Origin of the sequence: Myxococcus xanthus (assembly GCF_006402735.1) — a bacterium.
GTDB classification, from domain to species: domain Bacteria; phylum Myxococcota; class Myxococcia; order Myxococcales; family Myxococcaceae; genus Myxococcus; species Myxococcus xanthus_A.
Genome location: NZ_CP017174.1, coordinates 5,810,471 through 5,855,000 on the forward strand (window position 1 = coordinate 5,810,471; position 44,530 = coordinate 5,855,000).

Sequence of the window (44,530 nt, forward strand, 5' to 3'; positions counted from 1 at the left end):
CCGTCATCCCGCAGCTGCAGCGGCAGCACGGAGAAGTCCCGAGCCGTCTGGGCCGGAATCTTCGCCTTCACGTGCGGCTGCACCATCTGCACCGCGTCCAGGTTCACCGCCGGCATTCCCAGTTGCTTGGACAGGGCGCGCACCAGGATGTCCTCGGAGACGAGGCTCATCCTGACCAGGATTTCGCCCAGCTTGCCGCCCCACTTCGCCTGTTCGGCGAGCGCGGCCTTCAGCTGGCTCTCCTGAAGCACGTTCGCCTTGATCAGCAATTCACCAAGCTTGATCTGTGCCATGTCGTGGCGCGCACTCTAGACTGTCTCGGCAGCGTGCGCCCCTTCTTCCGCGCCTGCCCGGTCAGGAACCCGGTGCCAGGGGCGCGGACGACCCGGAGGCGGGCGCCCCGGCGGGCAGCTCCCGGCCGGCAGCATCCACCTCCACCACCCGGGCTCCCTCGGGGGGGACCAACTCGTAGAGTGTGAGGTCCGGTCGCGCGTTGAGTTTGATCTGCTGGTAGCGGACCTGGAGCTTCGTCTTCGCCTGCTTCGCCTCCAGCGACACCCGGCCCGGGAAGATGAGCCCGCCCTGCTCCAGGAAGTCCTCGAAGCCCAGGTCGTACCCCGGGATGCCCCGCACCTGGCTCTTCATGATGCGCAGGTACTTGGTGTGGACGTCGAGAATCTGCGTCGCCTGGCCCCGGTGGAGCGTCAGCACGTAGACGCCCTTCTTGCGGTCCAGTTCGAGCGTCATCCGCTCCGGGGGGATGAGCGGCACCTGCCCGAGCATGATGGGCACCAGCTCCTCGCCCGGCAGCATGACCGGCAGGAAGCGGGACACGTTGGCGGGGCTGGCGGGGCCCTGGTACCAGGTGTTCGTATCCGCCTGATACAGCCCGAAGCGCTGTCCGTCGGAGACCAGGGAGGCGAGCGGCCTGTTGAAGAAGTCGAACGTCTCCAGGTGCAGCATGGCCGGCCGGGTGACTGCGACGAACATGCTCAGCGTGCCGCTCTGGTCGGGCAGCTCGGCGCGCAGCTTCGCGTCCCCCTCCAGCGTGACGACGTTCTCCTGGTTCTTCACGACGCGCTGATAGACGGTGTCCGCATCCGTGAGCTCGCCCTCGGGGCCGAACTCGATTCGCTTGGGACAGCCAGAACAGAGCACTACCAGGAAGATTGCGACGGCTGCGCGGTTCATATGGCCTAGTCTGGGCCATGCCGCCCTGCCCGGTCATCCACCAATGAGCCTGAACGACATCCTCCATTACCTCCGCCTGGGTGGCGTCACCCTCGCCCTGCTCATCTTCGCCTCGGTCGCGGCGCTGATTGTCGCCGTCGAGCGAATCATCGCGCTCTGGGGCGTGGGCGAGCGTTCACGCGCCTTGGGTGAGACAGTGAACAAACACCTGCTGCGCGGGGACGTCGCCGCGGCCCGCACCGCCGCCGAGCGCTCCGACGCGGTGGCCGCCGACATCTTCCTGGCCGGGTTCGACCGGATGGAGCGCAGCCGCACCGCTGGGGGCGCTGGAATCGAGGCCGCGGTGGAGCGCGAGCGCGCCCAGGTGGCCCTCAAGCTGCGCCGCTACCTGTGGATCCTGGCCACCATCGGCTCGATTACGCCCTTCGTGGGCCTCTTCGGCACCGTGGCCGGCATCATGCGCTCCTTCAAGGACCTGGGCCTGGACGTGGAAGCGGGCGGCACGGGCGGCAGCGCGGCGGTGATGACGGGTATCTCCGAGGCCCTGGTCGCCACCGCGGTGGGCATCCTGGTCGCAGTGCAGGCGATGGTCTTCTACAACTACTTCCAGGCCCGCCTGTCCCGCGTGCTGGTGGAGCTGCGCCTGATTGGCGATGAGTTCGTCGAGCTGCTCAAGGAGCGGGCCGCCGGCCTGCCGCCGTCCGAGCCCATGCCTCCCGAACCGCAGGCCGCCCCCGCCACGCGCTCGGACGCACAGCCCGCCTAGGCCGGAGGAGAACGCACCATGGGCATGGGAAAGACTCCGGGCAGCGACGACGGCTCCGAGGATGGCGTCTTCGCTGAAATCAACATCACCCCGCTCACCGACATCTTCCTGGTGCTGCTCATCATCTTCATGGTGACCAGCTCCGTCATCGTGCAGCAGGGGCCGGGCGGTGGCGCCAAGGCCGGCCTCAAGGTGAACCTGCCCAAGGGCGGCGCCGCGGACGTCACCGCGCGCACCACGGACCTGTCGGTGGCGGTGCTCGCGGATGGGCGCTTCATGCTGGCCGGCAACGTCGTCTCCCAGGACGAGCTGCAGCAGGCCTTCGACGACGCCAGGCAGAAGGACGAGGAGACGGTGGTCATCGTCCAGGCCGACGAAGGCGTGCCCCACGGCACCGTGGTGCAGGTGATGGAGCTGGCCAAGAAGGCCGGGCTCGCGCAGCTGGCCATCGGCGTTCGCGAAGGCGAATAAGCAACACCTCCCCGCTGGAAACACCAAGGCCACCCAGGGCAGCGAGCCCGGGTGGCCTTGGTGCTTCAGGCGCCCCGCGTTTCAGCGGGGCGCGGACTCAGACGGACGCGAAGGCGGCGTCCGAGATGTCCATGGGCGAGGTGTCCTCGATGGTGAGCATCTTCGCCGCCTGCTCCACGTTGGGCAGCACGTTCCGCGCGTACCAGAGGGCGCTGTACTTCTTGCCCTCGTAGAAGGCGTGGTCCGGGTGGTCGGCGGAGACGGAGGCCTTCGCCTTCTCCGCGATGAGGGCCGCGTCCAGCAGCAGCCAGCCCACGGCGACCTCGGACATCATGTTGAGGAAGCGGTTGGCGGACAGCGGAATCAGCGGGAACTTGCTGCCGTCCTGCGACCAGCCGAACACCACCATGGCGCTGGCCATCAGGGCCTCCTGCGCCGCGGCCAGGGACTTCACGGCCTCGCCGTAGACGGCGTGCTCGCGGTGGGCCTCGATGAAGGAGCCCACGTCGCCCATGAACTGCTGGAAGTGCATGCCACCCGCCTGGCCCATCTTCCGGCCCACCAGGTCCATGGCCTGGATGTGGGTGGTGCCCTCGTAGATGGAGAAGATCTTCGAGTCGCGGGTGTACTGCTCCACCGGGTAGTCCTGGATGTAGCCGGCGCCGCCGTAGATCTGGATGGCCTGCGCGCACAGGCGGAACGCCTGCTCGGAGCTGTAGGCCTTCACCAGCGGGGTGAGCAGCTCCACCTGGCCCTTGTGGTACGTGGCCGCGTCGTCGTCCTTGCCGGCCAGCTGGCGCGCCTTGTCCAGGTGCATGGCCAGCTTGATGATCAGCGAGCGGATGCCCTCCACGTGCGCCTTGATGTCCAGCAGCATGCGGCGGACATCCGGGTGCTCGATGATGGCGGCGCGGGGCGCGGTGGGGTCCTTCCACTTGGTGAAGTGGGAGCCCTGCTTGCGGTCCTTCGCGTAGTCCAGCGCGTTGTAGTACGCGGCGGACGCCAGGCCGATGCCCTGGATGCCCACGGCGATACGCGCGCCGTTCATCATCTTGAACATCTGGCTCATGCCGACGTGCTCGACGGTGCCCACGAGCTCGCCGACACAGTTGTCGCTCTCACCGAAGTTGATGACACAGGTGGCCGAGCCGTTGATGCCCATCTTGTGCTCGATGGAGCCCACGCCCACGTCGTTGGGCTGGCCCGAGCTGCCGTCCGCGTTGATGCGCAGCTTGGGGACGATGAATAGCGACAGGCCCTTGGTGCCCGGCGACGCGCCGTCGATGCGCGCGAGCACGAGGTGGATGATGTTCTCCGCCATGTCGTGGTCGCCGCCGGAGATGAAGATCTTCGTCCCGCGGATGTTGTAGGTGCCGTCGCCGTTGCGGCGGGCCGTCGACTTGGCCGCGCCCACGTCGGAGCCGGCGTGCGGCTCGGTGAGGCACATGGTGCCACCCCACGTGCCGTTGAGCATGCGCTCCACGAACTGTTTCTGCTGCGCGGGCGTGCCGCACTCCGCGACAACTTCCGCCGCGCCGAAGGCCAGGCCGGGGTACATGTTGAACGCCGAGTTGGCGCCCGACAGCAGCTCCTCCACCGTCACCTGGAGCATCATCGGCGAGCCCTGGCCGCCGTGCTCCGGGCTCACGCCCACCGTCTTGAAGCCCTGCTCGTAGAGCTTCTTCCACGCGTCCTTGAAGCCCGTCGGCGTGAAGACGGCGCCGTTCTCCACCCGGCAGCCCTCCCGGTCGCCCACCGAGTTGAGGGGTCCGAGCACCTCGCGCGCAAAGCGGTACGTCTCCGACAGCACCGCCTTCGCTTCGTCCGGACCCCAGGCATCGAACGGCGCCTGGCCGGCCACCTGGCCGAAGCCGAACTGCTCGAACAGCGTGAAGAAGATCTCTCGAAGGTCGGTCTTGTAGGTGTTGATCCCGGCGGACATGGCCACTCCTGCGTGACGGCTCGCTGCCCGCCCTCGGTGAAAAAGGATGAGGTCAGCGGCGCGTTGAGACGCAGGAAGTGTGGCGGCGACTGATTTTTGAGTCAACCCCGAATGACACCTCGCGTTGAGGGGCCGTCAGAACCGCCCCTCGAGACGCGGTGCGTCTGCCTACTTCTTCGCCTTCTTGGCGGAGGGAAGCGTGGCTGTCTTGGCCGCCGGCTTTTCCCGAGGAACCGTCTTCTTGGAGGTGACGCCCTCGCGGCGCTCGTCCGCCTCGTCGCCCTCCTCGCTGGGAGCTGCGGCGCTGGTGGCGGGTGCGGCGGCGTTGGCGTTGCTCAGGCTCTCCCGAGGCACCTCCACCACGATGGGGGACTGGCCGGAGCGCTGCCGGTTCTCGTCCTCCAGCGAGTAGAAGAGCTGGATCTGCGAGGAGCCCTTCATCACCAGTTCGCCCTTCTGGTTCTCCGCCCAGAGGTCGATTTCAACGAAGTAGCGGCCCCCGGAGCCGTGCCGGTCGCTCACGCGGCCCTTGCAGACGACGGTGTCACCCGGCCACACCATCTTGATGAAGCGCACGTTGTAGCGCCGCATCTGCCCGCCCCGGGCCCAGTCGCTGATGAGCTGGCCGAGCATGCCCATGACGAGCATTCCGGGCGCGTAGACGCTCGGCATGCCCACGCTCTTGGCGTAGAGCTCGTCCACGTGGACCGGGTTGAAGTCTCCGGACGCACCGGCGTAGCGCGACAGCTGGACGCGGTCGACGGGCGCCTTGGCCAGCGCGGGCAGTTCGTCCCCGACGCGGATGGCTTCGAAGTACAACTTGCGCGCGGGCATCACGGGGTCTCCTTGGCGGCGCGGACCACCAGCGTCCGGCGGGCGCGGAACACGAGGTTGCCTTCCTCGTCACGGCCTTCGTCCTCGATGACCGCGATGTCCATCTTCCCGGACATGCCCGGACGCTCGAAGACGTCGGAGACGCGCGTGGAGACGTAGATGCGGTCCCCCGCGAAGATGGGCCGCTCATAGTCGAAGCCCTGCTCCGCGTGGAGCAGGCTCTTGATGCCCACGCCCAACAGCTCCCGCAGGTCCGCCGCCGAGTGGAAGGACGCGGGGAACGTGGGGGGCGCGATGATGGTGGGGTACCCCGATGCCCGGGCGTACTCCTCATCGTAGTAGATGGGGTTGTAGTCCCCGATGGCCTCCGCGAACCGACGGATGGCGCCCTTTTCGACCTCGTTCAGCGTCGGCGGCGAGGCGCGGCCGATCGCGTTCTTGTCCAGCATTTCCTCTCCTGACTCTAGCGTCCGGCCGGAAGCTCGAGCACCGTGAGGAGCCCGGCTTCGGCGGCCGTCAAGCGTGGCGCGGCATTCACCAGCGCATTCGCGGTGGCCCGGTCGCCCGCCACTCCCCCCGGGATTTCCAACACCAGCTTCGGGTCAGCGTCGATTTCGATACGGTCCTTGGGGTCATCCGCCCCCACCGCGATGGTCAGCTCCAGCCGCACCCGTTCCTGTCCATCCTCCAACCCCACCACGGACTGGAACATGCCAGCCACCCTTCCCTTCCTGACGGGAAACGCGCCGCCAGAGATGTCCTCCTCGGCGAACACGGGGGCTACTTCTTCTTCGAAGTCGTCGCAATCCAGCCCCAGGCCGAGGGCCGCGAGCGCCGCGGACTCAACAAGGCCAACGTGGCCCAGTTGCTCACTGTCCACCAACTCGAAGAACTCCTCCTCCGTCAGCCCCGCGCCCACCGTCCGCTGCAAGGCCTCGCGCCGGGTCCGCGCATCCACCACGCGAGTGACGGTGGCACGACGGACCGGACCACAGACTTGTCCGGCAACCGCGACCAGACGATCCAGCACGAAGCCCGGATTGACGCCGGTGCCCACCACCGCGACGCCCGCCTTCTGCGCCGCCTGGTCCAGTTCGTCCGCCAGCTCCGGGTACTTCAGATGCGGGAAGGCCAGCTCCTCACACGTGCTGGCCACGGGCAGTCCGAGCTTCACCGCCTCCATCACCTGGTCGAACACCTTGGGCAGCCGCGAGCCGGTGGCATGCAGCACCACCACGCCCTTGCGTCTGCCCACGGCCTGCGCCAGCGAGGCGGAGACCTTCACACGAGGGGCGGGGCCTCCCAGGACATCACCCAAGGGGCGACCCACCAGGCCGGATTGCACGTCGACGGCCCCGATGAGCTCCACCTCAGGTGAAGACATCGCAGCCCGGGCAATTTCCTGACCGATGAACCCCAGCCCCATCACCACCACCGGCACGGGCCCTTCCGGGGCTTTTGCCATCGGAGATTGCTCCACGATTCCAAGGGGTTAGCGATACAGTCCAGCGTTGCCGCGCACCATAAATCACACCTTGGCGGGCAGGCAAGCGTGACGTGGTTCTACCTCTCTTCCTGAATGGAAGAACCTCCAAGGATTTCCATGACTTAGAAGCGCATAACCCGCCTAGGGGGTCTTTTGGGGGTGCGTAGCGGCGTGTATAAAGCTGTACAAGCACGCTGTCCTGGAGGCACATCGGGCATGGATCGCATCCTCGTCGTGGACGACGACGTCCTCATCCTGGCCGCCCTGTCACGCATCCTCCAGGCAGAGGGGTACGACGTCGTCACCCACAGCGACCCGGCGGTGGCGGCCCGGGAGGTTGGCTTCCAGGTCGTCCTGACGGACTTCATGATGCCGTACCTCAACGGCATCGAACTGCTTGGCGCCCTTCGGGAGAAGAACCCCAAGGCGGTGCGGCTGATGCTGACGGCGGCGGCGGACTTCCGCACCGCCTCCGAAGCGGTCAACCGCGGCGAGGTCTTCCGGCTGCTGGGCAAGCCCTGGTCACTCAGCGACCTGACGAGCAGCGTCCGGCAGGCCTTCGCTCACTACCGCCTGGTGGACGCCAACGAGCGGCTGTCGCGCGAGGTCGCGGAGAAGAACGCCGAGCTGGTGGCCATCAACCGCGACCTGGAGCGGCGGGTGGTGGAGCGCACCGCGGGGCTGCTCGACGGGCTCATCAGCGCCCTGGACTACCGCGACACGGAGACGCAGTGGCACTCGCGCCGCGTGTCGCTCTACTCCCGCCGGCTGGCCCAGGAGGTGGGGATGACGGGAGGCGCGCTGGACGTGGTGGAGCAAGGCGCGCTGCTGCACGACATCGGGAAGATTGGCGTGCGCGACTCCATCCTGCTCAAGCCCGGTCCGCTCACGCCGGATGAATGGGTGGAGATGCGCAAGCACCCGGAGTTCGGTTACCGGATGCTGGCGAAGATGCCCTACCTGCACGAAGCGGCGCTCATCGTGCTCCAGCACCAGGAGCGGTGGGACGGCAAGGGCTACCCGCAGAACCTGGCGGGAGAGGACATCGTCCTGGGCGCGCGCATCTTCTGCCTCGCGGACACGGTGGATGCGATTACGTCCGACCGCCCCTACCGCAAGGGCCGGCCCATGAGCGTCGCGCGGGATGAAATCCGCCGCTGCGCGGGCACCCAGTTCGACCCGGCGCTGGCGGAGGCCTTCCTCAACATTCCGGAGACGGAGTGGCAGCGCATCCGCCAGGAAGTCGAGGCCTTGGAAGCGGCGGAGAACGAGCGCTGGAACAGCGACCCGCTCGGGCCTCCCGCGCCCCTGGCCCGTGCCAGCGGCGCCTGAGTCAACGCTTCAGGGCGCCAGCTCCACCGCGCGAACTTCGCGGATGACGTCCCCTTCCAGGAGGGCGTCCACCACGTCCATGCCGGACACCACCTCGCCGAAGGCCGTGTAGCGGCCGTCCAGGTGCGGCTGCGGGGCGTGGGTGAAGAAGAACTGGCTGCCGCCGGTGTCCTTCCCGGCCAGGGCCATGCCCAGGGTGCCTCGTCCGTAGGGCCGACGCGTCATCTCGCAGCGGATGGAGTACCCCGGCCCGCCCTCACCGTCCCCGCGCGGGTCTCCGCCCTGCGCGACGAAGTCCGGCACCACGCGGTGGAAGGTGACGCCGTTGAAGTAGCCCTTGCGCGCCAGCGCGTGGAGGTTGCCCGACGTGAGGGGCGCCTCGTCCACGTCCAGCCGCACGGTGATGTCCCCCTTGTCGGTGCGCAGCACGAGCCCCGCGCGCGCCGGGGCGGCCACGGGCCGGAAGGTGTTCGCGGGCAGCTCCACGCGCGCCGAGCGCACGCGCTGCCCCGTCAACTGCGTGAGGGCCTGCGCCGCCACGCGCCGCACGTTGGCGTGCGGGTGCATCAGCCATTCACGCAGTCGGGGCTCGGCGGCCGGGCCCTGCAGCGCCACCAGCGCGCCCGCCACCGGCTCGGCCAGGTCTCCCGGCGTCTGCGGCACACGCGCCGCCAGCGCCTCCACGGCAGGCAACGCGGCCGCGTCCTTGAACACACCCGCGGTCGCCGCCGCCGCGCCCGCCACCACTTCATCTTCGCCTTCGATGAGCTCACGCACCGGCGCCGCCGCCTCGGGCACGGGCCGCGCGGACACGGCTTCCAGCGCCGTCAGGCGCACACGCGCCTCGGGGTGACGCAGGTACTTCACCGCGAAGCCCGCTCCTCCCTGCCCCTTCGACTGAGCCACCTCCCGCAGCCCCAGCGCCAACCGGCGCGCCTCGGGCACGCGCCCATAGCCGCAGCCCATGACTTCCTTCAGCGCTCCCTCCTGCCGGTCCATCGCCGCCGCCAGCCGGCAGTCCAGCCAGGCCAGGTCCGCACGCGCTACGTCCGAGGCCGCACCCCGCTCCGCGTCCGCCAGCGCGAGCCGCAGCGACTCCAGGACGGGACGGCCAAAGGCGGGCAGGCCCTGCTGCGCCAGCGCCAACAGCGCGTGTCCCTCCGACGACCGCGCCAACGTCTCCACCGGCGCCTTCGCGCCCTCCGGCGCCGAAGCCCCAGCCGCCGCTGGAGGCGCCATGCCCCGAGCCACGCGCTTGGCTCGCGCCACCAAGGCCTCCAGCGCATCCACCGCGGTACACGGTCCACTGCAAGCCGCCGCCAGCTTCGCGAGCGAGCGCGCCGCCTCCGCCGCCACACGCGGAACCGTGTCCTCCAAGAGCTGCCCGAGGACCACGGCATCCTCGGGACCACCCACGTCTCCGAAGCCCTTCGCGCACGAGGCCCGCACGTCCGCGTCCGAGTCGCCCAGGCAGCGGCGCAGCGCGGGCAGGGCCTCGGGCCGCTTCACGGTGGCGAGGAAATAGGCCCCCGCCTGACGCGCCTCCACCGGCCGCTCGGCCGCGAGCAGCGCCTCCGCTGGCGCCAGGGGCACCTGGGCAACCACCGCCGCGCCGCGGGTGCGCGCGAGGACGCCCAACGCCTGCGTGACCTGGGCCGCCTCCACCCCATCCGCTTCGCGCATCCGCTCGGACAACCACGCCACGGCCCCGGGCGTCCCCAGCCGGCCTACGGCCTCCACCACCGTCCGCCGCACGTCCGCGTCGCGTTCCGTCCGCCCGGCGTCCAACAGCGCCTTCTCCAACGCCGCGAGCTCGGCATCCACCAGGGGCTCCCAGGAGAGGGCGAGCACGCCCGCGGCGAAGGCGGCCTCGCCACGTACCGCCGAGTCCTCATCCTTCAGCCCCGCGATGACGGTCTCCAGGGTGGCCGGGTCCTGGATTCGCGCCAGCGCCCGCAGGGCCCGAGCACGCACCCGTGCGTCTGGTGCACTGGCGGCGAGCGAAACCAGGGCCCCATTTCCCAGCGAGCGCGCGTCCTCCCACGCCTGGATGCGCTCGATCGTCTGCGCGTCCACGGGTGGCGGCTTCACCGGTGGCACGGAACGGACGCATCCGGACAGCAGCGAGAGAGCGACGACACAGGTCGACAGGGCACGGGCGAAGTGCGAGCGGCGCATGGCGCGGGCCTAGGTCAATTCCCCGCGAAAATCCAGGGGTTAGGCCGCAGGGGTTTGACACGCACGGCCGGCGCTCCGAAGATGGAAAGCGGATTCTCTCCGCGGGAGCGTTGGTCCTGAACTGCCCTGGCTGCGGCTCGAAGGTAGCCGCCAACACGTCCATCTGTTCCGTCTGCGATTACATCATCGATGGCTCGTTCCTCTCGGGGGAACCGCCGGCCGAAGCGCCTGAGGAGTCCACGGACGCGGCGGAGGACCCCCGCCGAGCCGCCAAGCCGCCTCCTCCGCGACGCCCACGCCCGGCCACAGGCAAGTCTGGAAGCCGGCCCGCCGCCGCGGCCGCGCCGCCGCCCGACTCGGACTCCACCAACATCCGGAGCATGGAGGACGTCGCCCGCAGTGCGCCGCAGCAGCGCGCGGCGCGTGCAGCGGCACCTCGGCCCGCGCCTCGCAAAGCTCCCGCTCCCGAGCCCGCGGCCTCGGTGGACCCCTGGGACCGCTCGGGCTCGGACGACCGGGGCAGCGCCGTCACCGACCCGGATGAGCTCATCCGTGACGCGAAGGAGCTGTTCGCTCAGCTCCAGGGTGGCGACAAGGTCGCGTTCTGGGGCGCGGCGGTGGTGCTGATGTCGTGCTTCCTTCCGTGGAAGGAGACGGCGGTGGATGGAGACGTGCTCGGCCTGATGAGCCCGGGCTGCGGCGCCTTCATCATGTCCATCCTCCTGCTCACGGCCGTCACGGTGCGCGTCAAGGGCTCGTTCCCGAACGTGAACCCGGTGGTGCCGTGGATGGGCCAGCTCATCGTCAGCATCGTGTGCCTCATCTGGTGCGTCGTGTTCATCAAGGTGTCGTCCGACACGACGATGGTGCCCACGCCCATCGGCAACTCGGAGATGATGAACTCGTCGCCCAGCTTCGGCGTCTACGTTGCCATCCTGGGCGCGGTCGCCACGCTGGGCGGCACGCTGCTGGGGCTCAAGGGCCAGTCCTCGCACTGAGCCTCCGCGCCTCGAATGAAAAAGCGCTGCCGCCCTCCGCGGCAGCGGGCTAGCGTCACCGGCCACCATGTCCGACGCCTCTCCCCTCTCCCGTCTCACCGCCGCGCTCGACGCGGCCGTCTTCGGACAGCAGCGCGTGCTGGAGGACCTGGTGACGGCCTTCCTCGCGCGCGGCCACGTGCTGCTGGAGGGCGTGCCCGGCGTGGCCAAGACGCTCACCGCGCGCAGCATGGCCGGCGCGCTGGGGCTGCTCTTCACGCGCATCCAGTTCACCCCGGACCTGATGCCGGCGGACATCCTGGGCACCAACGTCTTCCAGCCCCAGGACCACGCCTTCCGCCTCGTGAAGGGACCCATCTTCACGGAGGTGGTGGTCGCGGACGAAATCAACCGCACCCCGCCCAAGACGCAGGCCGCGCTCCTGGAGGCCATGGAGGAGCGGCAGGTCACCATCGACGGCGTGTCCCACGCGCTGCCGCCCCACTTCTTCGTGGTGGCCACACAGAACCCCCTGGAGCTGGAGGGCACCTACCCGCTGCCGGAGGCCCAGTTGGACCGCTTCCTCATGCGCGTGCGCGTGGGCTACCCGGAGGCCTCGGCGGAGACGACTATGCTCCGCGCCTTCCACCAGCGCGAAGGCAAGCCGGCCACCACCCGCCAGGTGCTGGATGCGCCCACGCTGCTGGAGCTCCAGTCGCGCGCCGCCCGAGTGTCGTGTGACGACTCCATCATCCAGTACGTGGTGGCCATCGTCCGGGAGACGCGCACCAACCCGCGCGTGCGCCTGGGTGCCAGCCCCCGCTCGGCCCAGGCGCTGCTCGCGGCATCCAAGGCCCGCGCCGCGCTGATGGGCACGGACTTCGTCACCCCGGATGACGTCAAGGCCGTCACCTTCAGCGTCCTCAACCACCGCCTGCTCCTCAAGGCCGAGGCCGAGGTGGAAGGCATCACCGCGGACGACGTGCTGAAGCAGACGCTCGAGCGGGTCCGAGTGCCCCGGTGAGCGCCGGGCGCCCCGTCCCCACCGGCCTCGCCGTGGCCCTGCTGGCGGCGGGACTCCTCCCGGCGGCGCTCGCGGTGGCCAGCCCCGCGTTCGGCTGGCTCGCGCTGGCGACGGACGTGGCCGTGCTGGCCCTCTGCGTCGTGGACTTCCTCCGGGCCCCGCGCGCGGAGAGCGTCCGCGTCTGGCGGCGCGTGGAGCCCGTCCTCTCCTCCGGCACGCGCAACGCCGTGCACGTGGCGCTGGAGCGCCAGGACACCGGCACCGCGCCGCTGCACGTGGAGGTCCGCGACGAGCCGCCCGAGGACATGGCCAGCAGCGGGCACAGGCAATCCCTCACCCTGCCCGCGGCACGGGCCACGCCCCAGGAGTTCACCTACTTCGTCACGCCGCCTTCGCGGGGTGACGCCCGCTTCGGGGACGTGCACTTGAGGCTGCGAGGCCCCCTGGGCCTGTGCGCGCGACAGGTCCGCGTCCCCGCGACGATGGACGTCAAGGTGTACCCGGACCTCACCGCGCTCACCCGCGAGGCACTGGCGCTGGCCCACGCCTCGGACGCCCCTTCCGCGCGCACGCAGCGGCGGCGCGCCTCCGAGGGCCGGGAGTTCGAGTCGCTGCGCGAGTACCGCCCCGGCGACGACTACCGCCACATCGACTGGAAGGCATCCGCGCGCCACGCCCACACCCTGGTGCGCACGTGGCAGCCGGAGCAGCACCAGCCGGTGCTCCTGCTGCTCGACTGCGGCCGGCACATGGCGGGCCGCATCCAGGAGCGGCGCAAGCTGGACCATGCGGTGGACGCGGCGCTGCGGCTGGCGCGCGTGGGCCTGGAGGCCGGTGACGTGGTCGGCGTGCTGGCGTTCGCCAGCGGCGTGCGGGCCTACCTGCCGCCACGCAAGGGCCGCGAGCACCTGCGGCTCATCACCGAATCGCTCTACCGCACCGAGGCCGCGCTCGAGGAGAGCGACTACGGCCGCGCCTTCGACTTCGCCTTCGCACGCCAGACGCGGCGCGCCCTGGTGGTGCTGTTCACGGACCTGGTGGACCCGGACGCCTCCGCCAGCCTCCTCACGCGCACGCTGGCGCTGCGCCCCCGGCACCTGCCCGTCGTCGCCTCACTGTTGGACGAGGACGTCCAGGCGGCGGCCCACGGCGTGCCCGCGCAGACGCAGGATGCCTACGCGCGCCAGGCCGCGGCACGGCTGGAGACGGAGTACCGGCGGACGGCCACCACCCTGCGGGACGCGGGCGCGCTGGTGATCCGAGCCCCCGCGCGCGGCTTCGGCGCGGCCACGCTCAACGCCTATCTGGACGTGAAGGCGCGCGGACTGCTCTAGGCCTCTGCGTCAAGTCCAGCGAAAGTTTTGTACGCAGCGTGCAGTCATCGTGTATCGACGCCGCTCGCAAAGAAGCATGCCAATCGCGCGGAGGCCGATTTTTCGGCCTCGGACACGACCCCCTTTACAGATAGGCGCGCGTCAACAAAATGGCCGGTCCTCGCTCGCCGTGACGGCGGGCGACCTCGAAAACACCACGGATGGAGACGGTCTTGGCGGAGGTCGCGAGGGGATTCAGGGTGGAGGTTGAGGCGGACGCGGCGGCGGCGGTGGCGGCACGGATGGAGTCCGAGTCGGCGGCGGCACCCACGGCGTTGACGCCCTTCCATGAACGGCTGCTGGCGGAGGAACTGCTGGCCCGCAGCGGTGACACGCAGCAACGGCTGGCGGGAGCGCTGTCAGAAGCGAAGGTGGACCTCAACCCGCATCAGGTCGAAGGCGCCATGTTCGCGCTCGACTCGCTGTCGCGTGGCGGCTGCATGCTGGGCGACGAGGTCGGCCTGGGGAAGACCATCGAGGCGGGGCTCGTCATCGCCCAGCTGATGGCCGAGGGAAAGTCGCGCATCCTCATCATGGCGCCCGCCACGCTGCGCGCGCAGTGGAACAGCGAGCTGCGGGAGAAGTTCGACCTGGACAGCGTCCTGGTGGACGGCCGCACCGTGCGCGCCACCGGGAACTGCTTCGACCAGCCCTTCCCCGTCATCTGCTCGCACCCCTTCGCGGCGAACAAGGCGCACCTGACGTCGGAGATTCCCTGGGACCTGGTGGTCATCGACGAGGCCCACCGCCTGCGCAACGCGCACCGGCCCAACAACAAGATGGGGCAGGCGCTGAGGGCGTCCCTGGCCGGCAAGCCCAAGCTGCTGCTGACCGCCACCCCGCTCCAGAACGACCTGATGGAGCTGTTCGGGCTGATGTCGCTGCTGGACGAGCAGATTCTCGGCCCCGAGCACGCCTTCCGCAGCCGCTACCGGGCGGACGAGGCCGGCGGCATGCCCGAGGCCGCCGCCATCGAGCTGAAGGAGCGGCTGGCCCCCGTGGTGCAGCGCACCCTGCGCCGGCAGGTGCGGGAGTACGTCCGCTACACCAACCGCCGCTCCATCGTGGAGGACTTCACCCCCTCCCCCGAGGAGCACGACCTCTACGAGAAGGTCAGCGAGTACCTCCAGCGCTCCGAGGCCGCGGCGATTGAACCCGGCAAGAAGACGCTGCTGACGCTCTGCTACCGCAAGCTGCTGGCGTCCTCCACCTACGCCATCGCCCCCACCCTGCGCCGCCTGTCGGACAACCTGGAGAAGCGGCTCCAGGCGGCGAAGCTGGGCCAGCAGGCCCTGGCGATGTTCGAGCCCGAGGAGGCCAAGCAGTTCGTCGAGGAGGGCGAGGAGTGGTCGGACGACCCGGCCAAGGCCCCCAACGTCCGCGCGCTGGAGCAGGAGGTCTGGGAGCTGCGCCAGTACGCGGACCTGGCGGACTCCATCAAGGTCAACGCCAAGGGCGAGGCGCTCAAGCGCGGCCTGGACCGGACCTTCGCCGTGATGAAGTCGCACGGCTGGCCGGAGAAGGCGCTCATCTTCACCGAGTCCAAGCGCACGCAGCAGTACCTCTTCAACCTCCTGTCGGAGAGCGGCTACCAGGGGAAGATTTCCCTGCTGTCGGGGGACGCGGGCACGCCCGAGGACCGGCGAGCGCTGGTGGAGGAGTTCCGCAACCGCACGCAGATTCTCATCTGCACCGAGGCGGGCGCCGAGGGCCTCAACCTCCAGTTCTGCAACCTGGTGGTGAACTACGACCTGCCCTGGAACCCGCAGCGCGTGGAGCAGCGCATCGGCCGCTGCCACCGGTACGGCCAGCAGCGGGACGTGCTGGTCATCAACTTCCTCAACCGGATGAACGCGGCGGATGCGCGCCTCTTCGAGTTGCTGGAGAAGAAGCTGAACCTCTTCGACGGCGTGTTCGGCGCTTCCGACGAAATCCTGGGCGCGCTGGAGAGCGGCGTCGACTTCGAGCGGCGCATCCTGGACATCTACCAGTCCTGCCGGAAGCCCGAGGACATCAACATCGCCTTCGACAAGCTCCGCGAGGAGTTGGAAGGCCGCATCAGCCAGCGCATGACGGAGATGCGCTCGGTGGTGCTGGAGCGCTTCGACGGCGACGTGCGGCGCCGGCTGCGTGGGCAGAACGAGCAGACGAAGGAAGCCCTGGCCAAGCGCCAGCAGGAGGCTCGCGCCCTCACCGCTTCCGTGCTGGGCAGCCGCAACTCGGGGCGGCTGGAGGTGGCCAAGGCCGCCTATGCCGTCAAGGAGCGTACCCAGGACGCGGTGAGCTACCTGCAGCTCGACGCGGCGGGACTGCCCTCACGGCTGGCGCGGCTCGCGGGCGGCGAGGGCTGGTGGTTCGCGTACAAGTTCGAGACGACCGGCCTCAAGCCCGAGGAGAAGCTGGCCCACCTGGTGCTCGTGCGCGACAGGGACGGCTTCCGCGCCCTGCCCATGGCGGACGGCGCGCACTTCGTGAAGCTGGCGGCGAAGCCGGAGCGCCGGCGTCAGCCCGCGCCGGTGTCCGTGCAACTGATGCAGGAGCAGGCGCTGATGGCGGCGAAGGACGAAATCGTCCGGGCCGCGGAGCGGCGCAACGCCCTGGAGCTGGACAAGGCCAAGGAGCGCGCGGACCGCTACGTCGAGGACTGCCTCATGGAGTCGCGCGAGGCCGTGGAAGCCGCGCGGCAGACGTGGATTGAGGCACGCAAGCAGGTGGGGCTGGCCGAGGACATCGCCGACAAGGCCAAGGCCCGCGCCCACTCCGACCGGATGGAGCGCGAGTACCGCCGCAAGCTGTCCTCACTCCGCAACGAGGAGGAGAAGCGCTACGCCTCCAAGGACCGGCAGTTGGCGGAGCTGGCCAACAAGGGGAAGGTGACGGAGAAGCGCTCCCTCATCGCCTCCGCCTACTTCTGGCTGTCGTAGTCCGCCGGGCGCAGACGCACCCACGTCGCGCCCCAGCCTCCGTCCCCTTCGCCCGCGGAACGGAACGACTCCACCTCGGGCAGCCGGGGAAGCAGCGACTGCACGGTGCGCCTCAGCGCGCCGGTGCCCTTGCCGTGGATGATGCGCACGTCCAGGACGCCCTTCTGCCGGCACGCCCAGAGGTACTCCACCACCAGGTCCTTCACATCGCGCGGGTGGAAGAGGTGCAGGTCCAGGTTCCCATCAATGGGAATTTCTACAGCCTCGTCCTCGGAAGGCGGCGGCTCCGGCCCTTCGGGCGGGAGCGGCGGCTCATTCGCGCCCAGGACGGGCAGGCGCCTTCGGCTCACGCTCCCACTCCTGCTTCTCCTTCTCCGCCTGCAAGCGGCGCCGCTCGCGGGCGGCCTTGAAGCGCTCGGACAGCGATGAGACTTCGCCCTTCAGCGCGGAGAGGTTCGTGGAGATGCTGCCCGGGTCGCCTTGCTGGCGCCCGGCTGCCTGCTCGCCCTGGGCGCCTGCGCCCCCTGCGGACATCAGCTGGACCACCAGTGCCGCAACCGTCATGACTGTCATGGCCCCACAGGTAAGCAAGACGCGTGCTCAGTGGCAAGTGGCACTCAGGTGGCGGCGGCCTGGCGCTCGGCCTCTTCCCTCCTGCCCAGGACGACGCGCTCGGCCAGTTTGATAGCGGACAGTGGCGCGCTGCCCTCGGCCTTGTTGTTGATGGTGATGAAGGTGGGCTTGTCCCGGCGCAGCGCCGCCAGGCACACCCGGGCCAGGACATCGCGCGTGGGGACGTCCTCGTCCACCAGCTGGTTGAACGGCGCGTAACGCGCGCGCGCCTCCTCGTAGCCGAGGTCCGGCGGGAGCATCCACCGCACCACCAGCGCGCGGGATTCGAAGGCGCGAGTGAGCTTCGCCTGCCGGCCCACGGGCGGCATGTGCGCCCACACCGCCAGCACCGGGCTGACGCCCACGTCCGCCAGCGCCTGTGCCAGCCCCTCCGTGAGCAGCTCCTCGTTGCGCAGCTCCACCGCGTACAGCGGCCCCTTCGGCAGCGCGGAGAAGAAGGCGTGCAGCCGCTCCACGAAGCGCGCGGGCCCGCCGAGCGCCTGCGGGTCCTGCGGCGGGAACTGGAAGACGAGCGGCCCCGCCTTCTCTCCCAGCCCCTCCACGAAGGGCTTGACGACGGCCTCCGTGGCGTAGGCGGCATGGAGGAAGCGCTCATTGGTCTGTCCCCGCTGCATGCCGTAGCGCTCGTGCAGCGGGAAGCGAGCCAGGGTGCACACCTCATGGGCCTTCACCAGGAAACGGAAGGTGTCCGGCACCTGCGCGGCGTACTCGGCGAAGGCGCTGGAGGAGATGGGGCCGTAGAAGGTCCGGTCGATGCCCACCGTGCGCAGCACCGGGTGGTGCGCGTAGGCAACCAGTCCCTCGCGCGCGAGCTGCGAGGCGGAGGCCTCATGGTCATAGACGATGCCGGACCAGCCCGGGAACGTCCACGAGGACGTCCCGAGGAACACGCCCTGCGGCAGCTCCCGCCCCAGCGTGGCCAGCGACTCCGGCACCGCCGCGGGCTCCACGGGCTGCGCGCCCTTGCGCCCCTTGACGGGAGGCTCCACCGCGGCGCCGGTGAAGAGGTCGAGCTGTGCGGGTCCTCGCTCTTGAGGCATGGCGCGTCTCCTGGGCCAATACAGCAGGCACCGCGGGCACGGTGCCGTGCGTCCTGCGCACCTAACGCCGGACGCCACCGGATGCAGGAGGTTGCCTCAATCCAGCCCCACGTCCCAAGTGCCATGTCGCTCGACAGGCGACCGGGCGACGAATCGGGGCGCGCGAGCGCTACAACACCTTGAGGCGGATGGCCCCGGGCAGCAGCGTCATGGTGCACGGGAGGCGGCCCGGCGTCTCGCCGTCCACGTCCAGGAAGACGTCGCCGCCCTCCACGGACTCGGCGCGCAGGGTGCGGCAGCGCAGGCGGCGCGTGCCCTTCCAGTTCACGTGCGAGCCGTTGTAGACGCCCTTCGACTTGAGGACGAAGTCGCTCAGGCTGTAGCCCGACCAGATGGTGACGTCGAAGAGGCCGTCGTGGGTGACGGCGTCCGGCGCGACGAACATGCCGCTGCCGAAGTAGCGGCCGTTGGCCACGGCCACCGCGGTGACACTCACCACCTCTTCCGGGCCCCCGTCCACCGACAGCCGCACCTGCCGCTCCGAGTACTTCACCAGGCCCTTCAACGTGCCCCACATGAAGCTCAGGTGGCCGCCCAGGGCCTTGCTGCTCTGGTTGACCTCCTGGGCCACCACCGCGCTCACGCCAAACGAGGCGATGTTGGCGAAGTAGCGAGTGGCGGGCTGGCCCGCGTTGTCGATGAACTCCAGCCGGCCCACGTCGAACGGCTCTGTCGTGCCGGAGCGCAGCCGCTCCAACGACGAGGCGAGTTCCAAATCCCACCCGAAGGTGCGCCGGAAGTCGCCACCCGTGCCCCGAGGAATCAGGCCCAGCGCCGCGTTCGGATTCAGCGCCTTGCCGTCCTCGAAGAAGCCGTTGGTGACTTCGTTGAGCGTGCCGTCGCCACCCACCGCGACGATGCACTCGTACCCATCCAGGAGGGCCTGGCGGGCGATGCGCGCCGCGTCCATGCCGCCCTGGGTGAAGCCATGGCCGAAGTCGCCCAGCGCCCTGCCTACCTGCGCGGAAATCTCAGCCCAGCGCTTTCCTGTCTGGCCGTTGGCGCTGCGCGGATTGACCACGAGGAACGTCTTCATCTGGCCCTACCCCTCCCTTTGCCCTCCCTGTTTACGCGGTTGTGCACCGGCACTCCACTCCGTGGCCACGTTCAGGGCACGGCGGGTCCGCCGCCACCCCGCGTCAAAGGGGGTGGCGGGAGCGCGCGCGGGCGAGGGCTCGCGTCTGACGGACTAGGCCTTCGGCGCCACGGGCACCGGCCGCACATGGACCTCGCGCAGCTGCCGGTCATCCACGTCGCCGGGGGCGCCCGTCATCAGGTCGGTGCCCGTCTTCGACTTCGGGAACGGAATCACGTCGCGCAGGGACTCGGCGCCGGTGAGCAGCATGGCCAGCCGGTCCATGCCCAGCGCGATGCCGCCGTGCGGCGGAGCGCCGAACTTCAGCGCGTCCAGCAGGAAGCCGAACTTGGCGCGCGCATCCTCGTCGCTGATGCCCAGCGCCTTGAACACCTCCGCCTGCACCTTCGGGTCATGCAGACGGATGGAGCCGCCGCCAATCTCGAAGCCGTTGAGCACCACGTCGTAGCGGTGGCACTTCACCCGGCCCGGGTCCGTGAGCAGGTACGCCACGTCCTCGTCGTGCGGACGCGTGAAGGCGTGGTGCGCCGCCGCCCAGGTGTTCGTCTCGTCGTCGTACTCGAACAGCGGCGGGTTCACGACCCACAGGAAGTTCCACTGGCCGCCGCTGCCGTACTCCGGAATCAGGCCCAGCTTCTTGGCCACGTGCACGCGCAGGTTGGCCATCACCGTGTGGACCAGCGACTCCTTGCCGAACTGGAACAGGAGGAGGTCGCCCGTCTTCGCGCCCACGGCCTGGTTGATGGCCTGCCGCAGCGCGGGGCTGATCGTCTTGGACAACGGGGACTGCGTCCACTCGCCCCCGTCCGCCACCTTCGCGCGGGCCAGTCCCTTGGCGCCGGCCTGCTTGGCGAACTCCTCCAGCTTGTCGCTCTCCGCGCGGCTCATCGCCTTCTCCGCGGGGATGACCATGGCCTTGACGATGCCCTTGTTCTGCACCGCCTCCCAAATCATCGGGACGCCGCCGCCCTCGCCGTGCTCGCGAATCAGGTCGGTGAGCACCACGTGCTCCAGCCCGAAGCGCAGGTCCGGCTTGTCGTTGCCGTACTTCGCCATGGACTCGTAGAAGTCCATCCGCATGAAGGGCGTGGGGATGTCGATGCCCAGCACGTCGCCCCACAGCTTCTTCAGCAGGCCCTCAATCATCGTGAAGATGTCGTCCTGGGTGACGAAGCTCATCTCCACGTCGATCTGCGTGAACTCCGGCTGCCGGTCCACGCGCAAGTCCTCGTCGCGGAAGCACTTCACGATCTGGAAGTACCGGTCGAAGCCCGCCACCATGAACAGCTGCTTGTAGAGCTGCGGGCTCTCCGCCAGCGCGTAGAACTTGCCCGGGTTGAGGCGGCTGGGGACCAGGAAGTTGCGCGCGCCGCCCGGCGTGTACTTGCCCATGAAGGGCGTCTCCAGTTCCAGGAACCCGTTGTCCACCATGTACGAGCGCGTCAGCGCGTTCATCTTCGAGCGCGTCATCAGCGAGCGCTGGAGCGGCGAGCGGCGCAGGTCCAGGAAGCGGTGGGCCAGGCGCTTCTCCTCGGACGTGTCGATGCTGTCCTCGACGGGGAACGGCGTCGGCTCCGAACGGTTGAAGATGGTGAGGTCGCTGGCCCGGACCTCGATTTCACCCGTCTTCATCTTCGGGTTCACGTTCTTCCCGCGCGAGACGACCTTGCCGCGCACGCCCACGCAGTACTCCAGCCGGAGGCTGCCGGCGAGCGCGTGCGCCTCCGCGTGGTCCGGCTCGAACACCACCTGCGTGAGGCCATCCCGATCTCGCAGGTCGATGAACACCGCGCCGCCGTGGTCTCGGCGGTTGTGCACCCAGCCGAAGAGGACGACTTCCTCGCCGACGTTGGTCGCGGTGAGCTGACCGCAAGTGTGGGTACGCTTGACCTCGGAGATGAACGGGACTGCCATGGCACCGCCTGCTGGATTCGAAGGGGGAAAAGGCGAAGCACCATACGGATCGCGGAAACGACGCGTCAAGGAGTCCGAGCGCCCCGGGTACGTCTCAAACCGTCGGAATCAGTGCGGATTCCGGGTTCCAAAGCCGCCCGCGAGGCCCGGGCTCACCGGCCGGCCGGCCGGCGTGCTCGCGAATGTGACGGCCAGGGGGAATACACGTTCCGGGCGGTCCGGAGTAAAACGGCGGCATGCTCCGAACAGTCATCGCCTCGACCGCCGCGCTCGGACTGGCCGCCGGCTGTGCGCCCGATTCGACCGCGCCCGTCAAGGTCAGTGCCCTGGTGCTCTCCAGCAATGGCCAGTACGTCCCCCAGGAGGTGGAGCTGAAGACCATCTCCGACATCGTCGGCCTCAAGGGCACGGTGGCCGACCTCCAGGGAGGCGCGCGCATCGTCATCGACTCCCAGGACCCGGACCTGAACAACGCCACCACGCCGGAGGGCTACGCCAACGCGCTGCTCAAGAACGCCGGCCGTGACGTCAGCGCCAACTACATCTCCCAGGACGGCGTCCTGTGGCCGGCGGACTTCCACACCTGGAACATGGTGACGGCGTACTACAGCATGGAGCGCGCCTACGATTACTTCCGCGTCGTGGGCAACATCCCCGCGGCGGACTTCAAGGACCCCGTCACCACGTACTACTTCCCGGAGTTCGTGCTCGCGGACGTGGACAAAAAACCGCTGAGCGACAACGCCATGTACTTCTCCGTGCTGGAGTCGTTCCTGGTGCTGCCCTTCGACAAGCTCCAGCGCGCCCCGCTGGCCATCAATGCCGGCATCATCGCCCACGAATACGCGCACCGCGTCTTCAACCTGAAGGCCTACAACGGCCAGCAGTTCCCGGAGGCGCTCTCGCTGTGGCAGCAAGCCGGCGCCAGCCCGGGCGCCAACATCCTCAAGTCCTTCGACGAGGGGCTCGCGGACTACCACGCGTACGGCTCCACCTGTCAGACGACCCAGGGCGGCAAGGGCTGTGACACGCGCTTCTTCTCCACGTCCTTCCACGGCAACCTGTACGGGCAAGTCACCGAGGACCGGGACCTGGCCCGCGTGGACCGCTGCATGGACGCGTCCCTGCTGAACCAGCTGTACAACCAGAACCTGAGCGCGTTCAGCGGCAACGAGTACCGGGTGGGCACGCTGCTCGCCAGCGCGCTCTACCAGGCCGGCGAGGCCACCGGTCAGCGCGACGTGCTGCTGCGCGCCATCGTCGCCTCGTACAACGACGAGAGCACGACGACGCCCGGCCTCTACCAGCTGGCGCGCGCCACGCTGGCGGACCAGTCCCGCTTCACCCTGGCCGTGGCCGCCAGCGCCATCATCACCCACATCACCGACCTGCGCCTGAAGGAGGCCGTCTGCAACGAGCTGATGGACCACCTCCAGATTCCGCGCGAGCAGCTCGTCGGCAACGATCCCAACATGTGCCCGCCCAGCGCCGCGGGTGGCACCACCTGCCCCCGCCTGGACCTGTGAGCATGAGGACTGCTTCCGTGAAGACGTGGCTCTTGCGTTGCGCCCTGGGCAGCCTCGCCCTGTCCGCCCCCGCCCTGGCCCAGGACGAGGACGACCCCTACGCCTACCCGGACGAGGAGCCCGCCAACGACGCCTCCGACTCCTATGACCGCGTCCGCCCCAAGGTGGACGAGGCGGACGACTTCCGCCGCGTCTCCGAGCAGGAGTACGACGACGGCGAGGACGGCTTCAAACCCCTCTCCGGGCTCGACGACCCGAACCTGGGCGTGGCCATGGAGTTCATCACCGGCGCCCTCTTCCTGGACAGCCCGCGCGGCCGGGCCGCGGAGACGCGCCTGGGCCTGGGCGTGCGCGCCACGTGGGAGTACGGCCGCATCCTCGACAACGAGTCGCTGCGCGAGGCCCTCTGGGCCGACGTGCGCTGGACGTTCGGCGGCACCAGCGACGGCACCGACTTCATCCAGGGCAAGACGCACCTCCACTACTTCACCATTGCCCCGGCCTACGAACTGAAGCTCGGCAAGTCCGACTTCGGCTTCTTCGCCCAGGCGGGTGGCGGCATCGCGTACACGTCGTCGACCATCACCATCGACACGGTGGAGACGAAGGTGAGCGGCATCAAGCCGCTGCTCCAGTACGGCGTGGGCTTCCGCGGCCGGCCCCGGCTGACCTCCTCCGGTAACTTCCGCCTCGCCTTCCGGCTGGAGGCCATGGGCTACCGCCGGGGCTACCACAACGACTTCTTCCTGGGCGGCAGCCTCGGCACCGCCTTCTGAAGTCGCCTTCACCGGCCGCTCGCCGCGCTGCATCCGGCGGGCGGCCATGAAGATTTTTCCACCGACGCCCCTCTTCGCCCGTGCCCCCTCCTTGCGACTTCAAGGAGTTGGGATTGGCATGCCGTGTGCTTCTATTTCCACCGGGACGGGAACCTGGGTTCCCCTGGGGGCTGGGAGGCGAGCGATGAAGAACGCGCAGGGACAGGGACAGCACTTGGACCCCGTATGTGGGAAGACCTTGGACACACCCGAGGGCCGTCCCACCGCCGAGTACAAGAAGCGCCGTTACTTCTTCTGCTCGGAGCGGTGCCGCCACGCCTTCGAAAGGCAGGCGGAGCGCTTCCGCTTCAACGAACTGGCCCGCGTCGGCGCGCTGATGACGCCGGGCCGCGTTCGCTGGGGCATTGCCTGAACGCCACGGGCCGCTAGGCGGCCACCCGCAGGTCCTTGAGCCGCAGGGACAGCTTGCGCTGGCCTCGGAACGTGTCGAAGCCGGCCTGGAAGGCCAGGTCCACCGGGCCATCCACCAGCGTGGCCCGGTCCGCCATGTTGAAGCCGATGGCGTCCAGTTCCGGTGCGTCCGCCAGGGCCAGCTTGAGATGGCCGCTGCCCGTGCCGGACTTGGGCTGCAGCACGCGCGGGCGAGCCACCTGCCGGCGCAGCACCAGCACGGGCTCCGGATTGCCCTGCCCGAAGGGGCCCAGCCGCTGGAGCGACTCCACGGCGTGAGCGTCCAGCTCGTTGGGATTCACCACCGCGTCCACGCGGCACCGGGGGATGAGGTCCTCCGGAGTGAGGCGCTGGTAGGCAATCTTCTCAAAGGCCTCCCGGAAGGCGGGCAGCCGCTCCGCGTCGATGGTGAGCCCCGCGGCGTGCTTGTGGCCGCCGAAGCGCGTCAGCATCTCCGCGCAGCCACTGAGCGCGTCATGGAGGTGGAAGGCCTCGATGCTGCGCGCCGAGCCCTTCCCCACGCCGTCCTTCACCCCCACCATGACGGTGGGCCGGTAGAAGCGCTCCACCACGCGCGAGGCGACGATGCCGATGACGCCCGGGTGCCAGCCTTCGTCGAACAGCACCAGGCCGCGCGCGTCCTTCAGCGACTCCGCCTGGGCCAGCGCCTGCGTGAGGATGCTGCTCTCGATGCCCTGGCGCTCCGCGTTGGCCCTGTCCAACACCGCGGCCAGCGAGCGCGCCGTCTCCGGTGACTCCGAGCACAGCAGCTGAAGGCCCAGCGAGGCGTCATGCAGCCGGCCCGCCGCGTTGATGCGAGGCCCCAGGCGGAAGCCCACCTGGCCCGCGGTGACGGAGGCGTCCGGGTCCATGCCCGCCACTTCCTTCAAGGCCCGCACGCCCGGCCGGCGGCCCGCGCTCAGCTCCTGGAGGCCATGCGTCACCAGGATGCGGTTGGCGCCGGTGAGGGGCACCACGTCCGCCACCGTGGCCAGCGCCACCAGGTCCATCATGGCCCGGAGGTTGGGCTCCTTCCGGGTGGCGAAGAAGCCCTCGTCGCGCAGGCGCTTGCGGATGCCCATGCAGAAGTTGAAGGCCACGCCCGCGGCGCACAGCGCCTTCGTCGGGTACTCGCAGCCTGGCTGGTGCGGGTTGAGCACCGCCACCGCGGGCGGCAGCGTGGGCGGCACGGTGTGGTGGTCCACCACCAGCACGTCCAGGCCCAGCTCCTTGGCGCGGGTGATTTCCGCCACCGAGGTGATGCCGCAGTCCAGCGTCACCAGCACCCGCGTGCCCTCCGCGGCGATGCGCTCCACCGCGCCGACGTTGAGGCCGTAGCCTTCATCCAGCCGGTGGGGGATGTACGTCGCGGGCGGCGCGCCCAGCTCCTTCATGAAGAGGTACAGCAGCGACGTGGAGCAGACGCCATCCACGTCGTAGTCACCGTAGAGCGTCACCTTCTCCCGCGAGCGAATCGCCCGGATGATGCGGTCCACCGCTCCCGGCATCCCCTTCATGCGGAACGGGTCCGGCAGGTCCGCCAACCGGTCCGACAGGAACGCCGACGCGGACTCGGGGGTGCGGTAGCCACGGTGCAGGAGCACCTTCGCCGCGAGCGGGTGCAGTGACAGTTCGCCCGCGAGGGACGCCACTTCCTGCTCGACTACATCTGGAAGCAACCACCGCACGCTCGACACTCCTCCTCGCCTTCTCCGAGGGGAGTTGGCGGGATGAATTGGCTACGAAAGCGACAGTACCTCAGACGTCTGACCAGGACAGTCCAACCTTGAGCCCGACACTTCCCCTCCTGCACGGGCGTTCAGACAAGCGCACGCATGGTGGCTCGCTGCTTCACGCATGGTCGGTCGCCGGTGAGCAGGTTCAAACGCACACCCGAAAACAGTGAGGTCGAGCATGCATCCAAGAGGTATCCGGGCCGCCACGCTGGCCCTGGCATTCGCCACGCTGGGCACCGCGGGTTCAGCGGCCGCGCAGGAGCGGCGCGATGGGAAACGCGGTGACCTGAATGTGTTCCTCCGCGGCGGCGTGGGCGACTACACCGGAGGCCTGGGCGACCTGACGAGCACCGGCCCTGCCTGGGGTGTGACGCTCAACATCCAGCCCACCACCTTCCTCGGCTTTGAAGTGGGCTACGAGGGCTCACGCAACGGCCTCACCGACAGCCGCCTGCTGGAGCAGCCCTCGCTCGTCCGTCAGGGCGGCAGCGCGCTGGTGAAGGTGTCACCGCCCCTCCTCACCACCGTCCGGCCCTTCGTGGGCGCGGGCCTGGGCGTCTCCCACATGAATGTCCGCGGCCCGGTAGAGGACCTCTACCAGTCGGACACGATGCCGGAGGTACCACTGGCCGCGGGCGTGGAGTTCAACCGCGGCGCGCTCACGGCGGGCGTCCGGACCACGTACCGAGTCCTCCTCAACGAAGGCTGGGCGGACGGCGCCGTGGAGGACACCCATGGAGGCCTGCTGGACGCCTCGCTCACGCTGGGCGCCCGCTTCTGACAGGTGCCCTGAAACACCCAGGGCCCTGCTTCCCGTGAAGGAAGAGGGCCCTGGTCGAGTCCGGCGCGAGAGGCCTTCCTCAACGGAAGGAAGGCCTCAGGTGCGGGAGGCTCACGCAGCGTTCGGCTGCTGGTGGTCGACGTTGCCGCTGGCGCGCTGACGGGCTTCCTTCGCCGCGGCGCGCTCGTCCAGCCAGATGGTCAGCGGGCTGGCGATGTAGATGGTCGAGTACACACCGACCACGATGCCCACCAGCATCGCCATGGCGAAGTCGAAGATTTCGCCCACGCCGAAGATGAGCAGACCGATGAGCGACAGCGCCGTGGTGCCGGAGGTGAGGATGGTGCGGCCCAGCGTGTCGTTGATGGCGATGTTGATGACCTCCGCGAAGGGCTTGCCCTGGAACTTCGCCATGTCCTCGCGGATGCGGTCGTAGATGACGATGGTGTCGTTGACGGAGTAGCCGACCACCGTCAGCAGCGCCGCGATGGCCGTCAGGTTGAACTCGCGCCGGCTCACCAGGTAGTAGCCCGCCACCATGATGACGTCGTGGACCATGGCCACGAGCGCGCCCGGACCGAACTTGAAGTCGAACCGGAACGCCACGTAGATGAGGATGGCGACCATCGAGTACAGCAGCGCCATGATGCCGCGGTTGCGCAGCTGCTTGCCCACCTGCGGACCGACGTAGTCCACGCGGCGCTGCTCGAAGTCCGGCTTCTCCAGCCCGGCGTTGAGCGCGGCGAACACGCGGTCCGCCATGCCGCTGGCCACCACCTGGTAGTCGTAGCCCGTGCCGCCCTGGGCCTCGCCCAGGTCGCGGACTTCCTGTACGCCAATGCCCGCCGACTCCACCGCCTTCGTGACGGCGTCGGAATCCATGGGCTGCGCAGCGCGGAAGCGGATGATGCCGTTGGGCAGGTCCGAGTAGACGTTGCGCACGCCACCCAGCGCCTCCAGGGCCGCCTTGCCCTTGGCACCGCTCTCCTCGTTGAGCTGCGTGACGCCGCCCATGCGGAGCAGGAAGGTGTTCTCCTCCGCCGCGCCGATGTTCTGCACGCTGACGTCCGGCAGGCCACCCTTGTCCGCGCGCTCGCGGACCTCTTCGGCGGTGATGGGGTGGTCGAACTTCACCTCCACCACCGTGCCGCCCGCGAAGTCCACGCCGAAGTTGAAGCCGAAGGCGGCGATGCCGACGATGATCGCCAGGTTCAGCAGCGTGGAGAGAAACAGCGCGGGCTTGCGCTTGCTGATGAAGTCGATGTTCGTCTTGTTCTTGAGAATCTGCATGACGGTTCCCGGACTCCGGCCGGTCAGACGGAGACGACCTTCGCGTTACGACCGTGGACGAAGTAGGTCATGATGACTCGCGTCACCGTGATGGACGTGAACAGCGACGCCAGCAGGCCAATGATGAGCGTGGTGGCGAAGCCCCGCACCGGTCCAGTCCCCGTGAAGAACAGGATGAAGGCGGAGATGAGCGCCGTCACGTGCGAGTCGAAGATGGTCCAGAAGGCCCGGTCGTAGCCCTGGTCCACCGCCGCGCGGGCCGTCTTGCCGTGCCCCAGCTCCTCGCGGATGCGCTCGTTGATGAGCACGTTGGCATCCACCGCCACACCCAGCGTCAGCACGAAGCCGGCGATGCCCGGCAGCGTCAGCGTGGCGTTGAAGAAGGCCAGTCCCGCCAGGATGAGCAGGCCGTTGAGCAACAGCGCGAGGTCCGCGATGAGGCCGGAGGCCTTGTAGTAGATGGCCATGAAGAGGATGACCAAGCCCAGGCCCAGCACCGCCGCCATGCCACCCTTCCGGATGAGCTCGTCACCCAGGCTGGCGCCCACCTGACGAATCTCACCCACCGTCACCGGGGCCGGCAGCGCGCCGGCCTTGAGCACCAGCGCCAGCGTCTGGGCCTCGCCCAGCCACTCCTCGAAGGTGCGGCCACCCATGCGGCCCATGGTGATGCGGGCCGAACCGCCGCTGATCTTCTCGTTGATGTTCGGCGCCGTCTGGACGTTCTCGTCCAGCACGATGGCCATGCGGCGGCCCACGCCCTGCTCGGTCAGCCGCTCGAACTCACGCGCGCCCGCGGGGTCGAAGGAGATGTTCACCTCCGGCTCGTTGAGCTGGCTGATGTTCGCGTCCGCGCTCGCCAGGCTCTCGCCGGTCAGCGGCACGTTCTTGTCCAGCAGGTAGGAGCGGTACGAGGTGCACTCGTTCTTCTTCACCGGGTTGGCGATGCACTCGGTGAGCACCACCCGGTTCTCCGGCACCTTGTCCTTCGTGTACTCGATGATGGCCTCACGCGTCGGGGCCTGGAGCTGCGGGAAGCCGCCCTCCGTGGTCAGCGTGATTTCGCTGCCAGCCGGCGGCGGGGTGGCCTGGAGCAGCTGCGCGAAGAACTGCGGGTTGGTGTCATCCACCATCCGGAACTCGAGCTGCGCGGTGGTCCCCACCAGCTCCTTCGCCTGCTCCGCGTTGCTGCGGCCCGGCAGCGAAATCTGGATGGAATCGGCGCCCAGCTTGCGCACGTCCACTTCCGCCACGCCCCACTTGTCGATGCGGCGGCGGATGACGAGCATCGCCTGGTCCACCGCTTCCGTCCGGAAGACGTTGGCCTGGCTCTCGTCCTGCACCAGCACCAGCGAGGCGCCGCTGCGACTGACTTCCTTGAAGTCAGTGAAGGTGGCCAGGACCTCTTTCTGGATGGCGTCCATGGTCGCCGGGTCCTTGGCCGTCAGGGTGACCTCGAGCTTCTCCGGGTCCGTGTCCGCCGTCACCTCGCCCAGCTTCTTGTCATTGATGTAATTGACAATCTGCTGCGCGCGGCGCTCGGTCCGCTTCTGGAGCGCCGTCTTGGTGTCCACCCGCATCACCATGTGGATGCCACCCTGGAGGTCCAGCCCCAGGTTCAGGCGGTACTTCGCGGGAGGCGCCCAGCTCGGCATCCGCTCCTCGAGCACGGCCAGGTTGTTGCGCTGGTCCCGATCGAGAACGACGAGCGAGTAGTACGTGGGGATGAGGAACCAGATGGAGCCCAGCGTCACCGCGACAATGAGTCCGAACTTCCACCACCAGCCGCGGTCCATCACTTCTCCTCCTTCTTCTCGCCGGCCGCCGTCGCGGTGGCAGCGGGCGTGCCTTCCGCCACCGCGCCCTTGGCGCTGATGGCCGTCTTGAGCACGCGGATGCGCACGCCGCTGGAGACCTCCAGCGTCACGGTGCGCTCATCCACGAGATGGATCTTCCCGAGGATACCCCCGGAAGTGACGACCTCATCACCCTTCTTCAGCGCGGAGAGGAGCGCACGATGCTCCTTCAGTTGCTTCTGCTGCGGGCGGATCATCACGAAGTACATGATGCCCACCAGGATGACCAGGAAGCCCAGGGTGCCCAGCGGATTGCCACCGCCGGCCTGCGCCAGAATCAGAAAGCTCTCAGCCACACACTGCCTCGTCGGTTGAGGAAAGCTTGGGATGGGAGGCCCCCCATTTTGTCCGAGGAAGCCATCCGAAAGGGGGCCCTCTTAGCAAGGGGGGCCCATGTGAGCAAGTGAACGCGGGAAGCCGGGCAATCCATCCGCCCGGTCAGCGACCGCGGGTCCGTTCGGCCTCCTGCGCCTTGGCACGGGCACGGAATTCCCGGGCAAAAGTGGCGAACCGGTCCTCTGCCACCGCGCGCCGGACTTCTGCCATCAGTCCCAGGAAGTAGTGGAGGTTGTGAATCGTGTTGAGCCGCATGGCCAACAGCTCCTGGGCGGCGAAGAGGTGGCGGAGGTAGGCCCTGCTGAAGTTGCGGCAGGTGTAGCAGGAGCACGCAGGGTCCACTGGCCGGGGGTCCCGGGCGTAGGCCGCGTTCCGGATGACGACCTTGCCCTCCGAGGTGAAGAGCAGGCCGTTGCGCGCACACCGGGTGGGCAGGACGCAGTCGAACATGTCCACCCCGTGCTCCACGCAGGTGACCAGGTCCACGGGCGTGCCCACGCCCATCAGGTAACGCGGCTTGTCGCGGGGCAGCAGGGGCGCGGAGTAGGCCACGCCGTCATGCATGGCCTCCGGAGCCTCGCCCACGGAGTAGCCGCCCAGGGCGTAGCCGGGCAGGTCCACCGCGCACACCTCCTCGGCGTGGCGCTTGCGCAAATCCTCGTGCAGGCCGCCCTGGACGATGCCGAAGAGCGACGAGCGCTCCCGGCTCCAGGCCTTCACGCACCGGTGCAACCAGCGGGTGGTGCGGGCCAGCGACGCCTCCAGGTAGGCCCGGTCCTCGGTGGAGGGCGGGCACTCGTCGAAGGCCATGATGACGTCGGCGCCCAGCGTCTCCTGGATGTCGATGGAGCGCTCGGGCGTGAGGAAGTGCCGCGCGCCGTCCAGGTGCGACTGGAAGGCGGCGCCCTCCTCGGTGATTTTGCGCTTCTCGGACAGGCTGAACACCTGGAACCCGCCGCTGTCGGTGAGCATGGGCCGGTTCCACGACACGAAGCGGTGCAGGCCGCCCATCTCCCCCACCAGCGCTTCACCGGGGCGCAGCATCAGGTGGTAGGTGTTGCCGAGGATGATCTGCGCGTCCAGCGTGAGCAGGTCGTCCGGCCCCACGCCCTTGACGCTGCCCACGGTGCCCACGGGCATGAAGATGGGTGTCTCCACGGGGCCGTGCGGCGTGTGCAGACGCCCCCGGCGGGCCTTCGTCCCCGACGCGTCCTCGTGAAGGAGCTCGAAGCGGACCATCCCCGGCTCCACGCGGGTGTCGCCCTTGCCACCTGACTGCTTCGCTTCCTGCTGCTCGCCCATGGCGTTCACTCCGACACCAGCATGGCGTCGCCGTAACTGAAGAATCGGTAGCCCGCGCGGACCGCCTCCGCGTAGGCCTCCAGCGTGCGCTCCCGTCCGAGCAGCGCGCTCACCAGCACCACCAGCGTCGAACGCGGCAGGTGGAAGTTGGTGAGCAGCAGGTCCACCTGACGGAAGGCGAAGCCAGGACGGATGAAGAGGGTCGTCTCGCCGGGGCCCGCGCGCAGCCGCCCCGTCTCCGGGTCGGTGGCGGACTCCAGGGTGCGCACCACGGTGGTACCCACCGCCACCACGCGCCGGCCTTCCGCGCGCGCCGCGTTGATGGCCTTCGCGGTTGCCTCCGGAACAGAGTAGCGCTCCGGGTGCATGTGGTGCTTGTCCAGGTCGTCCTCCCGCACCGGCAGGAAGGTGCCCGGCCCCACGTCCAGCGTCACCAGCGCCCGGTGCACGCCACGCGCTTCGAGGGCAGCCAGGGCCTCCTGCGTGAAGTGCAGGCCCGCGGTGGGCGCGGCCACGGCTCCGGAGGCGCGCGCGTACACGGTCTGGTAGCGCTCCGCGTCCGCGGCGTCCGGCTCCCGGGTGATGTAGGGCGGCAGCGGCAGGCGCCCCGCCGCGTCCAGCAGCGCGGCCAGCGAGGTACCGGGAGGGGCGTGGAACCGCACGCGGTACTCCCCTCCTCCCAGCGCCTCCTGGATTTCAGCCTCCAGGCCGCTGGCGAACGTCACGCGTTGCCCGGGCTTGAGCCCCTTGGAAGCCTGCCCCAGACAGACCCAGTCGAGCGACTCGGGGGCCTCCCCGAGCGCCGCCGAGGTCAGCGTGTTCTGGGCGGCCGGGCGCACGACGAGCAGCTCCACGCGGCCACCGGTGCCGGCCTTCTGGCCCAGCAGGCGCGCGGGGATGACTCGGGCGTCGTTGAGGACGAGCAGGTCCCCTGGGCGCAGCAGGTCCTGGAGTTCGGCGAACCGGCGGTGCGACCAGGTGCCACTGGAGCGGCTGATGGTCATCAAGCGCGACGCGTCCCGCTCGGCCAGGGGGGCCTGGGCGATCTGGGACTCGGGCAGCGCGAAGTCGTAATCAGAGAGACGGGACGACACGGAGGTGGCGCTTGTAGCAGCCCCCACGCCGTCGCGGAAAGCGCGCCGGACGCGGGAGGCGTCAGTAGAGCTGCTGCAGCTCGGCCCCGGGGTAGTAGTGGGAGAGGATCTCCCGGTACTCCCGGCCCTTGTCCGCGAGCGCCTTGGCGCCCCACTGACACAGGCCCGCCCCGTGGCCGTAGCCGCGACCCGTGAACACGTAACCGCGCTCGGTGCGTTCCACGTCGAAGTCCAGGCTCTTGAGCCGCGTGTAGCCAAGCTTGCGGCGCAGCTCCACGCCGTCCATGGAGGCGCCGTCCGCCAGGGTGACGCGTGTCACGCGGCGCGTCCGCGTGCGGGCCGCCACCTTGAGCCCCTGGGCCGGGTGATGGAGCGCCGCCTTGATGTCCGCGTCGGAAAGCGATGCCGTCCAGCGGCTGGCGGGCAGCTTTCCGCAGGGGCAGTCGACGGGCTGGAGGTACGGCAGGTCGCGTTGCAAGGCATCGAGCCCCGATTCCGTCCGGCCACCGCAGGAGGCATGGAAGTACGCCTCGATGGGCGCCAGTTCGTACGTGAGCACCTGCCCCCGCGTGGCCTCGACGGCGGCCCGGGTGCGAGGGTCCTCACGGTTGACGCCGCCGTAGACTTGATGGAGCACACTGCTGCCCAGGTGGAACGCGTTGCTGTAGGCATCCAGCTTCTTCTGGAGCGCATACGTCCGGGCGGCCACCGCCTGGGCCTTGAGGGCCTCCGGGGGAAACGACACGGGCATCTCGCTGCCCAGCACGGCGGCGAGGTAGTCCTCCAGGGGAATGACGTTGATGAGCTGCAGCCCACTGCGGTGCAGGCGCACCACCACATCGCCGCGGACCTGTGCCGCGCCGGCCTTGAGCGGCTCGGTGCCAGGCGCGGCCGAGGCCTCCGACATGCCAGCGCGGAAGCGGACGGAGTCGCCCTCCACGAGCGTGCCGTTGACCTCGATGCGGCCCCCCTTGCGGCGGATGTTCGCCTGTCCCGAGGTGATGGGGGCGAAGGTGGCCTCCTCGCGGTCGGGACCGGAGGCCAGCCCCCGGCCGCGGATGCGCACCTCGCTGCCCGCGTCCTCGATGGCGATGCGCAGGGTCTCCACGGCGAGCGCGCCCGAAGGGACCAGCAGGAGCAGGACGAGTGCAACAGGTCGCAACATGGCGCCGAAGTGTAGAGGCGTGAGTGCTCGCCTCAAGAAAACGTCCGGCGGATGGGAGAGGATGGCTCACCCGTGACGTCACCTTCGCGCGCTGCCCTCCCCACGACCTTCGTCACCGCCCTGCGCGAGCTGGAGCCCCGTCCCGCCGCGATGCTCATCCACCGGTTGGTGGAGGGCCGCTCGCGGGAAGCCTGCGCGACGCACTACGGCATCCCCGCCCAAGCCTTCTCCGTGCTGCTGCTGAGGGCCGCCATTGCTCTGGCCCTGCACCGAAGTGCCCCCGCCCGCGAGCCCGCCAATGAGGACGAGGAAGCCGCCTGGGCACGAATGCTCGCGGACGCGCTGGAGCGCCAGGACGCGAAGTTCCCCACCGCGCTGACGCCGGTGGTGGAGACGTGCCGAGAGCTCCAGACGCTGGCGCCCCAGGTCGCCACGGGCCTGGAGACCGCGGAGCAGGAAGCCCGCGCGTCCCCCCAGCGCCGCCGCGAGGAGTGGGTGCGGCGGCTCGCTGTGGCTTTGCTGCTGGCGATGACGGCCTGGCTGTACCTGTCGAAGCCCGGAGGCCCTTCGGAGCCCCGCCAACGTCCACCGGTGCACACCGCGCCTGCCCGTCCCTGAGGGAACGACACCGAGGGACCACGCCGCTGGACGCCAGGGGCCGCGGACACATAAGGAAATCGACCATGCGCGCCCTTCCACGGATGCTGCTGGCCTGCGTACTGCTTACGGCCTGTGCGAAGCAGGTGGACGCCCGCGTCGCAGGCAACGACGACGCGGCCGTCGACTCGCTGTCCCTACGGCTTGAGGAGCTTCGGACGCGCGACGACCTGGACGACGCGACGTGCGCGGACCGCTGCTCGGTGGGAACGCAGACTTGCGAGCTGGCGGAGGCGCTGTGCGCGCTCGTGGAGCGCCATCCCGACCGTGACGACCTGCCGCCCCGCTGTGCCCAGGGCCAGGAGCAGTGCGCTACTGCCCGGAATGCGTGCGCGCGGTGCGGCCCCTGAGCGGCACGGCCCAGGTGCACAGAAGCAGTCTCCGTGTTTAGACTGCGACGGTTCCCGCTGTCCTGAACGAGGTCCTCCCGCCATGTCCCCCCGCTCTGCCCTGCTTCTGGTCGCCTCGTGGCTCGTCATTCCTGGACAGGCCCTTGCCGCCGACAGCGCGGAGCTGACGCCGGAGAAGGTGGCGGAAATCCGCCGCGACGAGGCCCAGGCACTGTCCAAGGTCGACGAGGAGTACGGCAACCGCAAGTCGTCGGAGATGAGCACTGCGGAGCGCCGGGAGGCCATCGACAAGCAGAAGGCCGCCTCCGCGTCGGTGCTGGAGAAGCACGGCGTGTCGGGCAAGGACTTCGCGCGTTACGAGGCGCGCATGTCGCCGGCGGACAACGCCCGCGCGAAGGCGGAGGAGCAGCGGCTGGCGGAGGCCGCCAAGGCCGCCAAGCAGCCCGCGCCCGCGGCCGCCCCGGAAGAGGTCCACGTCCAGCAGGGCTTCAGCGACGAGGACCCGGTGGAGCTGGAGGCCACGGAGGGCGCGGAGCCGTCCATCGACGTCGGAGTACCGAAGGACGCCGAACTGCCGCAGTAGGCCTCTTTTGAACGACAGGCGCGCGGTGGAAAGAACCCCCACCGCGCACGTTGCTCAGCCCTTGCGGTAGCCGTACCGCGGGGCCTGCTCCTGCCACACGCCGTCATACGGGCAGGTACAGTCCGTCTCCTCGGGCTCCGGGTACGTGAAGCGCTCGCCCTTGTAGTTGCGGAACACCGTCTCCTGCGCGCCGTACTCGACGGCGTAGTCGGGCTGGAGCGTCACCTTCCCACCGCCACCCGGCAGGTCCACCGCGAGGTGCGGCACGGCGAGGCCGGTGGTGTAGCCCCGAAGCTGCTGGATGATTTCCAGCCCCTTGGCGATGGGCGTGCGCAGGTGCTCGCAGCCCTCGGCCACGTCCATCTGGTGCAGGTAGTACGGCCGCACGCGGCTGCGCAGGAGCAGGTGCGACAGCTCCTTGATGATGCGCGCGTCGGAGTTGATCTGCCGCATCAGCACGGCCTGGTTCTCCACCGGCACGCCGTGGTCCACCAGCCGCTCGCAGGCCTCGCGCGCCTCGGGCGTCACTTCCTTCGGATGATTGAAGTGCGTGACGACGAAGACGGGCGCGTAGCGCCGGAGCGTTTTCGCCAGGGAGTCGGTGACGCGCATGGGTAGACACACGGGGACACGCGTGCCGATGCGAATCATCTCGACGTGGGGAATCTCGCTGAGCGGCGCGAGCAACTCCTCCAGCCGGGAGTCACTGAGCATGAACGGGTCCCCGCCGGAGATGAGGACGTCGCGCACCTCGGGATGGCGCCGGACATAGTCCACGCCCCGGCGGAGCTGTTCCTTGGAGAGCTCCGCCACCCCGCCCTGCGTGATGCGCCGGCGCGTGCAGTGACGGCAATAGACGGAGCACGTATCCAGCGCGAGGAAGAGCACCCGGTCCGGATACTTGTGGACGATGCACTCCTCCGGGCGCGTCTTGTCCTCACCCAGCGGATCCGCGAGTTCGCCCGGACGGATGCGCGCCTCGGCCCGCACCGGGATGGACTGCATGCGCACCGGGCAGAACGGATGCTCCGGGTCGATGAGGGACAGGTAGTACGGACTGATGCCGATGCGGAACAGCGCGGACGTTTCCTGCACGCCCGCGCGCTCGTTGGAGGTCAGCGGCACGTACCGCTCCAACTGCTCCATGCCTCGCACCGCATGCCGCTGCTGCCAACGCCAGTCCGCCCACTCCGCGTCCGTGGCGTTGGGAAACAGCCGTTTGCGCCCTTCGGCGCTGAGCGACGCGCGAGCGGTCGCCGGCTCCGGCGGGAGACCCGCCGGAAGCACTGAGGTATCCATTACGCCGCCTTCTGCTGCTCCCGCCACCAGGCCTGACCCGCCTCGGACAGCTGGTCGATGGGGTCGAAGTATTCGTACTTCCGGCTGAGCGCGTCCGCATCGTTCATTTCGATGCCGGTCCGGTAGTTCTTGGTCCAGTACGAGATGCCGCGCTCGCGGTCATACTCCGCCACCTGGTGCACCCAGCGCTTCCCGACGAAGGGCACGTCACAGACGATGCGCGGCGTGGCGAAGCCCGGCATGTAGCCCATGATGTCGTGCTGCAGCTGCTGCGCCTGAGCCACCGACAGCCGCCAATGCTCGCTGTTGGGGATCATGTCGCACATGTAGAAGTAGTACGGCAGGATCTTCGCGTGGTCGAGCAGCGTGAAGCAGAGGTCCAGCAGCGCATGCGGGCTGTCATTCACACCGCGCAGCAGCACGCCCTGGTTGCGCACGTCACGGAAGCCCATCTCCAGCAGCTTGCGCACGGCCTTGCCCACCAGCGGGGTGAGCTGCTGCGCGTGATTGACGTGCGTGTGCAGCGCCAGGTCCACGCCGCGCTCGACGGCCTTCTTCGCCAGCCGGTCCAGCCCCTGGAGGACGGAGTCCTGGAGGAAGTGCTGCGGGATGGCCATCAGCCCCTTGCTGGCCAGGCGGATGTCCCGGATGTTCGGGATGTCCATCAGCGAGCTGACGAACGGCTCGAGCTGCTGAATGGGCAGGTTCGCGATGTCGCCACCCGACACCACCACGTCGCGCACCGTCGGCGTGCGACGCAGATAGTCGAGCATCTGCGCGTAGCGGTCCTTCGGCCCGATGCCAAACTTGTGTTTGCTGACCTGCGGCACGTCATTGCCCACCAGGTCCATGCGCGTGCAGTGACCACAGTACTGCGGGCAGGTCGGCAGCATCTCCGCCAGCACCTTGGTGGGATACCGGTGCGTCAAGCCCTCCACCACCCACATGTCCTGCTCGTGAAGGCTGTCACGGCTGGCCTTGGGATGGTTGGTCCACTCCGTGAGGCGGTCCGCGTAGGCCGGCAGCATGTAACGACGCACCGGGTCACGCCACAGGTCGTCAAGGTTCATGGTGTTGAGCATCTGCGGAGGCACGAGCAGCGACATGGTCGCCCGCTCGCGCTGGTCGCGCTCCATGCTCTCAGCCAGGTCATCCGGAAGCAGAGCCCCCAGCGTTGCTTTGAGTTCCTTGAGATTCTTGATGGTGTGCTTGCGCTGCCAGACGGAGTTCTCCCAGTCGGCGGCGGACACGTCCTTGAAGCCAGGAATCCGGCGCCAATCGGGCTCGATGAACTCCCGGCGGTGAGGATACGTAAAAGGCTGTTCAGCGGGGCCAGCCTCAGGCTTGGCCCGGATGGGCGTCGTTTGCATGGCGCATCACCTCTAAATTGCTCGCGGGCGAGGCGTCATAGCGCGCCCATGCCCCACTTCGGTCAACAATCGAAGGGGGCATCGGATGCCCGCCTTCTCACTCGATGGGAACATTGACCAGCTTGGCTACACTGTCTTCCGTGATGTCGACCACCACGGGCTTGGTCGTCTTACCGTTGAGCTTGAACGAAATCTTCCGCTTGCCCACCGGTAGCATCAAAGGACTGCCCAGTGTCACCGGTGTCTGGCGATTCGTCTTCTTCCCATCGACGTAGATGTCCGCGCCCGCCGGCTTTGTGCTGCAGGCGAACTTGCCCATCACCTTGGGGGCCCTCGGCGGCTTGGGGGCAGGCGGAGGCTTGGGAGCCGCCTGGGGAGGCGGCCGCACGTTGGCCACGGTGGGCTCGGGCTGCGGCTCCTTCGTCATCTCGAACGCGACCGTGACCTGCTGGCTGCTGCCGTCGGCCTTGAACTCACCGGAGTACGGCTTGTAGCCCGCGAGCTTCGCGGTGAACGAGTAGGTCTTCCCCACCTCCAGGTTCGCCATGCGCGCGTCTGGAATCCGCCCCAGGCGCTCGCCATTCACGGCGATCTCCGCGCCGTCATCACCCTTGAAGACCGCTGCGACCTGAACGGGCGCGGGAGCCGGATCCGTGGCGGGAGGCGGCGTCTGCCCATTGTCGACAGGCGCGTTCTCAGGTGCCTTGTCGCCGCCTGGAGCCTCCGCGGGAGCGGCGGGCTCGGTGGTCCCCGCGGCAATGACGACGCCCGTGTTCGTCGGCGGTGCCGCAGGGGGCTTGTTCTCGGGCGGCGGGGCCGCCTGCGGCTCAGCTTCCAGCGGAAGCGAAACGACGATTCTGCTTCCGGCGACGACATCCACCGTCTTGGCCGAGCTCTGCTGTCCAGGAGCGCTCGCGGTGACCCGATACTGTCCTGCCGGGAGTGCCAGCAGCGTGTTGAGCTGGACCTCCTGGCCATTCAGCTGGATGCGCGCGGAAGGGTTGGACGGGGACACCATGAAGGTGACCTCGCCCGTGGACGGCCTGGTGGCCATCACCACGCCGACGACGAGCAACAGCACGATGGCCGCCGCGGCGGCGAACAGCACCGGCTTCGGCAGCGTCTTGAGGTTGAGCGCGGGCTTCCCCTTGGCGGGGGCCTTCGTCTTCGCCTTCGCCTTTGTGGGCGCAGCGGCCTTCGTGGGCGGAGGCGCCTCCTCCGGGGGGAGGGGAACCGAGCCCGTCACCTCTTCCTCGGGCTCGTTCAGGTCGTCGTGCGGGTGACCCTCGTCACCGTAGTCGTCCTGGGCGTCGTAGTCGGCGCCGCTGTCTTCCTCGGGCGGCTGCTCGTAGTCAGACGGATCCTCCTCGGGCTCGGGAGCGCGCTTTCCGCCCCGGCCGCGGCCCGACACGGGTACTGGCCTGCTGCCCGTCTCTTCGTCCAGCGAGGGAGACGAGCCGCGCGAGCGCGTCGGCGGCGCGGACGGCGCGGGGCCAATCATCGTGGCGCCGGAGTAGGCCTCGCCTTCCTCGTTGCTGATGACGACCTGCGCCTTGGGGCCACTCTTGCCCTTGCGCGAGGACGTATCGGGCGCGGGGGCGCGCAAGGAGTTGTAGGAACCGGACGTCCCATGGTCCTGGATGGGGTTCTCCGTCCGGCCCGTGATGCTGTCGTCCACCACGACGCTGCTGTCGGCAACGCGGGTTTCGGGAGACATGAACGTATGCGAGGAGTCGACAATCTGCGTCTTGTCGCCCGCGCCGACGCCCATCTCCTCGAGTTCCTCGGCGGTGGGAGGCGGGATGTAGTCCTGGACAGGCTGCGCCGGCGCGGTGGACGCACGGCCGGCGGGCGTTCCCGTCACCACCACGGCTGGAGGGGGCGCACGCCGCGCCGCCTGCCGGTTGAACCCAGGGGCTACCGTGATGCCCGAGGCCTCGATCTGGTCGGGGCGCTCGATACCGGCATAGCGCTCCATCTTCTCCGCCTCGCGGAGCATGTCCTCGGCGAAGGCCTCCTTCATGTAACTGGAGAGGTGCTTGGACGAGTAGATGGCGTCACCGGCCAGGAGGAACCGCATCAGGTCCTCGGCCATGTCCGACGCCCACTGGTAGCGGTCCTCGGGTTCGCGCGTGAGTGCCTTGAGGACCACCTTCTCCAGGCCCTGCGGGATGCTCGGGTTGAACTCGCTGGGAAGCGGAACCTCCGCGTTGCGCACCTTCTCCAGGGTGGAGAAGTCCGACTCGCCGACGAAGAGCTTCTCGCCCGTGAGCATCTCGTACAGCAGCACGCCCACGGCGAAGATGTCGCTGCGCCGGTCGATGGGCATACCCCGGACCTGCTCCGGGCTCATGTACCCGAACTTGCCCTTGAGGATGCCCGCCTGCGTCTTCTGGGAACGGTTCGCCGCCTTGGCGATACCGAAGTCGATGACCTTGACCTCACCCTCATAGGAAATGAGGATGTTCTGGGGCGACACGTCGCGGTGGATGATGTGGAGGTCCTGCCCGCGGGCGTCCTTTTTCCGGTGCGCGTAGTCCAGGCCGTCGCAGATCTTGGAGGCGATGAACACCGCTTGGGCGGTGGGCATGATCTCCTTACGACGCCGGTAGCGCTCCAACATGGTCCGGACGTCGCGTCCGGCGACGTACTCCATGGCGATGAAGTAGGTGTCGTCGTACTTCCCGAGTTCGTTGATGTGCACGACGTTGGCGTGGTTCAGCTGAACGCTGATCCGCGCCTCGTCGATGAACATCGTGATGAACTCTTCGTCCTCCGCCATCGTGGGGAGGATCTTCTTGATCGCCAGGATGCGCTCGAAGCCCTCGACGCCGAAGGCCTTCGCGATGAACACCTCCGCCATGCCGCCGACGTTGATGCGCTCGAGGAGCAGGTACTTCCCAAAGAGGGTCGGCTTCTTCATCTCGTGGAGCGGCCCGGCACCGGGAGGCGCGCACCGCGACAGGCGGTGCGCAGACCGGGCGGAAACCTGGACTCTAGTCGCAGCGCGGACGGCGAGTCAAACATGCACAGCAGCCTGAAACCCCAACGAATCCGGTAGCTTGAGCCCTTCGAGCACCACCCGGACCTCGCCATGGAAGTCTCATGTTCCACGACGCGCGGCGGCAGGCGTGCAAAGGGGGGCTCAGAGGTCTGTTGGAGCGCGGTCGTAGGTAGGCGCATGTCGCCTGTATTAGCAGGTCAGAGCGCCCCCTGCTTGGGGCATCCAAGCGGAAGGATCCATGACCCGGCGCCAGCGGGACCGGGCGAACCCGCCACCTGGCGTCGCCGAACTCGGAGCTCTCCCGGCTGAGGTTTCACCGGGCCCACGAGGCGCCTCCATTTCCCGCGCACGGTCAGCCCGGCCGCGGGCGACGCGCCCTCCGCCGCCGCTGGCGCATTGCCACCGAGACCTCTGGAACCAGAGCCAAGCCAAAGGAGGGCACACGGCCTCGTACTTCAAGCCGCCCAACTCAGGGGCGACGAATGGAGGACCGTCGATACCTCAGCGCCCCAAACGCCCTCCCGAGAAGCGCCGCACCATCCTGAGCAGCCCTCGGCATTGAGAAGAGGGAGCGGCTGAGACTCACCAGGCCCCCCGGGCGATACACGCCCGGACCAACCCCAATGCCAACCAACGGGCGTGCACACCAGAGGGTCTGCTCGCCAGCGAACCAGCCGCGAATATCGCCAGGCATCCGCGAGCACCAGGATGCCCTTCCCCTGGCTTGGCGATCGCAGGCGAGACGGCCAGCGTGCCCTGTGGAGACACAAGACTCATTCTCACCGCCCGAAGATGGGGCTCGCGCTGAACGAGGAGCCACGAGTGAAGAAGCTCCTGACTCCCTCAGCACCCGAAAGTTGGGGCTCGCGATGTATGAGCAGCCACGAGGGGAGAAGCTCCTGACTTCCGAGCACCGCGAACCGCTGGCCTGCTCTGCGCGCGCCACGGCGGGCACTGCGTCTTCGCGGGGCACTTTCTCGCGAAACCGCACAAGGCGGTTTCCATCATGGTCGCGGTGCAGAGCAGGTGGCTCCGTCATTACCCGATGAAGGAGGAACGCTCTCTTCCGCACGACGGACAGCGCAAGTGCCCGTTCTGAAGATGAAGAACAGCCACTGGCCCAGCTCTACGCGCGCCACGGCGGGCGCTGCGTCTTCGTGGGACGCTTTCTCTCGGTGCTGCGCGGAGCGGTGTTCATCATGGCCGCGGTGCAGGGCATGCGGCTGCGCCACTTCCTGCTGTGGGACGGGTTGGCGCTATTCCTCAGCGCCCCGGTGGTGGTGGGGCTGGGCTACGCCTTCTCACACAGTGTGGACGCGGTGGCGAAAGGAGCCGCGCGGGCCGAGCACCTGCTGGTGCTGGCCGCGACGGCGGCGCTGCTGGCGGTGGGGGGCGTGCGCCGGCTGCGCACACGGCGCCTGGCCCAACGCCTGCGGTGAGGCGCCGAAAACCCAAGACGCCCAAAACAGAAAACCCCCGGTGTCCACGAGGGACACCGGGGGTTTCTCAAAAAGAATCCGGCAGCGACCTACTCTCCCGCGCGGTTTCCCGCGAAGTACCATCGGCTCTGGAGGGCTTAACTTCCGTGTTCGGGATGGGAACGGGTGGGACCCCTCCGACATAGCCACCGGAAAACAAGCGACAGTGCATACAAAGGGTAAGTTTCGAATTTCTTGCTAAGCGAAGTCTCGCTGTGCGTATTTCAGTCTTCCAGGCGAGTGCGTGAAGCACTCGAGCCTCGGCCTTGGCCCCGAGTCCCTTACTCCCCTTGAGGGGGCATGCAAGAGAATGGGGAAAGTAAGCCTCACGACCAATTAGTACCGGTTAGCTGAACGTGTTACCACGCTTACACACCCGGCCTATCAACGTCGTAGTCTTCGACGGGTCTTCAGGGGCTTGCGCCCGGGATACCTGGTCTTGAGGTCGGTTTCCCGCTTAGATGCTTTCAGCGGTTATCCAATCGGCACATGGCTACCCAGCGATGCCTCTGGCGAGACAACTGGTACACCAGCGGTGCCTCCAACCCGGTCCTCTCGTACTAAGGTCAGAGCCTCTCAAGTATCCTACGCCCACAGCAGATAGGGACCAAACTGTCTCACGACGTTTTGAACCCAGCTCGCGTACCGCTTTAATTGGCGAACAGCCAAACCCTTGGGACCTGCTCCAGCCCCAGGATGCGATGAGCCGACATCGAGGTGCCAAACCTCCCCGTCGATGTGAACTCTTGGGGGAGATAAGCCTGTTATCCCCGGAGTACCTTTTATCCGTTGAGCGATGGCCCTTCCATTCAGGACCACCGGATCACTATGACCTGCTTTCGCACCTGCTCGACGTGTCCGTCTCGCAGTCAAGCTCCCTTATGCCATTGCACTCGACGCCCGGTTTCCAATCGGGCTGAGGGAACCATCGCGCGCCTCCGTTACTTTTTGGGAGGCGACCGCCCCAGTCAAACTACCCACCAGACAGTGTCCCAATCCCGGCTGACGGGACATGGTTAGACACCAGAAATCAACAGGGTGGTATTTCACCGTTGCCTCCACCGAACCTAGCGGCCCGGCTTCAAAGGCTCCCACCTATCCTACACAGTCAATCCCTAGTGTCACTGTCAAGTTATAGTAAAGGTTCACGGGGTCTTTCCGTCTTGCTGCGGGTAAACTGCATCGGCACAGCTATTTCAATTTCGCTGAGTCCCTCTCCGAGACAGCGCGGAAGTCGTTACTCCATTCGTGCAGGTCGGAACTTACCCGACAAGGAATTTCGCTACCTTAGGACCGTTATAGTTACGGCCGCCGTTTACTGGGGCTTCGGATCATCGCTTCACCTTGCGGCTGACGAATCCCCTTAACCTTCCAGCACCGGGCAGGAGTCAGACCCTATACGTCGGCTTGTCGCCTTCGCAGAGTCCTGTGTTTTTGGTAAACAGTCGCTACCGCCATTTCTCTGCAACCTCTCTCAGCTCCGGCTGTACGCCTTCACCTACCAGAGGCCCACCTTCTTCCGAAGTTACGGTGGAAATTTGCCTAGTTCCTTGGAGGAGAGTTCTCTCAAGCGCCTTAGGATTTTCTCCTCGCCCACCTGTGTCGGTTTACGGTACGGACACCCTGCAAGCTCCCTACGGGACTTTTCTTGGAAGCAGAGCATCAGCGACTTACCCCTTACGGGGCGCCATGGAGTCTCGGGGATAACTGCCGCGCCTTTATTCGTACGCGACACCCCTACACCTTTAGACTGACACAACCACCGGTCAGCTCGCCTAGCTTTCTCCGTCCTCCCTTAGTTCAACGCTCACAAGATGGTGCAGGAATATTAACCCGCTTTCCATCACCTACGCCTTTCGGCCTCGGCTTAGGTTCCGACTAACCCTGGGAAGATTAACTTGACCCAGGAAACCTTGGGCTTACGGCGAGGGGGTTTCTCACCCCCTTTATCGCTACTCATTTCGGCATCAGCACTCCCAGTCGCTCCAGCCGCCTTTTCAGTCGACCTTCGCTGCAACTGGGACGCTCCCCTACCGCCACACGCTTTACGTGTGACCCGAAGCTTCGGCACTAGTCTTGAGCCCCGTTACATTTTCGGCGCGGCCTGTCTTGACCAGTGAGCTATTACGCTTTCTTTAAAGGATGGCTGCTTCTAAGCCAACCTCCTGGTTGTCAATGACCTGCCACATCCTTTCTAGTGTTCACTTAGACTAGATTTGGGGGCCTTAGCTGTCGG

Annotated in this window: 37 protein-coding genes and 2 rRNA genes (2 of these 39 cut by a window edge); 15 read left to right on the plus strand and 24 right to left on the minus strand. The window is 68.2% G+C overall.

Going from position 1 to position 44,530, the window contains the following annotated elements; translation table 11 throughout:
- Positions 1 to 293: the start of a GspE/PulE/PilB domain-containing protein gene (locus tag BHS09_RS23530; RefSeq protein ID WP_140799085.1), read on the minus strand. It extends 463 nt beyond the left edge of the window; the window shows 293 of its 756 coding nt (coding positions 1–293); the start codon lies at positions 291 to 293; the stop codon falls past the left edge of the window.
- 61 nt (positions 294 to 354) lie between these two features.
- Positions 355 to 1,191 carry a DUF4292 domain-containing protein gene (locus BHS09_RS23535; RefSeq protein ID WP_140799087.1) on the minus strand — a complete coding sequence of 279 codons (837 nt, stop codon included), beginning with the start codon at positions 1,189 to 1,191 and terminating at the stop codon, positions 355 to 357.
- Between the two features lie 43 nt (positions 1,192 to 1,234).
- On the opposite strand from BHS09_RS23535, the gene BHS09_RS23540 reads away from it, so the two are divergent.
- Positions 1,235 to 1,957 carry a MotA/TolQ/ExbB proton channel family protein gene (locus BHS09_RS23540; protein WP_140793435.1) on the plus strand — a complete coding sequence of 241 codons (723 nt, stop codon included), beginning with the start codon at positions 1,235 to 1,237 and terminating at the stop codon, positions 1,955 to 1,957.
- An 18-nt stretch (positions 1,958 to 1,975) separates the two neighbouring features.
- A complete protein-coding gene (locus tag BHS09_RS23545) occupies positions 1,976 to 2,428 on the plus strand; it encodes an ExbD/TolR family protein (protein WP_011554662.1) in 453 nt (150 codons plus the stop codon).
- 97 nt (positions 2,429 to 2,525) lie between these two features.
- Here BHS09_RS23545 and BHS09_RS23550 read toward each other — a convergent pair whose 3' ends face one another.
- From BHS09_RS23550 to BHS09_RS23565, 4 genes are all read right to left on the minus strand, one after another.
- Positions 2,526 to 4,370: an acyl-CoA dehydrogenase gene (locus BHS09_RS23550; RefSeq protein ID WP_140793437.1), complete on the minus strand. Its 1,845-nt coding sequence runs from the start codon at positions 4,368 to 4,370 to the stop codon at positions 2,526 to 2,528.
- Positions 4,371 to 4,538: 168 nt separating this feature from the next.
- Complete coding sequence (locus tag BHS09_RS23555) at positions 4,539 to 5,204, minus strand: MaoC family dehydratase (RefSeq protein WP_140793438.1); 666 nt, start codon at positions 5,202 to 5,204, stop codon at positions 4,539 to 4,541.
- Positions 5,204 to 5,653, minus strand: coding sequence for a MaoC family dehydratase N-terminal domain-containing protein (locus BHS09_RS23560; RefSeq protein WP_002636736.1), 450 nt, complete (start codon positions 5,651 to 5,653; stop codon positions 5,204 to 5,206). The genes BHS09_RS23555 and BHS09_RS23560 overlap by 1 nt, the downstream gene beginning before the upstream one ends.
- A gap of 14 nt (positions 5,654 to 5,667) precedes the next feature.
- On the minus strand, positions 5,668 to 6,669 hold the full coding sequence (locus tag BHS09_RS23565) for an NAD(P)H-dependent amine dehydrogenase family protein (RefSeq protein WP_140799089.1): 1,002 nt from the start codon (positions 6,667 to 6,669) through the stop codon (positions 5,668 to 5,670).
- A gap of 237 nt (positions 6,670 to 6,906) precedes the next feature.
- Here BHS09_RS23565 and BHS09_RS23570 point away from each other — a divergent pair, with 237 nt between their 5' ends.
- Entirely contained in the window at positions 6,907 to 8,022 is a 1,116-nt protein-coding gene (locus tag BHS09_RS23570; RefSeq protein WP_140799091.1) for an HD domain-containing phosphohydrolase, read from the plus strand.
- Positions 8,023 to 8,031: 9 nt separating this feature from the next.
- Here BHS09_RS23570 and BHS09_RS23575 read toward each other — a convergent pair whose 3' ends face one another.
- A complete protein-coding gene (locus BHS09_RS23575) occupies positions 8,032 to 10,200 on the minus strand; it encodes a peptidylprolyl isomerase (protein WP_140799093.1) in 2,169 nt (722 codons plus the stop codon).
- Positions 10,201 to 10,310: 110 nt separating this feature from the next.
- On the opposite strand from BHS09_RS23575, the gene BHS09_RS23580 reads away from it, so the two are divergent.
- The 4 genes from BHS09_RS23580 (at position 10,311) to BHS09_RS23595 (ending at position 16,498) form a co-directional block, all read left to right on the plus strand.
- Positions 10,311 to 11,198, plus strand: coding sequence for a hypothetical protein (locus tag BHS09_RS23580; protein WP_237077371.1), 888 nt, complete (start codon positions 10,311 to 10,313; stop codon positions 11,196 to 11,198).
- A gap of 67 nt (positions 11,199 to 11,265) precedes the next feature.
- Entirely contained in the window at positions 11,266 to 12,201 is a 936-nt protein-coding gene (locus tag BHS09_RS23585; RefSeq protein WP_011554669.1) for an AAA family ATPase, read from the plus strand.
- Entirely contained in the window at positions 12,198 to 13,535 is a 1,338-nt protein-coding gene (locus BHS09_RS23590; protein ID WP_140793446.1) for a DUF58 domain-containing protein, read from the plus strand. The genes BHS09_RS23585 and BHS09_RS23590 overlap by 4 nt, the downstream gene beginning before the upstream one ends.
- Positions 13,536 to 13,735: 200 nt before the next feature.
- A complete protein-coding gene (locus BHS09_RS23595; protein ID WP_140793448.1) occupies positions 13,736 to 16,498 on the plus strand; it encodes an SNF2-related protein in 2,763 nt (920 codons plus the stop codon).
- On the opposite strand, the gene BHS09_RS23600 is transcribed toward BHS09_RS23595, so the two are convergent.
- The 5 genes from BHS09_RS23600 to aspS all read right to left on the minus strand — a co-directional run bounded on the left by BHS09_RS23600 (position 16,480) and on the right by aspS (position 21,241).
- A complete protein-coding gene (locus tag BHS09_RS23600) occupies positions 16,480 to 16,848 on the minus strand; it encodes a Smr/MutS family protein (RefSeq protein WP_140793450.1) in 369 nt (122 codons plus the stop codon). The two genes, BHS09_RS23595 and BHS09_RS23600, sit on opposite strands and share 19 nt — an antisense overlap.
- Entirely contained in the window at positions 16,811 to 17,062 is a 252-nt protein-coding gene (locus BHS09_RS23605) for a hypothetical protein (RefSeq protein WP_140793452.1), read from the minus strand. Before BHS09_RS23605 ends, BHS09_RS23600 begins: the two co-directional genes overlap by 38 nt.
- 53 nt (positions 17,063 to 17,115) lie before the next feature.
- A complete protein-coding gene (locus tag BHS09_RS23610) occupies positions 17,116 to 18,171 on the minus strand; it encodes a DUF72 domain-containing protein (protein ID WP_140799095.1) in 1,056 nt (351 codons plus the stop codon).
- Between the two features lie 169 nt (positions 18,172 to 18,340).
- Positions 18,341 to 19,267, minus strand: coding sequence for a diacylglycerol/lipid kinase family protein (locus BHS09_RS23615; RefSeq protein WP_140799097.1), 927 nt, complete (start codon positions 19,265 to 19,267; stop codon positions 18,341 to 18,343).
- Positions 19,268 to 19,420: 153 nt separating this feature from the next.
- On the minus strand, positions 19,421 to 21,241 hold the full coding sequence (aspS, locus tag BHS09_RS23620; protein WP_140793458.1) for an aspartate--tRNA ligase: 1,821 nt from the start codon (positions 21,239 to 21,241) through the stop codon (positions 19,421 to 19,423).
- 236 nt (positions 21,242 to 21,477) lie between these two features.
- Between aspS and BHS09_RS23625 the strand changes: the two genes are divergently transcribed.
- The 3 genes from BHS09_RS23625 (at position 21,478) to BHS09_RS23635 (ending at position 23,955) form a co-directional block, all read left to right on the plus strand.
- Complete coding sequence (locus BHS09_RS23625; protein WP_140799099.1) at positions 21,478 to 22,767, plus strand: hypothetical protein; 1,290 nt, start codon at positions 21,478 to 21,480, stop codon at positions 22,765 to 22,767.
- Between the two features lie 17 nt (positions 22,768 to 22,784).
- Positions 22,785 to 23,543 carry a hypothetical protein gene (locus tag BHS09_RS23630; RefSeq protein ID WP_140796567.1) on the plus strand — a complete coding sequence of 253 codons (759 nt, stop codon included), beginning with the start codon at positions 22,785 to 22,787 and terminating at the stop codon, positions 23,541 to 23,543.
- Positions 23,544 to 23,727: 184 nt separating this feature from the next.
- Positions 23,728 to 23,955 carry a YHS domain-containing protein gene (locus tag BHS09_RS23635; protein ID WP_011554678.1) on the plus strand — a complete coding sequence of 76 codons (228 nt, stop codon included), beginning with the start codon at positions 23,728 to 23,730 and terminating at the stop codon, positions 23,953 to 23,955.
- A gap of 13 nt (positions 23,956 to 23,968) precedes the next feature.
- On the opposite strand, the gene recJ is transcribed toward BHS09_RS23635, so the two are convergent.
- Positions 23,969 to 25,681: a single-stranded-DNA-specific exonuclease RecJ gene (gene recJ / locus BHS09_RS23640; RefSeq protein WP_140799101.1), complete on the minus strand. Its 1,713-nt coding sequence runs from the start codon at positions 25,679 to 25,681 to the stop codon at positions 23,969 to 23,971.
- Positions 25,682 to 25,907: 226 nt separating this feature from the next.
- Between recJ and BHS09_RS23645 the strand changes: the two genes are divergently transcribed.
- The gene (locus BHS09_RS23645) at positions 25,908 to 26,510 is read left to right on the plus strand and encodes a hypothetical protein (protein WP_174260579.1); all 603 of its coding nucleotides are present in this window, start codon (positions 25,908 to 25,910) and stop codon (positions 26,508 to 26,510) included.
- A gap of 111 nt (positions 26,511 to 26,621) precedes the next feature.
- On the opposite strand, the gene secF is transcribed toward BHS09_RS23645, so the two are convergent.
- The 6 genes from secF to BHS09_RS23675 form a co-directional block, all read right to left on the minus strand.
- A complete protein-coding gene (secF, locus tag BHS09_RS23650; RefSeq protein WP_140793467.1) occupies positions 26,622 to 27,800 on the minus strand; it encodes a protein translocase subunit SecF in 1,179 nt (392 codons plus the stop codon).
- Between the two features lie 23 nt (positions 27,801 to 27,823).
- On the minus strand, positions 27,824 to 29,596 hold the full coding sequence (gene secD, locus BHS09_RS23655) for a protein translocase subunit SecD (RefSeq protein WP_140793469.1): 1,773 nt from the start codon (positions 29,594 to 29,596) through the stop codon (positions 27,824 to 27,826).
- The gene (gene yajC, locus BHS09_RS23660) at positions 29,596 to 29,952 is read right to left on the minus strand and encodes a preprotein translocase subunit YajC (protein WP_140793471.1); all 357 of its coding nucleotides are present in this window, start codon (positions 29,950 to 29,952) and stop codon (positions 29,596 to 29,598) included. The genes secD and yajC overlap by 1 nt, the downstream gene beginning before the upstream one ends.
- Before the next feature lie 142 nt (positions 29,953 to 30,094).
- On the minus strand, positions 30,095 to 31,294 hold the full coding sequence (gene tgt / locus BHS09_RS23665; RefSeq protein ID WP_140793473.1) for a tRNA guanosine(34) transglycosylase Tgt: 1,200 nt from the start codon (positions 31,292 to 31,294) through the stop codon (positions 30,095 to 30,097).
- 5 nt (positions 31,295 to 31,299) lie between these two features.
- Positions 31,300 to 32,388 (minus strand): tRNA preQ1(34) S-adenosylmethionine ribosyltransferase-isomerase QueA, encoded by a 1,089-nt coding sequence (queA, locus tag BHS09_RS23670; protein WP_174260580.1) that lies wholly within the window; start codon positions 32,386 to 32,388, stop codon positions 31,300 to 31,302.
- 61 nt (positions 32,389 to 32,449) lie between these two features.
- On the minus strand, positions 32,450 to 33,553 hold the full coding sequence (locus BHS09_RS23675) for a SpoIID/LytB domain-containing protein (protein ID WP_140799108.1): 1,104 nt from the start codon (positions 33,551 to 33,553) through the stop codon (positions 32,450 to 32,452).
- Positions 33,554 to 33,625: 72 nt separating this feature from the next.
- Between BHS09_RS23675 and BHS09_RS23680 the strand changes: the two genes are divergently transcribed.
- The 3 genes from BHS09_RS23680 (at position 33,626) to BHS09_RS23690 (ending at position 35,143) form a co-directional block, all read left to right on the plus strand.
- Entirely contained in the window at positions 33,626 to 34,171 is a 546-nt protein-coding gene (locus tag BHS09_RS23680; RefSeq protein ID WP_237079788.1) for a hypothetical protein, read from the plus strand.
- A gap of 65 nt (positions 34,172 to 34,236) precedes the next feature.
- On the plus strand, positions 34,237 to 34,560 hold the full coding sequence (locus BHS09_RS23685; RefSeq protein ID WP_237079789.1) for a hypothetical protein: 324 nt from the start codon (positions 34,237 to 34,239) through the stop codon (positions 34,558 to 34,560).
- An 82-nt stretch (positions 34,561 to 34,642) separates the two neighbouring features.
- The gene (locus BHS09_RS23690) at positions 34,643 to 35,143 is read left to right on the plus strand and encodes a hypothetical protein (protein WP_140799112.1); all 501 of its coding nucleotides are present in this window, start codon (positions 34,643 to 34,645) and stop codon (positions 35,141 to 35,143) included.
- A gap of 54 nt (positions 35,144 to 35,197) precedes the next feature.
- Here BHS09_RS23690 and BHS09_RS23695 read toward each other — a convergent pair whose 3' ends face one another.
- The 3 genes from BHS09_RS23695 to BHS09_RS23705 all read right to left on the minus strand — a co-directional run bounded on the left by BHS09_RS23695 (position 35,198) and on the right by BHS09_RS23705 (position 40,735).
- Positions 35,198 to 36,442, minus strand: a complete 1,245-nt coding sequence (locus tag BHS09_RS23695) for a KamA family radical SAM protein (RefSeq protein ID WP_140793483.1) — start codon at positions 36,440 to 36,442, stop codon at positions 35,198 to 35,200.
- Positions 36,442 to 37,812 (minus strand): KamA family radical SAM protein, encoded by a 1,371-nt coding sequence (locus tag BHS09_RS23700; protein ID WP_140799114.1) that lies wholly within the window; start codon positions 37,810 to 37,812, stop codon positions 36,442 to 36,444. Before BHS09_RS23700 ends, BHS09_RS23695 begins: the two co-directional genes overlap by 1 nt.
- 97 nt (positions 37,813 to 37,909) lie before the next feature.
- Entirely contained in the window at positions 37,910 to 40,735 is a 2,826-nt protein-coding gene (locus BHS09_RS23705; RefSeq protein WP_140799116.1) for a serine/threonine protein kinase, read from the minus strand.
- A 1,238-nt stretch (positions 40,736 to 41,973) separates the two neighbouring features.
- Between BHS09_RS23705 and BHS09_RS38635 the strand changes: the two genes are divergently transcribed.
- Complete coding sequence (locus BHS09_RS38635) at positions 41,974 to 42,255, plus strand: DedA family protein (RefSeq protein ID WP_237079790.1); 282 nt, start codon at positions 41,974 to 41,976, stop codon at positions 42,253 to 42,255.
- A 76-nt stretch (positions 42,256 to 42,331) separates the two neighbouring features.
- Here BHS09_RS38635 and rrf read toward each other — a convergent pair.
- Together rrf and BHS09_RS23720 are read right to left on the minus strand one after the other, a co-directional pair.
- Positions 42,332 to 42,448, minus strand: a 5S ribosomal RNA gene (gene rrf / locus BHS09_RS23715).
- A gap of 161 nt (positions 42,449 to 42,609) precedes the next feature.
- Positions 42,610 to 44,530 (minus strand): 23S ribosomal RNA (locus BHS09_RS23720); it runs 1,042 nt beyond the window's last position.

Excerpts from the sequence above, each read along its gene's own strand:
- BHS09_RS23645 (WP_174260579.1), top strand. The coding sequence starts at position 25,908 with ATGCATCCAAGAGGTATCCGGGCCGCCACGCTGGCCCTGGCATTCGCC.
- BHS09_RS23635 (WP_011554678.1), top strand. The coding sequence starts at position 23,728 with ATGAAGAACGCGCAGGGACAGGGACAGCACTTGGACCCCGTATGTGGG.
- BHS09_RS23540 (WP_140793435.1), top strand. The coding sequence starts at position 1,235 with ATGAGCCTGAACGACATCCTCCATTACCTCCGCCTGGGTGGCGTCACC.
- BHS09_RS23535 (WP_140799087.1), bottom strand. The coding sequence starts at position 1,191 with ATGAACCGCGCAGCCGTCGCAATCTTCCTGGTAGTGCTCTGTTCTGGC.
- secF (WP_140793467.1), bottom strand. The coding sequence starts at position 27,800 with ATGCAGATTCTCAAGAACAAGACGAACATCGACTTCATCAGCAAGCGC.
- BHS09_RS23610 (WP_140799095.1), bottom strand. The coding sequence starts at position 18,171 with ATGCCTCAAGAGCGAGGACCCGCACAGCTCGACCTCTTCACCGGCGCC.
- BHS09_RS23550 (WP_140793437.1), bottom strand. The coding sequence starts at position 4,370 with ATGTCCGCCGGGATCAACACCTACAAGACCGACCTTCGAGAGATCTTC.
- BHS09_RS23570 (WP_140799091.1), top strand. The coding sequence starts at position 6,907 with ATGGATCGCATCCTCGTCGTGGACGACGACGTCCTCATCCTGGCCGCC.
- BHS09_RS23625 (WP_140799099.1), top strand. The coding sequence starts at position 21,478 with ATGCTCCGAACAGTCATCGCCTCGACCGCCGCGCTCGGACTGGCCGCC.
- BHS09_RS23560 (WP_002636736.1), bottom strand. The coding sequence starts at position 5,653 with ATGCTGGACAAGAACGCGATCGGCCGCGCCTCGCCGCCGACGCTGAAC.
- BHS09_RS23575 (WP_140799093.1), bottom strand. The coding sequence starts at position 10,200 with ATGCGCCGCTCGCACTTCGCCCGTGCCCTGTCGACCTGTGTCGTCGCT.
- BHS09_RS23585 (WP_011554669.1), top strand. The coding sequence starts at position 11,266 with ATGTCCGACGCCTCTCCCCTCTCCCGTCTCACCGCCGCGCTCGACGCG.
- BHS09_RS23690 (WP_140799112.1), top strand. The coding sequence starts at position 34,643 with ATGTCCCCCCGCTCTGCCCTGCTTCTGGTCGCCTCGTGGCTCGTCATT.
- BHS09_RS23555 (WP_140793438.1), bottom strand. The coding sequence starts at position 5,204 with ATGCCCGCGCGCAAGTTGTACTTCGAAGCCATCCGCGTCGGGGACGAA.
- BHS09_RS23700 (WP_140799114.1), bottom strand. The coding sequence starts at position 37,812 with ATGCAAACGACGCCCATCCGGGCCAAGCCTGAGGCTGGCCCCGCTGAA.
- BHS09_RS23615 (WP_140799097.1), bottom strand. The coding sequence starts at position 19,267 with ATGAAGACGTTCCTCGTGGTCAATCCGCGCAGCGCCAACGGCCAGACA.
- BHS09_RS23565 (WP_140799089.1), bottom strand. The coding sequence starts at position 6,669 with ATGGCAAAAGCCCCGGAAGGGCCCGTGCCGGTGGTGGTGATGGGGCTG.
- BHS09_RS23605 (WP_140793452.1), bottom strand. The coding sequence starts at position 17,062 with ATGACGGTTGCGGCACTGGTGGTCCAGCTGATGTCCGCAGGGGGCGCA.
- secD (WP_140793469.1), bottom strand. The coding sequence starts at position 29,596 with ATGGACCGCGGCTGGTGGTGGAAGTTCGGACTCATTGTCGCGGTGACG.
- aspS (WP_140793458.1), bottom strand. The coding sequence starts at position 21,241 with ATGGCAGTCCCGTTCATCTCCGAGGTCAAGCGTACCCACACTTGCGGT.
- BHS09_RS23675 (WP_140799108.1), bottom strand. The coding sequence starts at position 33,553 with ATGTTGCGACCTGTTGCACTCGTCCTGCTCCTGCTGGTCCCTTCGGGC.
- BHS09_RS23695 (WP_140793483.1), bottom strand. The coding sequence starts at position 36,442 with ATGGATACCTCAGTGCTTCCGGCGGGTCTCCCGCCGGAGCCGGCGACC.
- BHS09_RS23545 (WP_011554662.1), top strand. The coding sequence starts at position 1,976 with ATGGGCATGGGAAAGACTCCGGGCAGCGACGACGGCTCCGAGGATGGC.
- BHS09_RS23705 (WP_140799116.1), bottom strand. The coding sequence starts at position 40,735 with ATGAAGAAGCCGACCCTCTTTGGGAAGTACCTGCTCCTCGAGCGCATC.
- BHS09_RS23595 (WP_140793448.1), top strand. The coding sequence starts at position 13,736 with ATGGAGACGGTCTTGGCGGAGGTCGCGAGGGGATTCAGGGTGGAGGTT.
- BHS09_RS23685 (WP_237079789.1), top strand. The coding sequence starts at position 34,237 with ATGCGCGCCCTTCCACGGATGCTGCTGGCCTGCGTACTGCTTACGGCC.
- tgt (WP_140793473.1), bottom strand. The coding sequence starts at position 31,294 with ATGGGCGAGCAGCAGGAAGCGAAGCAGTCAGGTGGCAAGGGCGACACC.